Origin of the sequence: Campylobacter sp. 2014D-0258, assembly GCF_008000495.1 — a bacterium.
GTDB lineage: Bacteria > Campylobacterota > Campylobacteria > Campylobacterales > Campylobacteraceae > Campylobacter_D > Campylobacter_D jejuni.
Genome location: NZ_VOAR01000025.1, coordinates 397,482 through 448,919, shown reverse-complemented (window position 1 = coordinate 448,919; position 51,438 = coordinate 397,482). Strand labels below are relative to the sequence as shown.

Sequence of the window (51,438 nt, the reverse complement as noted above, 5' to 3'; positions counted from 1 at the left end):
ATTCTACTGCTCCTTGTGGAGTGAAATTTGTATGATTAAAGCTAGAAATATTTTGAGTGATATTTTTAAATAATATTTCTTCATAAAATGGTGTTTGTCTAGCATAGTGCCACCAAAGGTGAGCGTTATAACTTTTGGGATTTTGCCAAGGTTTAATACAACCAGAAAAATGTAAAAATTTAGCTTCCTTTAAAGATTTCAAATATTTTTCTAAAATATCCTTTGGAAAATTGTCTAAATTTGCTCTATTAAATACCATAATATGATTTTCTACATTCCAAGACAAATCTAAAAATTTAACATTTCCTTCGGCAACTTTGTTTAAAATATCTTGATCTTGATATATTGGTGTTTTTATTTCTTTTAAAGCAGTTAAGCATTTTTCCATTAAGTTAAATTCTAAACATTTTTGAATATTAAAAATAATAAAACCAGCTTGAAAATAATTTTCCGATTTTTTAAGAGCTAAATCATTCTTTAAGTAATTAATAAAATTTTCAGACCAATTATCGTTTTTTAAAAAATGTGTTCTTTGAATTTCTACATCTAAAGCAACACCAAGTAGATTCTCTTTTAAATCAATAGTATAAAGCAAAGATATATCATCTAATAATATAGCATCACAATCTAAAAAAATAACTTTATTATAATTTTTCATTATATTACATATAAACAGTCTGTAATATACAGCAATTGTAAAATGACCACCAGAAATATAAAATAAGTGATTGTCAAAATAATTCATAATGTAATTAATATTAATAAATCTAATTTGAAAATTTTTTTTAGAATAATTTTGAACTATTACATTTTGTATAAAATCATTATTATATGAAGATAAAACCACAATATCATAATTATTCCCTACTGAGCAATTTTGTTGCAACGATTCAATTGTAACACATAAATAGCTTATATAATTTTCATCGACTGTTAAAACAATACCTATTTTATTATCGAATAATGGTACTATAGAATGAAAATTGATATTATTTATTTTATCTTGAAAATTCTCATTTTCAATCATATTGTTATTGCTATTTAATTTTTTCATTAAATTATTGCCTTCTTTAATAACTACTTTTAACTCAATTATACAGTAATAATATAAATTATTGTTAAAAATAATATTATTTTTTAAAAAAATAAACCCAACAAAGCATTGTTGTATGAATATTTGCAAATTATTATAAAAATTTAATACTGAAAATGAGAATTTTCAAGATAAAACCCCAAAAGTAAAAATTTTAGTAGGCTATCATAAACCAGCAGTTTTACTAAAAGATGATATTTTAACCCCAATTCATTTAGGAAGAGCTTTAGCTACACAAGCTTCAAAAGATGGAGAAATGTCTAAAGAGGATTTTGAATGGATGTGTGAAAATATGATAGGAGATGATACAGGAGATAATATTTCTCATCTTAATAGATATTTTTGCGAACTTACGGGAATTTATTGGGCTTGGAAGAATTATGATAAATTAGGCAATCCTGATTATATAGGGTTTATGCATTATAGGAGGCATTTTATATTTGATGAGAATATAGAATTGCCAACAATTCAAGGACTGGAAAATTATTTTTATTATTTTGATAATATTAATCAAGCATATTTAAATATTATTAATATTCTAAATATCGAAAATATTAAAGCGTTTGATATGTTTATTCCAGAACCTTACCATTTAACAAAAAATAAATTAAAAACCATAACGATAGAAAATGATTTTTCTTGTTATTGTGAAAATGTAGATATTTTATACTATTTAGAAAATTTATTACAGTGTAATCTTGACTTTAAAGAGTATAAAGGAATTTCTGAGCTTTTTTACACTAATACATTTTATTATTTTTGCAATATGTTTGTGATGAAAAAAGAAATATTTTTTGAATATTGCGAATTTTTATTTAAGTTAATATTTTTGCTTTTTAAAACCTTTAAAGATCGATTTACTGAATCCAAAGATCCAACTCAAGTTAGAACATTATCTTTCATAGCAGAACATATTACTACATTTTTTATATTAAAACAATACAAAGATATGAAAAATATAAAACAATTAAAAATAGGTTTTATTGAAAACACAATAAATCAAAAATTAAAACTAGATATAGTAAGCATTAGCTTAAAGCAAGAAATATTAAAACATTCCATAATTTCTTTTGATTTGTTTGACACTTTGTTAATTAGAACATTTGCCAAACCTGAAGATGTATTTGAATACTTAGAGCAGTATCATCATGCGCCAAATTTTAAAAAAGAACGAATAGGTGCTGAAGAAAAATTAAGAAATAATCTGGGATATCACCCTAGTTATGATGATATATATAATTGTATTGATAAGAAATTTTATTTTTTAAAAGAATTAGAAAGAAAGCTCGAACAAAAAAATATCTATATAAATCCATTAATAAAAGAAATTTTAAATTATGCTAAATTTTTAAATAAAAAAATAATATTTGTGACAGATATGTATTTTGATGATGAATTTTTTATTGAAATTTTACAAAAAAATGATATAAATCATTATGATAAAATATATATTTCAGGACAACTTAAGAAGTCTAAAGAAGTCGGCGATTTGTTTGATTTTATAAATAAAGAATTACAGGCAAATCAAGGAGATATTTTACATATAGGCGATAATTATGTTGTTGATTTTGAAAACTCTAAAAAGTATGGTTGGAGCGCTTTTTATCTTGATAAGCCACTAAATCACTTTTTTGCAGATAATTTAATAGCACAAAATTTTCTTCATCGAAATCCAAATTTAACATCAAGTATTATTGTGGGAGTATTGCTTAAACACTGGCTGAATAATACAGCAAGAAATGAAGATTACTGGAGTACAATAGGATACAATTATGGAGGGCCTATAAATTATGCTTTATCAAAATTTGTATACGATGAGGCAATACAAGAAAAATTAGAAGAATTTATCTTTATTGCTAGGGATGGATATGTGATTAATCAAATTTTTAATTTATTACAAACACATAACAGCACCAATATAAAAACACATTATATTAGAGCTCCTAGAGTCATTAGATTATTGACAAAATTAGATACAGATCCTAGTTTTTCTTGGGATAAAGCAGGAAGCATTATTAGACTATTTCAAAAAGATATTGAAAATTTTCAAAATATAAATCTTTCCAAGTTGTCATATTTGCAGAAAGTAAATTTGATAAAAAGTAATTACAATAAGTTAAGTACATTAAGCGAATTAAAACTATCATATTATTTACATTATTTCAAGAATTTTAATATTAAAAGAAATAAAATAGGCTTTTTCGATATTAGTGCTAATTCTTTTACGTCTATGAAAATACTTAAAGATTGTCTGCCAAATTCAACACAACTTATAGGATACTATTGGAATGTTTTGACTGATGCATATAAAAATATTTATTCTTATAAAGCTTTTAACTCTTTAAATCATTTTTTAGATCACTATATGATTTCAGAACTACTGGTAACATCTAGTGAGCTTCCAGTCAAAAATATATCAAGTTTAGGGTTTGAATTTATTGATAATAAACTTGAAAAACAAAGAAGTAATGTTTCTACAAAAATCATACCTTCAGAAATTCAATTTTCAAAAGATTTGTTAAATATTTTTGGCGAGTTTAATGTAGTATTGGACAATTCAACATTGATAGATTATATTAACATGTTTACCAATAATTTAACTTATAATGATAGATATTTTTTAGAGAATCTTTACCAAGCCTGCAATGAAGATCATACTCAATATATCAAATTTAATTTTACAAAAAACAATGTAACAAATGATCATTTGGCAAATCCTATCAATATAGGTGCTGTATTTAAAATTAAATCACATCTTTCATACAAAGTAGGAAGTGTATTAGTAAAATCTAAACGCTTTACAGATTTTATTAAACTCCCTATAATTCTAATTTCTATTATCATTGCACATAAAAGTCAAAAAAATAACCATAATTTTTTGCCAATTGAAGAATATGCAGATTATGAAGAAGCACTTAAAGTCAAGCAACATCTATCCTATTTGCTAGGCAATGCGTTAATTAAAAATCCATTTAGATTTATTTTTATATTTCCCAAAATAATACAAGATTTTAAATCAAAGAATAAAGAATGAAAAAAATAAAAAAACTTATATTAGCTGCAAGAGACGATGGATTTGGCGAAAGAATGTGCTGTTTGCTTAATGCTATGTATATTAGTAAAAAAACATCTCTTAAATTTGGTTTTACTTGGAAAAATAAAACTGATAGTCTAGTAAAATCTTATACCAATCAAAACAATTATTTAGTATGTAATGATCAAATAGATGTGCAAGAAATTTTTTCATGTAACTTTATCAAAAAATACCATTATGATAATTTTAATGTTTCTCCTTTAGATAAATTTTTCTTATTTTTTAATAAAAATATCAAAGAATTAGAAAATAAACCTTATGAATATTTTTGGGGCTGGAGATCATGTCAGGCTAATTTAACTACTATTTTTAGTGATATTGAATGGGTTGAGTATCAAAAAACCCTTAATCAATGCTGGAACGAAATAGAATTTTCATATACAACACAACAAACTATCAATAAAGCATATTCAAAAGCCGATCTTTTAAATAGTTATACAGCGGTTCATATTAGAAGCGGTGATTTAATTTTTGAATTTATAGGACAAGCTAGATGGATTTGGTTTACGGCAAATAAAGCTTTTAGCTTTCATTTAGCCTTGGAGCTAATACTACAAGAAATCCAAAAAAATCATATTATTATATTTACAGATGATATCAGTAGTGCCAAAAAAATAATCAATTACATTGATACAATCAATACATCAAAATATGAATGTTTATTGGCCTATGAACTTTTTAAAGATAATGAAAATAATTCAAATCAGAGAGTTATATTTGAAATAGTGCTTATGTCTAGAGCAAAAAAAATATACTTATCTGGAGACTCTGGATTTTCTAGAATGGCTAGCTTCATAGGGCAATCAAAGATTATTAATGTATATAAATTATTTGATCAAACACAGCAAATTTACTATATATCGAAAAATTTACTTAAATTAAAATTAAATAGATATCAAATGTCATATTCTTATTTTATGCTCTATCTTAGATCAAAAGAAAAATCACTTCCCAAATATAAACAATTATTTTACCTAAAAAAAGGCTATGAACAAAATCCGGAAAATTACATTTTTAAACTATGCGAACTTGACATATACTTAAATAATGGAGAATTTAAAAAAGCGGACAACTATTTAAAAATGATTTTTAATCTTAGTTTTGATATCTATTTTGATTTTTTATTAAAAAAATCTTACGATTTAAAACATTATGACAATGTTGATTTATTTCCAGGATATCTAAAGTATACTGGAAATAAATATAAAAATATTAATTTAACAAAATATATATTAGCTAGCGATTTATTGAAAAATATTTATATTTTTGGTAACTCTTACAATCAAAGCCAAATTTTATTAATTAAGGTACTCGAAGATCAAAAATTTATAACAAATACAAATGATTATCTAAAATTTTTGAACAAAAATTATATTTGTGTTAAAACAAATAGATACGATTTATTGTCTCTTATAAACTATAGCATTGCAATAAGATTTTTTAATAGATTAGATTATATTTTGGGAAATCGTATTGTCCAGACAAAAAATTTGAAAAACTTGCTAACACTTAGATATGATTTACATAATTTAATGCAAAATTATCGATATTTGATAGAAGAATATAAACTTAGAAGAAAAACAGATAAGACTTTTAAGTTAAATCCTTTATCTACATATTATAATTATGAGCTTATAAACATATATAAAAAACATCTTTCTTATCAAATAGGAAGATCATTGATAATAAGCCTTAAAAATAATCCTAAGTTATATCCTTTATTATTGCCACTTAACATTTTAAAAATATATATTAAATTTAAATTAAAGGTCAAAAAATGATAAGTTTTGATATTCAAGAATCAAAAATTTTAAAAGGAGTGTATATTATAACTCCTAATAAATTTAGAGATTTAAGAGGTGAAATTTGGACAGCATTTACGAGTGAAGCCATAGATAAACTTTTACCAAATGGATTAAAATTTATACATGATAAATTCATACATTCAAAGCATAATGTTATTCGTGGAATTCATGGTGATGCAAAAACTTACAAGCTTGCTACTTGTGTTTATGGGGAAATTCATCAAGTTGTGGTAGATTGTAGAAAAGATTCTCCAACTTATTTAAAGTATGAAAAATTCATCATAAATCAAGATAATCAACAAATCATCTTAGTTCCAGCAGGTTTTGGAAATGCGCATTATGTTGGTAGCAAAAGTGCAGTTTATTATTATAAATGCGCATATAAAGGAGATTATGCGGATGCGCCTGATCAATTTACTTATGCATGGAATGATGAAAGAATTGGCATAGATTGGCCAACAAATTCTCCTATCCTTTCAGAGCGTGATATTTTAGCAATGAGTAAGGATAAATGATGCAAAAAGATTCTAAAATTTATATAGCTGGTCATAGTGGTCTTGTTGGTAGTGCTATACTTAATGAACTTAAGCAACAAGGTTATAAAAATCTTGTTTTTAAAACTCACTTTGAGCTCGATTTAACAAATCAAAAAGCTGTGGCTGATTTTTTTGAGAGAGAAAAGCCAGAATATGTTATTTTAGCAGCAGCTAAAGCGGGTGGAATTCTAGCTAATAATACTTATCGTGCTGATTTTATTTATCAAAATTTAATGATAGAGTGCAATGTTATTCATAATGCTTATTTACATAAAGTAAAAAAACTACTTTTCATAGCTTCAACTACGGTTTATCCTAAAAATGCAACATTGCCAACTAATGAAGAGCAAATGTTAAGTGGAGATCTTGAGTATACTAACAAACCTTATGCAATCGCTAAAATTTCAGGCTTGATGCTTTGTGAAAGTTATAATTTGCAATACAATACAAATTTTATAGCAATCACTCCTACAAACTTATATGGAAACAATGATAAATTTGATCTTGAAAAAGCCCATGTAATGCCCGCTATGCTTCGTAAATTTCATTTAGCGAAATTGCTTAGTGAAAATAAGGAAAAAGAGTTGTTGAAAGATTTAAAACTGAATTTTTTAGATGAGGCAAAAGAGTATTTAAAAACTTTTGGTGTTAATGAAAATAGTGTTGAAATTTGGGGAACAGGGGAGCCTACAAGGGAGTTTTTGCACAGTCAAGATTTAGCAGAAGCTGTAATTTTTATAATGGAAAATATTGATTTTAAGGATTTGAGAAACGAAAATAAAGAAATTATTAATACTCACATAAATATAGGACCTAATGAAAATATTAGCATTAAAGAATTGGCAAATTTGATTAAAAAAACCGTAGGTTTTAATGGTGATATCATATTTAATGCAAATCGTCCAAATGGAAGCTTGCAAAAGCTTACAGATTGTTCTAAAATCCACTCTCTAGGCTGGAAGGCAAAAATCAAGCTTGAAGATGGCATTAAGATGATGTATGAATGGTATTTAAAAGAGCAAAATATAAGACAATAGGAAAAATTATGAAAAAAACAGCGTTAATTACAGGATTTACAGGGCAAGTTGGCTCGCAAATGGCAGATTTTTTGCTAGAAAACACAGATTATGAAGTTATAGGAATGATGCGTTGGCAAGAGCCTATGGACAATATCTATCATTTAAGCGACAGGATAAATAAAAAAGATAGAATCAGTATTTTTTATGCAGATTTAAATGATTACTCTAGTATTCAAAAACTTTTTGAAAGCAAAAGACCTGATGTAATCTTTCATCTAGCAGCTCAGTCTTATCCAAAAACTTCTTTTGAAATTCCTATTGAAACCTTGCAAACTAACATAATAGGCACGGCAAATATCCTAGAAAATATTAGAATTTTAAAGGCAAAGGATGGCTATGAGCCTGTAGTGCATATTTGCTCTTCAAGTGAAGTTTATGGCAAGGCAAAAGTAGGCACTAAACTTAATGAAGAAACAGCCTTTCACGGTGCAAGTCCTTATAGCATAAGCAAAATCGGCACTGATTATTTAGGAAGATTTTATGGCGAAGCTTATAATATTCGCACCTTTGTTACAAGAATGGGAACGCATAGTGGTCCAAGAAGAAGTGATGTGTTTTTTGAAAGCACGGTGGCAAAACAAATTGCACTCATTGAAGCGGGTTATCAAGAGCCTATTATTAAGGTTGGAAATCTCTCAAGCATAAGAACTTTTCAAGATTGTCGTGATGCCATAAGGGCTTATTATCTACTTTCTCTTGAAAGTCAAAAAGGTAATATTCCTTGCGGGGAAGCTTTTAATATAGCAGGAGAAGAGGCTTTTAAGCTTCCTGAAGTTATAGAAATTCTTTTATCATTTTCTACAAGAAAAGATATAAAAATAGAGCAAGATGAGCAAAGACTGCGCCCAATTGATGCGGATTATCAAATGTTTGACAACACAAAAATCAAAAGTTTTATTGACTGGAAACCCCAAATTCCAGCTAGAAAAATGTTTGAGGATCTATTAAATCATTGGAGGGATGAGATAAAAAAAGGAAGGATACCATTAAATAGATGAAAACCATACGCACACAAACTCCTCTGCGTCTTGGTTTAGCAGGTGGTGGAACTGATATTAATTTGTATTGTGATAAATATACAGGTTATATTTTAAATGCGACTATATCTTTATATATACATTGCACTTTGATCGAAAGAGAAGATAGAAGAATTATTTTTGATTCACCTGATACAAATTCTCATTGTGAGTACGAAAGCAAAGAATTCTTAGAAAATGATGGAAAATTAGATATTTTTAAAAGTATTTATAATCGTATTGTAAAAGATTTTACAAAAAAACCTTTAAGTTTTTCTTTGCACACTTATTCAGATGTACCAAGTGGTAGTGGGCTAGGTGGAAGCTCGACCTTAGTTGTAGGGGTTATAAAGGCTTTTGCAGAATGGCTTAATCTTCCTTTAGGGGAATATGAAATCGCTAAACTTGCTTATGAGATAGAAAGAGAAGATTTAGGTATAGTAGGTGGAGCGCAAGACCAATACGCCGCAACTTTTGGTGGTTTTAATTTTATGGAATTTTATGATAATAAAAGAGTCATTGTTAATCCTTTGCGTATTAAAAACTGGATTGCAAGTGAGCTTGAAGCTAGAATTGTGCTTTATTTTACAAATATTACAAGAGAAGCAAAAGACATAGAAGAACATAAAAAAGGAAAGCTTGGAGATGAAAAATCTCTCGAAGCTATGCATGCCATAAAACAAGATGCTATAAAGATGAAAGAAGCTTTATTTAAGGCGGACTTTGATACTTTGGCACAAATTTTAGGCAAGTCTTGGCAGTCAAAAAAAATTATTTCAGAAATAGTTAGTAATGACGAACTTGAAAGAATTTATCATTTAGCTATGCAAAATGGAGCTTACAGTGGCAAAACTAGTGGAGCAGGAGCAGGTGGATTTATGTTTTTCTTCGTAGATCCTACTAAAAAATACAACTTAATCAAAGCTTTAAGTAAAGAGCAAGGTTATGTGCAAGATTTTTCATTTACAAAAGAGGGGGTTAAATCATGGAAATTATAAATAATTATATAAAAGAACATTTTCAAGAATCAATTTTAGTAAAAGAGCAAATTTTAAAAGATGAGAATTTAATAACTCTTATTAAAAATGCTTCATTGGAAATCATAAAAGCTTATAAAAATAATAACAAAACTTTACTAGCAGGAAACGGCGGTAGTGCAGCTGATGCACAGCACATCGCAGGAGAATTTGTAAGTAGGTTTTATTTTGATAGACCAGGTATTGCAAGCATTGCGCTTACTACAGATACAAGTATTTTAACTGCTATTGGCAATGATTATGGTTATGAAAATTTATTTGCTAGACAAGTGCAAGCTCAAGGTATTAAAGGAGATGTTTTTATAGGAATTTCTACAAGCGGAAATAGTAAAAATATCCTAAAAGCACTAGAACTTTGCAAACAAAAAGAAATCATAAGCATAGGCTTAAGCGGAGCTAGTGGCGGGGCTATGAATGAACTTTGTGATTATTGTATAAAAGTGCCTTCAACTTGCACGCCAAGAATTCAAGAAGCACATATTTTAATAGGGCATATTATTTGTGCTATCGTTGAAGAAGAGCTTTTTGGTAAAGGTTTTTCTTGCAAGCAATAATACTTTGCGGTGGCTTAGGAACAAGGCTTAAAAGTGTTATAAAAGATATCCCTAAGCCTATGGCACCGATAAATAATAAGCCTTTTTTAGAATTTATTTTTGAGTATCTTAAAAAACAAGGTATCAAAGAGATTATCCTAGCGGTTTCATATAAATATGAAGTGATAAAAGAGTATTTTAAAGATGAGTTTTTAGGTATAAAAATAAAATACAGCATAGAAAAAGAGCCACTTGGTACAGGTGGAGCTATAAAAAAGGCTTTAAAATTTATAAAAAATGAAGTTTATGTTTTAAACGGTGATACTTTTTTTGATATAGATTTAAGTAAATTAAAGCTAAATGAAAGTAAAATTTGCCTCGCTTTAAAACAAATGAATGATTTTGATAGATATGGCACAGTAAATGTTAATGAGCAAGGTTTTGTGATTTCTTTTGAGGAAAAAATATTCAAAAATCAGGGTTTAATCAATGGTGGAATTTATCTTTTAACTAAAGATATTTTTAATGAATTTGATTTAGAGAAAAAATTTTCTTTTGAAGAGTTTTTACAAGAAAATTGTGAAAAATTAAAGGCTAGAGCTGAAATTTTTGATGATTATTTTATAGATATCGGCGTGCCTGGGGATTATTATAATTTTATGTATAAAGGTAATATAGATGGTTTTTTTACATCGTCAAAATAATATTTCTAAGAAAGTTAGAAATTTTGGTGTAGAGATTGATTTAAGGCGTAATAAACAAGGTTTGGTTTTAAATCATGATTTACTCGAATCTAATATAAAATATCCGTTATTTACTGAAAAATTAGAATTCTTTAAAAATATACCCATAATTTGCAATATTAAAGAATCAAATTTAGAAGAGCTTGTTATTGAGATTTTTGACAATCATGGTAAAATGATGGCAGGGGGGGGGTATGAGTATTATTTTTTAGATTCTCAGATTCCTGATATTTTAAGAATTTCAAAAAAATAAAGGGAAAATTTATTATTCGTGTTTCCGATGTAGAAACATTAAATTATAGGCTTATTGAATTAACTGAGCCAAAGTATTTATGGGTTGATTATTCTCAATTTGCTAATTTCGATATAAAAGAATATGCTAAGTTTATTAACAATTTATATAAAAGTATCGATAAAAAATTAGAGCCCATTATAGTATCACCAGAGCTTTATAATTTATCTTATACAGTCTTAATACAACAAATTTTTCAAGTTTTACCAAATGGTTTTTCAGTATGTACAAAAAATCCGGAGCTTTGGAGTTCTTATGTTCAATTTTAAGTATTTGGCTGATAAATATCAACTTATTATGGTAGATATTGATAATACTTTATTTAATTATACTTATGCGCATAACAAAGCTTTACAAAATATTTTAAAAAAATATAATTTTTTGATGGAAGATTATGAATATGCAAAAATGCAAATTAAAGCTCGAGATTTATCTGTAAATCATCATAAAAAAGAATTATACTTTAAATTAATGTGCGAAGAGAAAAATATACATTTTATTCAGGCTAAAAATATGTTTGAGCTATACACACAAGAATTTCTCTATAACATTAAAGTTGATAAGACAATGTTTGATTTTTTAGTTTATGCTAAAAGTATTGATAGAAAGATTTTAGCTATTACTAATTTTTATTTTATTGAACAAATTAACAAGCTTAATTATGCAAATTTATCTTTAATGCTTGATTTTTTAATTTGCTCAGAAGAATTTGAAGTGGAAAAGCCGCATAAAAAATTAATAGATAGAGCTTTTAAATTAGCTAAAATTGGATCAAAAGATAAGGTTGTAATGATAGGAGATTCTATAGCTGATGATCTAGGTATTTATGATATAAAGTATTATCCTTATAATTGTTCAAAATTATTAATTTCTATATCTGGTAAAAGTGGATCTGGAAAATCTACACTTAGTAATGCTATTAAATCGGTTTGTGATTGTATGGTAATTGGTGCTGATGGTTACCATAAATTTGATAGGTATTCTACTTGTATGGGAGAGAATAACACATTATAATCCAGAGGGGAACAATCTTATTCAATTGGCGTTAGATATTAAATGTATATATCAAGATATTCATGATTTATGTATTCCGTTATATGATCATGTTTCTGGTAATTTTTTGACATCAGATCTGATAAAAACAAAGGATTTGGATATTGTAATTATTGAAGGTTTGCATACTTTATATCAAGAGGTTATTGGTGATTTTGTAAAAATTAAAATTTTTATAGATTCAGATGAATCTGACAATCAAAAAATACAAAGAGATATAAAAGAACGTGGATATAAATTAGATAAAATTATTAATTCTATCCAAAAACGAGAAAAAGACTATCTGTATTATTTATATAAACAAAAAGATAATGCAAATTTTTTAATTACGATAAGAAATAAGAAATTTAAAATAGAACTTTCAGGTATTTTAAAAAGTGTTAACTTGCAAAATATTTATGAAGGTGAATATCATAATTTAATTGATACTATTAAAGATATAATGTCAAAAATTATAAATAATCGTTGGGTAAAGTGAAATGGAAATAAATAAAGAATTGCATTGTTTAATTAAAGAGTATTATAATATATCTAAGGTTTTTGGAAATATTTTAGATACTCCTTCTAAAGGAGGTAATATTTCAATAAAAAATGATAAATATATGATTATAAAAGCCTCTGGTCAAGATTTAAAACAAGAACACAAAATTTGCATATTAGAAAATGAGAATAATATTGGAACTTATTTCAGTAATAAAATAGGCAATATAACAAAGCCTTCAATGGAGATTGGAATGCATAGAATAATTCAAAATAAATATGTAGTTCATTATCATCCAGTGTATATTTTACCATATCTTTGTGATAAAAATTTTAAATTTACTTATAAATGCATAGACTTTATTTTACCTGGAGAACAATTATGTAAAGAATTATCTAAAAAGTATCATTATGAGCAAAAAGGAATAGTAATGTTAAGAGAAATCATGGAGTTATTATATTTTCAGAAATACTAGAAGATTTATTTATGCTTCGTCAAACATTAAAAAATGAATTTTTTGAAAAAAATAATAATATTTTTACACCTGATGATGCTATAGATGTTGAAAGTTTTGAGTTGTGGTTATTTAGAGAAGCAATGGAAAATATTGCTAGAAAAAAACAATTAAATTTATCTGAAATTAGCGCAATGCAAATTAAAAATTTAATTAATATGCCAGAAGAAAAATACCGATATAGGTGTATGCAAGATAAGGAGAAATAATGAACATTATTATACCAGCTACTGGAATAGGTAAGCGTTTTAAGGGAGCTGGTTATGAAGAGTTAAAACCGTTTATAAAAGTAAATGAAAATGATTGTATTTTAGATTTTGTGGTAAATTGCTTTGATAAAATAAAAGATAAATTTTATTTTATTGCTAGAAAAGAAGAGCAGGATAAATTTATTAATTTCATAACAAGCAGAAAGTTAAATGCTAATGTCATAGTCTATGATGGATTAAAGCTTGGTCCAGCTGGAACTTTAATTGGCGTAAGAGATTTTTTAGATGAAATTTTAGATGAGCCTGTAATTGTTAGCTATTGTGATTTTGGTCAAAAATGGAACTATGAACATTTTTTAGATTTTATTAAAAAGAATAATGAAGCACAAGGTATTATTCCTTGTTATACGGGTTATCATCCACATCTAGAACCAGTTGAGAATGTTTATGCGGTATGTAAAGTATATGATAAAAGCAATACTGTATATAAAGTTATAGAAAAATATTACTCTAAAGATAAATTTAATGAATTTCACTCTAGCGGAATTTATTATTTTAAATCTTTAAAAATAGTTTTTGAAGCTATAGAAAAACAGATTGCCGCTGTTGACATGCTAAATGGTGATAATTATTTATTATCAATAACAAATAATTATCTTCAAAAGGTACTTTGCTATCCTTTTGTAGAGAAGTTTTATCAATTTGGCACTTCAAAAGATTTTGAATATGTTAAAGAAAAATTGAGAATAAGCACAAACTTAATAAACGAACAAACTGATATAAACAATACTGTAATTTTATCAGCTGGTCGTGGTGAAAGATTTTTAAATTTAAATTTTTCTCAACCTAAACCATTTTTACCACTTGGCCAATCAACTATTATAAATAATATTATTGAAAAATTGGAGAATGTTCATACAAATATTATTTGCGTTGGAGCACAAGATCATGAAAAATATTGGCAAAATATAAAAACTGAAGTTAGATATGTTAAGCCGAATAAAATAGGTGCAGCGTATTCTTATAAAAAATCTTGCGTAGATTTAAAAGATGAAGTTTTAATATTGCCTTGTGATTTGCTTGCTAAGCATATAACATCGGATTTTAAAAAGTTGAAGGATAAATCTGATGCGATTATTTTTGTTGCTAAAGCTTCTAAATTTAATTACGACAATCCAGATTATTTTACTTGGGTAAATGGTGATGAAAAAGGACTTATAAGGGAAATATGTGTGAAGCACAGAGCTAAAAATAGTCATTTAATTATGATAGGAAGCTTTTATTTTAAAAATAATCAAACTTTGATTTCGCATATCAATGAAATGTTTGAAAAAGAAGTAAAAGTTAATGATGAATTTTTTATAGACAATGTTTTTAATCTTATGCTTGGTAAATATAAAATTTGCTACGTTTTACTTGACAATTATTTTTCTTTTGGAACTCCAAGCGAATATTTGGAAAATAGTTATTGGTTATAGAATGAGAAGGAAATTAAAATGTTAGAGTGTAAAATTCGAAATTGTTGTGCTGTTTCTGGGGATGCAAAATTGGAAAAATTATCAGAAATTTCTTATCCTATTTTTTGCAGTTGTACTCTAGATGATATAAGCAATGATTTAATTGCTAAAGAAGAAATCGTTATTTCAAAAGAAGGTATAATTCAACTAAGACAATTGATTCCATTGGAAATTTTATACAAAGAAGAGCATGGCTCTGGTGCTGTTGGGCAAATTTGGCAAAATCATCATAAAGAGTTTGCTAAATTTGTGTTAACTTTTGATCCAGAAAATGTTTTGGAAATAGGAGGTGCACATGGGAAACTTGCTAAACATTGTCTTGATAAAAAACAATTATTTTGGACTATTGTAGAGCCTAATCCAAGTGAAAAAATATCTAATATAAATTATATAAAATCTTTTTTTAAAAAAGAGTATTTGATGAATCATAACTATGATACGGTTATACATTCGCATACTTTAGAGCATATTTATGAGCCAAATGATTTTTTAGAAAGTATTTCTTCTTCTATGCAGGGGGGGGGGAGAATGATATTTTCAATTCCTAATTTAAAAAGATATTTAGAGAATAAGTGGATAAATTATCTCAGTTTTGAACATACTATTTTATTAACGGAAGCTGCTATAGAATTTTTATTATCTAAACATCGATTTAAAATTAAAGTAAAACAGTATTTTTATGATCATAGTATTTTTTATTGCGTTGAAAAGGATGATAATATTTCTTTAAATAAATTTGTTTTAAAAAATGAATATGAAGAGAATAGGAAATTATTTTTTCAAATGCAAGAATATTATAATTCCAAAATTCAAGAATTAAATTTAATTTTAAAAAATGGTAAAACTAAAAATATTTATCTTTTTGGAGCTCATATTTTTAGTCAATATTTAATTTATAGAGGTTTGGCGGTTGATAGAATTAAAATGATATTAGATAATAATCCTAATAAACATAAAAAAAGATTATATGGAACAAATTTATATGTTGATTCTCCTGAAATTTTAAATAATGATCACAATGCTTTAGTGATCTTAAATTGTGGAATTTATAATGATGAGATTGAAAAAAGTTTAGATAAATATAAAATATTTATTATGAAAATATAGGGTGAAACAATGGACATGAATAGTGTTATGTATTTTATAAAATTAATGAAAAAAGGTATAAATTCTTTTCATGAAATTTCTAAAGAAATATTAACATTAGATCTTCTGGAAATTTATAATTTAATGTTACAAAAGAATACTACAGAAATTTGTAATTTTTGGACAAAAAAAGCTATGAAAAATTATTTAAGTTTTTTTCATCCTCTATATCCAGTTTGGACAAAAGCAGTTTATTCTTTTTCGAGTAAAGATGATAAAATAAATTATATTTTTTTTAATGATAAGACAAATAGATTTCTTTGGATTATAATTCAAACGAGAAGTGCTATTGATTTTATATTAGTTGAAGATAAAATAATAAGATTTCCATACTCTGATAACATTTTTGATATTTCCAGTTTGGAATCTTTATCATCAGAGGTTTTTAAATATAGAGAAGTTGATTTTGGATTTATTATAAATCATCCTACTCCATGGCATTTTTTTTATGATAAGTTATGTTATTGTATGAATATACAATGTGATAAGAAAATTTTAGATTACAATTTATTTTATATTCCCAATAAATTAAAAAATAGGTTAAGTTCAGATAAAAATCTGGTTTATATTTATCCACATACAGTTAGTATTCATTCTGTTGAAAATCAATATGTTAGAGAAATTGATATTTCAAGGGAGGAAATTTACAAAGAAATTAAACAATATGATAAATTTTTTGATTTTGATTTAAGAAATAATAATATTATTATTTGGATTGGTATGGTGTGGAGAAATGGTGAAATGAAAACTTGGCTGAATCAGTTTGAGGCTATATATTTAGTACTTAAAGAATTGCAGAAAAGTTATAAAAATATTTGTGTTTATATTGATGGTAATCGAAGTTATGAAAATAATTTTATGTCAAATAATCTAGATCCCTTGATATTGCCATTTATAAATAAATTAAAAAAAGTTGCAACTGAGGTTATTTCATTAAATAATCTTAGTATAAAAAAGCATCAGTTTATTGTTTGAAAGCTGATATATTTATTTCAGAAGCTGGTAGTGGAGCTATTCTTCCAGTTTTATTATGTAAAAAATCAGGTGTTCTTTATGGTATGAGGGATTATATTTTAAAACATAGTAATGTTTGTATGCCAAATCAGTTTGTAAAAAAAAATTGATATTAATTATGTAAAATCATCTCATACTGGAAGATTTGGTTCTAATTATTACATTCCATGGCAACACATCTACAATCTTACAGCTGAAGTACTAGAAGAGCTAAGTGCAGCAGGAAAACTAAAGATCAAAGATCTTAAAATGCATCGTCTTGATGTTCCCCCTGTGGAATTAGTAGCTAGAAAATATGAATTAGAGCAGAAGTTTAAAGTAAAACTTTCTATAGAAAATGTAGTTTTATTTAATGAACTTGAAAAGAAAATTGATGCTTTGGCTTTTAATACTACTACCATTATTAATAATGTTAATAATACAATCTTATCTAGAAAAAAACAGAACATTGAAAATCTAAATTATCAAATCCAATTTAAAACAGCCAAAGCTCGTATTCAAAATCATCTATCTTATAAATTAGGACAAGCTTTTATCAAATCAAGTAAAACTTGGTATAAAAAAAAAAGGGGGGGGGGATATGTTAAATTTATATTTGAGATTAGAAAATTAAAGAAATAATAATTTTATATAATTAGAGTTTTTGAAATATTTTTCTAAATTTAATAATATTTAGGGATTTAATATTTTATTTATATGTTTTTTCGAAGATATATAAATTTGTTTTTTGAATTCTCGGTAAAATATATATCGCTACAACCTAAATTTACAGTGTTTTTTGTATTGCAAATATTTTATTATTTTTTAATATCGTAATATTTAGTTCTCTTATTTAGGTTTGCTTTAAGAATTGTGAAAAACTTTGATTCCAAATAATTTATATCTATGGTTTGTGTAAATTTATGATAATTTCTCGTAAAACTTTCATTAAGAATCAATCAGTACAATAAAATTAGCTTCTTAATAATTTAAAGGTCGTAAAAAATTAAACTATATTTGTCATCTATGTTGACAGATGGGATAAAAAAGATTTACTATTACTATTAAATACCATTTTGATAAAATTAAGATGGAATATAATTTCTTTAAGATGCAATTAATAGATTCTTTATCATTCGAAATATACTTTTTCGAAAGAGTGTTAGTTGCTAGAATAATCATACTTGCCTGAAGATAAAATAACTTTCAAGTAGAAACAATTCAAACAGACTATTAACAATTTGTATTTTTTGTTTTTATTAATCTAAAAAATGAAAGCTTTAGTAGTTATTTTTAAGAAGAAATTTTAGAAGGTATGTGTATGTATAAAATAGAAAATGAACTCTATAATCAACTTTGTAGACTAAGAGATCAATACGATCTTCAAGGAATTAAAGTAGAATTTGAAGCCGAAGAGAGTGCTTTTAGAGATCTCATAAGGCTTAGAAGACAAATGTTAAATTATTTTTAAAGATAGGTGGAGTTGAGGCAAATAGGGATATTAAAGATGCTCTTGAGATAGGTGTTGTTGGTATTATAGCTCCTATGGTTGAAAGCAAATTTGGTGCAACTAAGTTTTTTGAAATCTTGATCGGTTTTATGGAGAATTTAAGCCTCATACTACGCTGAATTTAGAAACTAGAACAGCAATTGAGAATATTGATGATATATTACATTTGGCAAGGGTAGATTTGATAATATTACAGTTGGTAGATCTGATTTAAGTGCTTCGTATTTTGATGATTCAATAACACCTAATAGTGGTTTTATTTTTGATGTTTTAAAACAGATTGCTTTGAAAGTAAATGGGAGTGACTTTTACTGTGGGTGGCAGTGTTTCAAATAAAACGATACAAAATATCAATATACATTATAAAGAACTTAAAAAACAAATTTATAAGCTTGAAACTAGAAAGGTGAGAATTTTTTGGATAGCATAGATGCTATCAGAGAATCTTTAAAATTTGAGAAATTATATATTTTATCAAAAAAAAGAATTTAATGATTTACAAATAGATTCTGAAATTAAAAGATTGCCTGAGTTAAAAAGGAGGATGCAATGAAACAAGATTTGGCTATTATAATACCTGTGCAAGAATATAATCGATATCATAAAAAAGGCGATCTTGCACCATTTGGAGATACTACCCTTTTAGAGTGGAAAATTTCACAGTGTAAAGAATTTGCTAATGAAGATCAGATTTATATTTGTGCAGATGGATTCAATATTCAAAAAATTGCAAAAGATTATAAAGTAAATTTTATAGAGTGAAGCAATGAAAAAATATATTTATTCTGCTATGAAAATTATAGAAAATCTTCAATATGAAAATATTCTTTGGATATATTGCAACTACACCTTTTATCAATGTAAATATTTATCAGAAGATGTACAACCGGTTTTTAAGTGATAATTTAGAATCCATGATTAGTGTTAGTAAAATACAAGAATATGTATTATATAAAAATAAAAAATTAAATTTTGATAATGATTTTTTACCTAGAGTAAATATAGAACCCATTTATATTATTATAAATGGTTGTTTTATTTTTTAAAGGGAGCAAAGCCCTTGAAGCATATAGCTTGGTTTTGGAAAATTTTAAAATATTTGAGCTTGATAATCTTTCATCTTTAGAGATTAAAAGTATAAATGATTATGCCATATCTAAAGAATTAATTACTATGTATTTTAGAAAAGACATAATATCAGATTGATAAATATTTAAAAGGAATATATAATGTTTGATTATTTAGCTGTTGTAATACCTATAAGAATGGGAAGTTCAAGAATTAAAAATAAAGCTTTACTTAAATTTGACAATACTAATCTATTAGAATGGAAGATTAAACAGTTACTTGAAGTTATGCCATCTGAAAATATTTTTGTTAGTACAGAAAATGACATTCTTAAAGAAATAGCACAAAAAAATAAAGTTCAAATTCATCATCGAGATTTCTATTTGGCCGATGCTCATAAAGCAAGTTTTAGCGAAGTGATAGTGAGAATTATAAAAGATATCTAATTTTCACATATTGCTTGGACTACAGCTGTTGTTCCATTAATGACTCCTTTTGAATATAAAAATGCTTTTGAGAGCTATTATGGTGAATGCATAAAAACAAGAAAAAATGATTTCTTATTTTCAGCAAATTTACTTAAAGAATATTTTTAGAATGATATTCAAGCTTTAAATTATAAAGTTGATAAAATCATACTATAAGTCAAGAATTGCCAAATGTCTTTCGAGTTACAAATGGCTTGTATATAAGAGATAGAGAAAGTATATTACAAGAAGGTTATTTTTTAGGTCGTTGTCTCTATAAATTTTTGTGTTTCTAAAATAGCAGGTATTGATATTGATGAATATGAAGATTATGAAATTGCGAAGGCTTTGATTCCTTTTTATTATAAAAAAATTGATAGTAATGTAAACAAAAATGATTAAAAATATTTTATGGGATTTTGATGGTGTTATTGTTGATAGCTTAACAATTCGTGATTATGGCTTTAGGGAAATTTTAAAAAAATTGATAAAGATTTAGTAGAAAAACTTATTATTTATCATCAAATCAATGGCAGCTTATCTAGATTCCATAATATAAAGTATTTTTTTAATGAAATTTTAAAAAGATATTGATGACAAAGAAATTTAAAATTATGCTGACAAATTTAGTTTAATCATGAAAGAAGAGCTTATAAAAAGTAAATATCTTATTTTAGATAGTGTAAATTTTATTCAGAAAAATTATAAAAGATACAATTTTTATATTGTATCAGGCAGTGAACATAATGAATTAAATTTTTTATGTCAAAAACTTCAAATTAATTAATATTTTCATTCGATTCACGGCTCTCCAACACCAAAGATTAAACTCGTAAAAAATTTTTTATTTCAAGAAAATTATAAAAAACACGAAACCATTTTAATTGGTGATAGTATAAATGATTTTGAAGCAGCAAAATTAAATCAAATTGATTTTTATGGATATAAAAATCCTAGATTAAAAGATATGTCAAAAGTTTACGTAGAAAAATTTGATTATTTGCTATAATTTTATCTTATTTTATCACAACAAGGATTTTTTTGCAAAAAGAACGATTTTTTATGCTAGGTTTTACTTTATGGAAAAGGCATTTTATCAAGCCTTTTTTTAAGGCTAAAGATAATGAAATTATTTTTTTAAATTCTCTAAAATCTTTAGCTAGATATAAACTTAAAGAAAATGATAAATTCTTTATTTGGGGTAAAAAATATGATGAAAATACTCTTAAAAATTTGCTTTTAACAAAGACAAAAGAGCAAAATTTAACTAATTTTACTCCTAAAATTTCTTTAGTTGAAGATGGTTTTATCCGCTCAATTTCTTTAGGTTCTGATCTTACGCGCCCTTTTTCTTTAATCGTTGACGATAAAGGACTTTACATAGATCCAAATAAAGCAAGCAAATTAGAAGAGCTTTTGCAAAATGAAATTTTTGATGAAAATATACTAAATAGGGCAAAAAATATTATAAAAATCTTACTTGAGAACCGCTTTTCAAAATATAATGGCTTAAAGCATGAAAATTTAAAGATCAATACCAAAATAGGACAAAAAATTATTTTAATCCCCGCCCAAGTTGAAGATGATGCTTCGATGATTTTAGGAGGTTTTGGCTTATCTACTCTTGATTTGCTTAAGGAGGTACGTTCTAAAAATCAAGATGCTTATATCATCTTTAAACCCCATCCTGATGTGTTAAGTGGCAACCGTGTGGGTTTAAAAGATGAAACACTCATCTTGGAATTTTGTGATGAGATTGTAAAAGATTGCAGTATTGATAGTGCTATAAAAATTGCTGATGAAATTCACACTATTACTTCTACAAGTGGTTTTGATGCTCTTTTAAGAGCTAAAAAAGTTTTTACTTATGGTATGCCTTTTTATGCGGGCTGGGGTTTAACAAAAGATAAACATAAATGCGAAAGAAGAACAAGAAAACTAAGCCTAGAGGAGCTTGTAGCAGGTGCTTTGATCACATATCCAAGATATATAAATCCTAAAACAAAAACTTTATGTGAAATTGAAGTTTGTTTAGATATAATGCTAAATTTACAAAAAGCTTATTTTTCAAAAAAATATATAAAATTGGCAATAGATTTTAAAACTTTTATGCTTAGAAAAATAAGAAGATTTTATGAATTTTTAGCAAAGAAATGAGATTTAGCACTAAAATTAAAAAAGAATTTAGCGGTAAAAATGTTTTACTCTTGCAAGGGCCTGTGGGAAATTTTTTTTATCATCTTGCAATAAAAATGGAAAAAAAACAAACCAAAGTTTTTAAACTCAATTTTAACGGTGGAGATTTTTTTTTCTATCCTAGTGGAACGAGGTGTAAGTGCGATGAAAAAGATCTTGAAAATTTCTATAGAGATTTTTTTCAAAGCAAAAAAATCGATGCTATTTTAATGTATAATGATTGTCGTATTATCCATGCTAAGGCTATTAAAGTGGCTAAAGAATTAGGAATTGAAATATGGATTTTTGAAGAAGGATATTTAAGGCCTTATTGTATTACTTTGGAAAAAGATGGGGTGAATGCAAATTCTTCTTTACCGCGTGATAAAAATTTTTATCTTTCTCAAAATATTTTTACCAAAGAAAGCATAAAAGAAATTCCAGGTGGATTTAAATTTATGGCTTTTGATGCTTTTTTGTATTGGTTGTTTGCTTTTATTTTGGCTCCATTTTTTAACAACAAACTTCATCATCGTACTTTATATCCTTTTGAGTTTTTATTTTGGTTTAGATCATTATATAGAAAGTATCTTTATAAGATTACAGAAAAAAAACTAAATGAAAAGATTTATAATTTAGAAAAAAAGTACTTTTTGGCGATTTTACAAGTTTATAGCGATACGCAAATTAAATATCATTACAAAAAAAGCATAGAGCACTTTATAGAGGAAACCATACTTTCTTTTGCAAATCATGCAAGAGCTAAATCTTATCTAGTTTTTAAACACCATCCTATGGATAGGGGTTATAAGAATTATTCTAAACTCATAAATGATTTAAGTCAAAAATATCATGTAGAGGGAAGGGTTTTATATGTTCATGATACCTACCTACCAGTTCTTTTAAGAAAGGCTTTAGGTTGTATTACTATAAATTCAACAGTAGGCCTTAGTGCTATTTTAGAAGGCTGTCCGACTAAGGTTTGTGGCAATGCTTTTTATGATTTTGAAGGTTTATCTTATCCAAAAAAACTTCAATTTTTTTGGCGTGAAGCTCATGCTTATAAACCCAATCCTGTTTTGGTATGTAATTTTAAGAAATATCTTTTACAAACTAATCAATTCAACGGTAATTTTTATAAAAATTTCTTTTTAGACAAATAAGACTAAATTAAATAGTATTATGCAAAATGCAAATTACTATATTGGGAAAAAATGTTTAAAGTAATTTATTTTTTTACTTAAATTAATATTATATGGTTAAACAGTTTGCAGTTTAATAATAATAAAAATATAGTAGAGAATATTTTCTTTAATATAATTTATCTTTTATTGATAATGTTAATGTAGAGAAGGGTATATTAAAATTATTTTTAAAGATGCATTTAGGTTGAAAAAGGAGTTTGAGAAGAAATAAAGAATTAAAAAGATTCTTTACTTCTTAAAAATTTTAGTTTTTAACAATCATTACGCTAAAAGCATCGCCTATTGGAAGTGCTTGTAGTTTCATTTCTTTACAAAATTCATCTACGGCTTGTTTGGTTCCTGTATAGTAAGGGTGAAAATAATCATGCACTAAAATAACACCATTTTTTACAAGTTTTGGGTAAAAATATTTCAAACCTTCTAAAATAGGTTGATATAAATCCACATCAATATTTACAAATTTAAATTTTTCATCTTTAGAAATTTGAATAGCACTTTCTGGAAAATATCCTTTTATAAAGCGACATTGTGTCAAATACGGCATTAAATTTTTTACAAATTCTAGCGAAGTATCACTAAAATCATTTGTATTTGCTTGTTTTGCTAAACCTGTTTCTTTTTTTATATCTTTTTCATTAAATCCTTCAAAAGTATCAAGCAGATAAAATATATCATCTTTAAAATACTCATTAATATATCTTGCAGTTTCTCCTCTCCATACACCAAATTCCGCCACAGCACCTTTGATATCTTTTTCTTGAAATTGCATAGAAAGAGTTTTTATAAAATTTAATCTTGAATTAAATGGTACAAAGGTATAAGTATAATCGAATATTTCTTGAGAAATACCCAATTGTTTGAGCTTTTCAATTCTTTCTTCTATATATTTATCAAACATTGTAGCAATAAATATTTTTTCTATTTGAGAAATTGGCAATTCATCTACCGGATAAATTTTATAAGTTCTTATATCCTCCCCCCCCCCGTTATTTATATTGATATATTTATTTTTTAATCTTCTTGGATCTGATTCTGCAAAACCTATAATCTCATAATCTGATTCAATATGCCAAAGAGTTTGCACAGCAACTTGTCCTGTTCCCCAAATTAAAGCTTTTTTCATTTTACAATCCTTTCTCTAATTTCTTTAACTTTCTCTAAAATTTCCAAAACATGATTCACATCTGCTTCACCTTTTTTAAAACCATATCCCCAAGACACACTTATAAAATCTATATTTAATTCTTTTGCACCTTTTTCATCATGAGTGGTATCACCTATCATAACTGCTTCATTTGTATTAAATTTCTCTAAGCATAATCTTATGATATCTTTTTTATTTAACTTACCTTTAAAATCAGCTCCTTTAATAAAATCAAAATATGCATCAAGATGAAAATACTTTAAAATCAATTCTGCATAATCTTGTCTTTTATAAGTTGCTATAGCTAATTGATGATTATATGCTTTAAGTGTTTGTAATAGTCTTGGAATATCATCATAAACTTGTGCTTCATAAAGAAATTTTTCTTTATATATATTTCTAAAAATTTCTGTAGCTTTTTTAGCTTCTTCATCGCTTAAATTAAAAGTATTTTTTAAAGAATTATAAATAGGAGGTCCGATAAATGATTTTTTAGTTTTTTCATCTAAAAAACCTAAATTTAAAGTATCAAGAGTATAATCGATGCTTTTAATCACACCTTGAGCAGGGTCGATTAATGTTCCATCAAAATCAAAGATGATTAGCATGGATTATCTTTAATAATTTCATCTGCTTTTTCTTGAACAAATTTATAACCATAACCCAATCTTTTAATTTCATTTTGCAAAATAATATTTTCTAAAGTAGAAAATCCTTGAGTATTAAAGTATTCAGGATAAGTCCTATCGATATTAAGAATAGCAGAATGAACATATATAGGATTATATCCCCATTCATTGATTTTTTTATATTCTTTGATAATATCATTTAAATCATACAAAGGATTTACATTGTATTTGTTATCAGTATTAATATGATTTACAATAAGTTCTGTTGGCAAATTTCCTGGAATTCTTCCCATTTCATCTACAGAAGAGTCGATGATAATATTTCTATGCGAAAGTAAAGATACTCCTTGTAATGCAAGAGACAATGAAGAAGATAAATTCTCATGCAAATGAATACCTATTGCAATATCATCTGGTATTATCTCATTGAAAAATTTAATAAGTTTTATAAAACTATCAGTCTGTAAAGCTCCAAAAGTATCCACAAGAGAAATGCCCTTTGGTTTTAAAGGTAAAATAGCTTCTAAAATCGTCTTAATTTCATCAAAAGAATATTTAGTAATCGCTATAGGATTTAAATAAACACTATAATTTAAATCTTGCAAAATTTACAAGATCTTTTAAATGCTCTTTATAAAAGGCTATTCTTGCAAAATCTACAAAATCAGATCCTTTTAGTTTATCAAAATCACACCTATCTGTTCGAAGCATCATTCCGAATTTGCTTTGTGATTTTTCTACTTGACTTAATATTTCATCGATATATTTAATTTCACTGAATATACTTGAATTTTCATCGTACAAGGTATTTTGTAAAAATCCTACTTCAATTAAGTCTATTTTGGCCTTAACTAAATTTTTGATAATGCTTAAAATATTTTCTTTGCCAAATTTTCCTTTATTGATATGCGTGCCATCTCTTAAGGTACAATCAAGTATTTTGATGTTATTCATTTTTATTTCCCTTTTCTATCTAAAACTTGCTTAAAAAATAAAAAATCTTCCTCATTCTTAATTTCAAAAACTGAATCACGATTTAAAATTTTTTTATATGGAACTTTACCCCAATGATATTTATATTTTTGCATTAAAGTTTTACTGATAATAAAACACCCATTAACAAGATAATAAAGCTTTGGTAAATTACTAGAATGGATGTGATAATGCCCTGTTTTAAAATTTAATGGACCATTTTCATCTAGAATAAATTTATCGAGTCTTGCACAAGTAATTAAAGAATCATAGATATTAAAATCTAAATTTAAAAATTCATCTATGGCTTCAGAAAAAATTTTTTCGTTTATAAAAGGATTAAAGCAAGATGTCCATATCACATATTGATTTTTAATATTTAAAACAAGGTTTTTAATAAAAAATTCCAAGTTATCCTGCACTTCCTCTTCTTTTCTTAAATAAAATTTTACATCAAAATTCTCAACTTGTTTTTTTATTTCTAAAGAATTACTAGCAACGATAATTTCATCAATAAGATCAATTTTTTTAAAATCTCTAATCTTTCGCTCTAATAGACTAAAATCATTGCACTCAAAAATTTCTAATTGCTTATCTTTTTTTCTAATTGGGATTATTGCACTAAACATTTTTCTCCTTTAAAAAACATTCATAACATATATTACCATTGATCATTTTTAAAATTTTAACATATTGCTCCAAGGGTGAAAAATCAACAGAATTTACATTAAAATAATTTGATAAATACGACTCATCAATCCTTGTTAAAAGCAATGTTCTTTTGGGTTGAACTAAATAGTCACATTGGGTAAAACATTTTGGAGATGGGATGGCAAGATATATTTTAGAAACATTATGATCTTTTAATATATCACAAACTACTTTCAAAGTAGATCCTGTGAAAATAGCCTCATCGACTAAAATAATATTTTTGTTTTTTATCAACTCGAAATTTACTTCCATATTATCATATAAATATCTTTTTCGAGTATCTACATCTTGAATTTCAAAAGCTCTCTCGCTAACTTGAATTTTTTTAAGCGCAGGTAACATTGGAATTTTTAAAGCTTTTGATAATCCTACGGCATAAAATATTCCACTAGAAGGGACTGGAACTATATAATCGACCTCACTGAGGCAATTTTTGTCAATATAATTAGCTAATATTTCTCCTAATTTTATACGAAAATTTCCAACATTATTTGAAAAAACATTTTCATTGGGATCTCCTTGATATAAAAGCCTTAAAGAACAAAATTGCTGTTTGTGGGATATAATTTGAGAATTAAAATCATCATAACTAATCAAAATATGATCATTTTTAATGCTAGTAACAATACTTTCTACAAAATAATCAACTAAAATTTCCGCATTTCCTAAACTCTGAATTTCATCAATCTTATCATTAAAACCAATAAAATTAGAAATTTTAACAAGGATAATGTTTTTAAATGTTCTATAAGTATTTCTTGATGATTTTTGAATGATAATAATTTTAGCAAATCTAGAAAAATAATTTACTATTCTTTTTGTAAATTCTTTTTTTGATTCAAGGGAATTGATAATAACATATTCTATTTTTGAAGAATCAATGCTTTGAAAATTCGACTAAACAATTGTTCATTATAATTATAAGCTTGCAGTTGATTTGGAAAATACCTTTTGAAATATTTTTGAAATTTTATCCCTATTAAATCATCATTGCTAAATAATAAAAATTTGCGATTGTTAAACATTGATATTCCTAAAAATTATACACATTCTCTTTAAGCTTTCTGTTTTACTTGCAAAATACTTCTGATTTTCTCTAAATCTTTTGGTGTATCCACTGATAAAGATTTGATATTTTCCACTTCAATACAATAAAAATTTTTACCATATTCAATAAATCTTAAAGTCTCTAAACCTTCTATTTTTTCATACTTTGATGGTTTTGATAGAACAAAAAAGTCAAGCATGGATTTTGCATACGCTAAGACTCCAATATGCTTATAATAATCAAAATTCAAACTCTTATAAGGAGTAGGTATAGGAGTTCTTGACATATAGATAGCTTTTTTATTTGAATCAAAAATAATTTTTATATTGCTTGGATCTAAAAGCTCATTTGGGGATTTAATCTTGCAAATTAAATTTGCAACAAAACCTTTATGAATAGTCTTTGGGACAATACGATCAATTATCTTTGGCTCAATTAAAGGCTCATCACCATTGATTTGCACATACAAATCAGCTGCAATTTTTTGCGAAACTTCATGTATCCTTGAAATACCACTTTCGTGAATTTTGGTAGTTATATTTGGTATATCAAATTTATCACAAGCCTTAGATATTCTCTCATCATCTGTAGCAACTACTAAATCTGTTAATTTTTCAGATTTTTTAGCTTGTTGATATACCCACCATATCATAGGCTTTCCTAAAATATCAGCCAAAGGTTTTCCAGGAAATCTTGTAGATGCGTATCTTGCTGGAATTACACCTAAAATTTTCATTATTTCCCCTTTTTTAATTGAAAATAAGTATTTTCAAACTTTTTATTTCTTTAAAAATATAAAGAGCTATTGTATGATTTTTAGGCTAATAAAAATATAAAAAAATACAAATAATATTGAATAATATCGAACTTGGGTTATATGTTATATTTTGTTGAAAATATTTTATTTTTAATAAAATATGAGAAATTATCTATTTTATAAGGAAACGTATTGTTAAAAAATAGAATTAAATAAAGTATGCTGTCAAGACAACTCGAATATTTTAACTGTTTTAAAATGCATAGAACAAAGTAAAGAAAGATTTGTATTTACTGTAGATCAAAATTCATTTGTATAGTCACAGATTAGGAATATAAGAAGATTTTTTATTAGACAAAATTAGCAAACAAACAATCTCTTGCAATTTATCAAAATGATTTTAGTCTTATCAATTAGACAAATAAGACTAAAAAGCTTTGATTAAGAGAGCTTTTAAAGCAAAGTTGTTATAATTAAAAGCAAAAAGAAATATTGTATGGATAGGGAAGTATTTTATATAGCAGGATATGATCCTAAAAGTTATAGATTTTATTATGATTTATTTAAAAAAAACCTAAAAGATTATTCTCATACTTTTAACATTAAAGCTGATTTAAGTAAAATTGAAAAAAATGAGCAATTTCCTTTTTTTAAAATTTCTTGCGAGGGAGTGCAAACTAAATATCATTTTTTAACATGGAATGATATTGTTAAGAAAAATTGGTCGGAAAATTACAAAGATGCTTTGGCAGATTGTTATAGTTTTTTTAGAATTTATACTATCACAGGACTTTTTATCAAATTTGGCAAAGAGTCGATTTATCAACTTATCACAGGTTATTATCCTTTTTTTTATGTGTTATTTTCTTTACTATTTTCTTTGGTTTTAGCTTTTGGAAGTTTTGCTTTTTTGCAAAATTATACGCATTTTTCTTTAGCTATCATCATAGGATGTTTTTTAGGATTTTTATTAAATCATTTTTTATTTAAATTAGGTAAGAAATTAGCTGTATTTTGGATAGCAAGAATTTGTGCTTTTTGTGCTACTTGGCAAGATAAAAAAATAGGCGCTATGCAAGAAAGAATCATGCTTTTTGCAAATGTTATAGTGGAGAAGCTAAAACAAAACGAAAGCAAACAAGATTATGAGCTTATTTTAGTAGCGCATAGTGTTGGAACTATAGTTTGTATAGAAGTTTTGGAGTGTATTTTAAGACAAAATTTAGATTTATCTTTACTTCGTAAATTAAAAATTCTTACTTTAGGAGAATGCATACCTTTAGTGAGTTATCAAAAAAAAGCAGATGAATTTAGAAAGAAGCTTGAATTTGTTTCAAGGTTTGATTTAAAATGGTATGATTACACATCGATTATTGATGGAGCATGTTTTCCTCAAGTGGATTTTTTCCGCACGAGTGGTGTAAATGCTAAATTTACACCCCCATTTTTAAGTGCTAAATTTCACACTTTATATGAAAAACATGAGTATAAAAAAATAAAAAGAGATAAAAACAAAGCGCACTTTTTATATCTTTATAGTATTAGTGTTAAAGGTGATTATGATTTTTTTTCTTTCATCATAATGTCTAAATTTTTAGAAGAAAAGGTAAAAATATGAGTGAATGTCCCTTTTTTCCAAAACCTTATAAAAATAAGGCTTCTACACTTTTAACTTTTTTGTTAAAGCGTAGATCTTGGCTTGATGGACTTTATGAGCGTAGTTATAAAATGCAAACAGGCTATGTGAAGATGCCAAATTTTGATCTTTATGTTATAAATGACACTAAAGAAGTTAAAAGAATGATGGTTGATGAGGTTAGAGAATTTCCTAAAAGTGCATTTTTGCATGAGCTTTTAAGTCCGCTTTTAGGAGAGAGCATTTTTACTACAAATGGTGAAGTTTGGAAAAAGCAAAGAGAGCTTTTGCGTCCAAGTTTTGAAATGACTCGTATCAATAAAGTGTTTAATCTTATGAGTGAAGCCGTAGCTGATATGATGGATCGTTTTAGCAAGTATCCAAATCATGCTGTTATTGAAGTAGATGAAGCTATGACTTTTATTACCGCTGATGTGATTTTTCGCACCATTATGTCTTCAAAACTCGATGAGGAAAAAGGTAAAAAAATCTTAAATGCCTTTGTGACTTTTCAAGAGCAAAGCGTTCATACAGCTATGCATCGTATGTTTCGTTTTCCAAAATGGCTTTCTTATGTATTAGGAGATCGTAAGCGTGCTAAGGCTGGAGATGTGATCAGGCAGGTTTTAAGTGATATCATAAAACCAAGATATGATATGACAGATAATGCGGAATTTGAAGATATTTTAGGATCTTTGCTTTTAGTAGTGGATGCGGATACAAATAAGCGTTTTTCTTTTGAGGAAATTTTAGATCAAGTAGCTATGCTTTTTTTAGCAGGACATGAAACCACAGCAAGTTCTTTGACATGGACGCTTTATTTGCTTAGTCTTTATCCTAAGGAGCAAGAAAAAGCTTATGAGGAGATTACTCAGGTTTTACAGGGTAGAGCTATTGAAATTTCTAATCTAAGACAGTTTAAATACTTAACAAATATTTTTAAAGAATCTTTAAGGCTTTATCCTCCTGTTGGGTTTTTTGCAAGAGAGGCAAAAAAAGATACCCAAGTTAGAGATAAGCTTATTAAAAAAGGTTCTGGGGTGGTGATTGCTCCTTGGCTGATACACAGACATGAAGAATTTTGGACAAATCCGCATGGGTTTAATCCCTCTCGTTTTGAAGGAGAATACAAAAAAGATGCTTATTTGCCTTTTGGGGTAGGGGAGAGAATTTGTATAGGACAAGGTTTTGCTATGCAAGAAGCGATTTTGATTTTGGCTAATATTTTAAAAACTTACAAACTAGAACTTGAAGAAGGTTTTGTACCTGATGTAGTAGGGCGTTTAACAGTGCGTTCGGCTAATGGTATGAGGATAAAATTTAGCAAAAGAGAGTTATGAAAAGAGTTAGAGTTAAAATTCGCGCCAATTTTCGTCGTCGTGTAAAACGCACCTTAAAAGGAAGCTTAAAAGAAAAATTAGCAGGGACTATTTTGCTTTGTGCGATAGTACCTTTAGCAGTTTTAGGATATCTTTTTATCGTGATTATAGGAACTTTTTTTAATACCGCACGAGCAAGACAGGGTGTTAGAGCCTTAGATCATTTTGTAAATGCAAGCTTGTTTAATGGCTATGCTTGGGAGAGCGTTTCTTCTCATGCGTGGCGTGAAAGAAATCGCAAAAAATGGGCAAGGATTGTTATAAAAATCACAGATTTTTTTCAAAAAGACCATTGTAAAAGAGCAAATAAAAGAGAACAACCTGTGGTAGATTTCATACTTTCAAGAAATTTAGACAAGCAAACTATAGGAAAATAATCAAACTATAGCCACTATGGCTATAGCAAAACCATTATCATGAGAAATGCTTAGAGAAGTTTGAGTGATATTAAAATCTTTTGTAATTTTTTGAGAATATTTTAATTTAGGGGCATTTCTTTCATCTTTTGATATTTCAATATCAAAAAAACTGCATAATTCACAAATTCCAACACCCAAAGCCTTGCTAGCAGCTTCTTTAGCAGCCCAAAGACCTGCTAGAGTTGCTGGATTTTTAATGAGTATTTGTTCTTTTGGGCTTAGAAATTTATCCAAAAAATTTTTGCCATGTCTAGAATGAATTTTTTCTATCCTAGAAATGGCGATGATATCACAGCCTACACGCATTAAGAAACTACAAAATCCGTAAAATAAACATTTTTAATAAAGCCATCGGTTAAAATTTCATTGATTTTTCCAACTAGCTCATCTTTTAAACGTTCTTTGCCTTTTTGTGTACTTACTTCTTCAAAAGTTTTAGCTGTTAATGTACGAATAATAATATCACGAATCACTGGAACTTTTTTGTCAAGTTCAGGTTTTAAAAGTTCGCTATTTTGTTCTAATTCTATAGTGCATTTTACATATCTTGAGCCACTATCGCTAAGTAAATTTAGGGTAAAAGGATCAAGTGGATACATAGGACCTATATTAGCAAAATCACTACCTCGTTGAGTAGGGGCTGAAACCTTAGGTTTATCGGCTTTTGCCTCTTCTTTTGGAGCTTCTTTGACTTCACTTTCATCACTTGAACTGCTTGAAATAAGCCAAGCAATTACTCCCATAATACTAAGAAGTAAAACAAAAAGTAAAATAACAATAATAATTACAAGTGAACCGCCTTTTTTCTTTTTCGTTTCTTCGTTTTCTAATTCTTCATCCATAAATTTTCCTTTATTTAGTGAAATTAATGTAAAATTGTAGCAAAAATTTCTTTTCTATCCAAATTTGCTTTAGAAAAACGATAAATTTAGGTTAAAGAAGAGATGAATTTGAAGGAAAAAAATGTTAGATGTGATTTTTAGAGAATATGATATAAGAGGACTTTATGGCAAAGAACTAAATGAAAAAAGTGTTAAGGCTATAGGTTTTTGCTTAGGACAAACCATGCTAAATAAAGGCTGTAAAAATGTAAGTGTGGGTTATGATGCAAGATATAGTGCAAATGAGCTTTTTAATTATCTGGTGAGTGGACTTAACAAAGCGGGAATAAAAATCTATGATATAGGGCTTGTGCCAACTCCATTGGGGTATTTTAGTCTTTATGAGGGCTTGAAATTTGATGCAAATGTTATGATAACAGGCTCTCATAACCCAAAAGATTATAATGGTTTTAAAATCACTATCAATAAAGAAAGTTTTTTTGGTGTGGAATTAAAAGAGTTTTCAAAAGAAGTTTATAAGCATTTAGATGATGAGATTGAAGAAAATTTAGAAGTAGAAAAATACGATATTTTAAGCCTTTATGTGAAATTTATGTGCGAGCAATTTAGCTTTTTAAAGGATTTTAATTATAAATTTGGTGTTGATTGTTCAAATGGTGCGGCTGGAGTAGTGATAAAGCCTTTAATCAAGGCTTTAAATTTAAAAGCTCATGTAATGTTTGCAGAGCCTGATGGACAGTTTCCAAACCACGCTCCAGATCCTACAGAAGAAGAAAACTTAAGTGCGATTAGAGAGTTTTTAAATCAAAATCAAGATTATTCTTTATCTTTTGCTTTTGATGGGGATGCTGATAGAATGGTTGCTTTGAGTAAAACTCATGTATTTTGTGGAGATGAGCTTTGTTATTTGTTTGCTAAAAATATTCCTAATCCACGCATTTTAGGTGAGGTAAAATGTTCTAAAAATCTTTTTGATGAAGTGGCTAAATTTGGAACTATTTTTATGGGAAAAACAGGACATTCTAACATCAAAAAAATGATGAAAGAAAAAGATATTGATTTAGCAGCTGAAGTGAGTGGGCATATTTTCTTTAAACATAGATATTTTGGTTATGATGATGGAATTTATGCATTTTTAAGAGCCTTAGAGCTTGTTTATAAAGGCTTTGATTTAGAAAGCATGATTAAGGCTTTGCCAAAACTTTATACTACACCTGAAATTAAAATTCCTGTAAATGAAGAAGAAAAATTCAAACTTGTGGAAGAATTTCAAAAAGAGATTGAAAAAGGAGCTTTAAAAGGTGTTAAAAGTCTTTGTGAAATTGATGGAGCTAGGATAGATTTTGGCGATGGATGGGCTTTGCTTCGTGCATCTAACACTAGCCCTTATCTTATCACACGCTTTGAGGCAACTTCTTTAGAAAGAGCAAAAGAGCTTGAAAGTATGGTATTTACTTTATTTGATGATATAAAAGCTAGATTTAAGAATTGATGAGATAATATTTCGCGATTTAAATTTATCTTAAAAGGAATCAAAAATGAAAAAAATACTTGTTCTACTTACACTATGTGCTTTTGCTTTTGGTGCAAGTGAATGCGATAAAAAAATTGATCGTATTAATAAAGAAATCAGTTTTTCTAAAGCACATAATGACACAGCTAGAACTTTAAGCTTGGAGCTTGCTTTAAAACAAGTGCAAAATGATTGTACTAAAGATCCTATGTTTTATGATAAAAAGTTAGAAGCTAAAAAACTTAAAGAACAAGAAGTGGAAAAAATCGAAAAAGAACTCGATGCTTTACATGATCAAAAAGACTATATGAGTAAGGTTGAGTATAAAGCTAAGAAAAAAGCTTTAAAAGAGCAAAAAGAGAAAATTAAAAAAGAGATTGAAGAATATATTGATAATCTCTAAAAATTAAAAGGCTAATTAAATTTAGCCTTTTTAAACCCTACCTTTTTTAAGATTTTCTAATAATTCTTCTATATTATAAATTTCTCTGTGTTCTGGTGTTAAAAGATGGATTAAAATATCACCAAGATCAATCACACTCCATTCTTCGCTACTATCTATGTTTAAAAATTCCTCACCTTTGGCTTTAAGTTGTGTTTTAAGCTCATCGATCAAGGATAGAGCGTGTCTTTCTCCTAAAGTAGCTGCGATAATGACATATTTTACAAAGTATTCTTGCTCGCTCATGTCAATGGTTTTGATATCTTCAGCTTTTTTTTCATCTAAAATTTTAACGATTAAATCTATTCTTTCTTGCATTATTGTCCTTTAATTTTTGAAATTGTATCAATTTTTTTGTAATTTTTCATAATATTTTTTTACTTCATCTTTAATTTCTTCGCAAACTTCATTTGTATTTAAAGTGTTGCGTATGAAAGAAGAAGCGATTTTTTTATCGGTTTTTAAATCTTTAAAATTCTTAGGAATTTCTATATCATTGCGATTAGCAATAACAAATTCTACTAAAGAATTAAGTTTTTCAAAATCATGCCAAAGATGAAGTTTTTCTAAATGATCTGCGCCGATTAAAAGATAAAATTTACTAGGATTATAAAGCTTATAAAGATACTTAACACTTTCTATGCTAGGAACAGGGCGTTTTTGCTTGGTTTCAAAATCACAAATTTCAACTTTTGGAAAATGTCCCCAAAGTTTTTTAACCCATAAGAATCTTTGCTTTTCATCAGCACTAAAGTTTTGTTTAAAAGGGTTGATATAAGTAGGCATAATAATAAGCTTATCAATATCTAATTTTTCCAAAGCCTCTAAAATAACGCTATTGTGTCCATTATGTGGTGGATCAAAACTGCCACCAAAAAGTGCTATCTTCATTAAAATTTTAACCTTTTTTTTGTAGAATATTAGCATTATATTTTGCAAAAGGAAATTAAATGGCTGTAAAAGTTGCTATAAATGGTTTTGGACGTATAGGCAGATGTGTTGCAAGAATCATCTTAGAAAGAAATGATATTGAGCTTGTGGCGATAAATGATACTACGGATATTGAACTTACAAAATACCTTTTTAAATACGATACAGTACATGGTGAATTTAAAGGCAGTGTTGATAGTGAAGGCGATGATTTAGTGGTAAATGGTAAAAAAATCAAAGTATTTAAAAGTCGCAATGTAAAAGATCTTGACTTTGCAAAACACGGCGCACAAATTGTTTTAGAGTGCACAGGAGCGCATTTAACTATGGCAAAATGTCAAGAATTTATAGATATGGGAGTACAAAAAGTGATCATGAGTGCTCCTGCAAAAGATGATACTCCTACTTATGTTTTAGGAGTAAATTCAGAACTTTACAAGGGTGAAAGCATTATTTCTAATGCAAGTTGTACAACAAATTGTTTAGGTCCTGTTTGTCGTGTTTTACAAGATAATTTTGGCATAGAAAAAGGACTTATGACAACAATACATGCTTATACAAATGGACAAAGTATTATTGATGCTAAAGCTAAAGATAAACGCCGTTCTCGTGCTGCAGCGCAAAATATCATTCCAACTTCTACAGGCGCAGCAAAAGCTATGAAACTTGTTATGCCTGAACTTAATGGCAAGCTTCATGGACAAAGTATGCGTGTGCCAGTGATTGATGTATCAAGCGTGGATTTAACTGCACAACTAAGCCGTAAAGTTAGCAAAGATGAAATCAATGAAGCTTTCAGAAAAGCTGCAGCTACAAATTTAAAAGGCATTTTAATGGTAGATGATGATGAAAGAGTTTCAAGCGATTTTATCACTTGTTCTTATGGAGCTATTGTAGCAAGTGATTTAACTCAAGTGATTGCGGATGATTTTATCAAGGTAATTGCTTGGTATGATAATGAATGGGGCTATTCAAGTCGTCTAGTAGATATGGCAGTATATATTGCAAATAAGGCTTAATCATGAGTGATATTATTTCTATAAAAGACATTGATTTAGCTAAGAAAAAAGTTTTTATAAGATGTGATTTTAATGTTCCTCAAGATGATTTTTTAAATATCACTGATGATAGACGCATAAGATCAGCTATTCCTACGATAAGATATTGTTTGGATAATGGTTGTAGTGTGATTTTAGCCTCTCACTTAGGACGCCCAAAAGAAATTAGTTCCAAGTATTCTTTAGAACCCGTAGCTAAGCGTCTTGCTAGACTTTTAGATAAAGAAATTATCATGGCAAAAGATGTTATCGGTGAAGATGCAAAAACTAAAGCTATGAATTTAAAAGCAGGTGAAATTTTACTTCTTGAAAATTTGCGTTTTGAAAAAGGTGAAACTAAAAATGATGAAAATTTAGCCAAAGAACTTGCTTCTATGGTTCAAGTTTATATCAATGATGCTTTTGGAGTATGCCATAGAGCACATTCTAGCGTGGAGGCTATTACTAAATTCTTTGATGAAAAACACAAAGGTGCAGGATTTTTACTCCAAAAAGAAATTGATTTTGCAAGCAATCTTATCAAACATCCAGCACGTCCTTTTGTCGCTGTTGTTGGAGGTTCAAAGGTAAGTGGAAAACTTCAAGCATTGACAAATTTATTACCAAAGGTAGATAAATTAATCATAGGCGGAGGTATGGCATTTACTTTTTTAAAAGCTTTAGGTTATGATATAGGAAATTCACTTTTAGAAGAAGAACTTTTAGAAGAAGCTAATAAAATTCTTACCAAGGGTAAAAATTTAGGAGTGAAAATTTATCTTCCAGTAGACGTTGTAGCCGCTCCTGCGTGCTCACAAGATGCGCCGATGAAATTTGTTCCAGCGCAAGAAATTCCAAATGGTTGGATGGGTTTAGATATAGGACCTGCGAGTGTGAGACTTTTTAAGGAGGTGATTTCTGATGCGCAAACGATTTGGTGGAATGGACCTATGGGTGTTTTTGAAATTGATAAATTTTCAAAAGGTAGCATTAAAATGAGTCATTATATCAGCGAAGGACATGCAACTTCTGTTGTTGGAGGCGGTGATACGGCTGATGTGGTTGCGCGCGCAGGTGATGCAGATGAAATGACTTTTATTTCCACTGGAGGTGGTGCTTCTCTTGAACTTATAGAAGGTAAAGAACTTCCAGGCGTAAAAGCTTTAAGATCTAAGGAAAATGAATGATCTTTGCTGCAAATTTAAAATGCAATCACACAAGAGCAAGTTTTAAAATTTATGCTGAAATTTTAAATAAAACTATGGGAGCAAAATGTGATGATATTATCGTTTTCCCACCTAGTGTAGCATTTTTAGAAAATGAAAATAACTTCATACAAGGAGCCCAAAATTTTTATCCTTGTGTTAATGGCGCTTTTACAGGCGAGCTTGGAAAAGAACATTTGGACGAATTTGGGATCAAATGTGTTTTAATCGGGCATTCTGAAAGAAGAGCTTTAGGAGATGAAGCACTTATTAAGGCTAAATTTGATTTCGCTAAAGAGCATGGTTATAAAATTGTTTTTTGTATAGGTGAGAATTTAGATACAAAAAATTCAGGCAAGACTTTAGAGTTTTTAAAAAAACAACTTGAAATTATTGATTTAAATTATGAAAGACTCATTATCGCTTATGAGCCTATTTATTCTATAGGAACGGGAGTGAGTGCACAAACTACAGATATCGCTAAAGTGCTTGAATTTTTAGCGAGTTTAACCAAGGTACCTTTGCTTTATGGTGGAAGTGTGAATGAAAATAATATCAAAGAAATTTTAAGTGTAAAATATTGTGGCGGAGTTTTGATAGGCTCTGCAGCTTTAAAAGTAGAAAATTTTATAAAATTAATCAAAAGGATAAAAGATGATTATGAAGGGTAAAAAAGGCCTTATTGTAGGGGTTGCAAATAATAAATCTATTGCTTATGGCATAGCAAAAGCATGTTTTGATCAAGGAGCCCAGCTTGCTTTTACTTTTTTAAATGATGCTTTAAAAAAACGCGTAGAACCTATAGCACAAGAGTTTAATTCTAATTTTGTTTATGAGCTTGATGTAAACAATAATGAGCATTTAGATTCTATCGCTGAAAAAATCAAAAAAGATTTAGGCGAGATTGATTTTGTAGTGCATGCGGTTGCTTTTGCTCCAAAAGAAGCTTTAGAAAATTCTTTTTTAGAAACTTCAAAAGAAGCTTTTGATATAGCTATGCAAACTTCTGTGTATTCTTTACTTTCTTTAACGCGTGCGGTTTTGCCTATTTTAAAAGATAAGGGTTCGATTTTGACTTTAAGTTATCTTGGTGGGGTTAAATATGTACCTCATTATAATGTTATGGGTGTAGCAAAAGCTGCACTTGAAAGTTCTGTGCGTTATTTAGCAAGAGATCTAGGAGTAAAAGGAATTCGTGTTAATGCTATTTCAGCAGGTCCTATTAAAACTTTGGCAGCAAGTGGAATAGGGGATTTTAGAATGATTTTAAAATACAATGAAATCAATTCTCCTTTAAAACGCAATGTGAGTATAGAAGATGTAGGAAATTCGGCTATGTATTTACTTAGTGATTTGGCAAATGGTGTTACAGGTGAAATACATTATGTCGATGCAGGATATAACATCATGGGTATGGGCGATGTTGAAAAAAATGAAGAAGGACAAACTGTTCTTTGTTGGGATAATCAAAAAGGATAAAAAATGACAAAGCTTAGCAATGAAGAATTAAAAAATATACTTGAAGATCGCATTAAAAAACTTGAAAATTCTACTTTAAAAGAGGACAAGGTTATCAATGAAGAAAGTGTAAAAATTCTTGCTAGGCATTTATCTTTAGGCAATGAAATTCCAGCTCTTGCTCAAAGATTTTTTCAAATCGCACCTAAAACAAAGTTAGTATGGCTTCATCTTTGTGAATGTACAGGGTGTAGCGAGAGTTTGTTGCGTTCTGAGTTGCCAAGTTTTGATGAGCTTATTTTTGATTTTTTTTCTTTAGAATATCATGAAACTTTAATGGCGGCAAATGGCACTAAGGCTGAAGAACTTTTAGAGCATGTTTTAGAAGAAGATTTTATTTTAGCGGTTGAAGGTGGTGTTGCAGCCATTGATACCTTTTTTCTTACTATAGGAGCACAAGGAGAGAGTGGCTATGAAATTTTAGAAAAACTAGCCGCTAAAGCCAAGGCTATCTTTGCAGTGGGTACTTGTTCAAGTTATGGTGGTATTCAAGCTGCTTATCCAAATCCTAGTAAAACTTGTGGTATTAGCGAAGTCTTAAGTCAAAAAGTAGTAAATATCCCAGGTTGTCCTCCAAGTGATGTAAATATCATTGCGACTTTAAGTTTTTTTGCTTTATTTGGAGTTTTGCCTGAACTTGATGAGCAAAATCGTCCTGTGTGGGCTTATGGTAAATGTTTGCATGATATGTGTGAAAGAAAGGCGAAATTTGAAAGTGGGATTTTTGCTGAACATTTTGATGATGAAGCTGCAAAGAATGGAGCTTGTTTATTTAAGATAGGTTGTAAAGGACCTTATACTTACAATAACTGCCCTAAAGTGAAATTCAATGCTAAAACTTCTTGGCCAGTGGCTGCAGGACATGGTTGTATAGCCTGTAGTGAGAAAAATTTTTGGGATGAGTTTGGGAATTATGAAAAGCCTATGGCAAATATTTTTTCTTACGCTAAACTTTGCAATGAAGAGTTAAAACAAGAATTTTTTCTAGAAGAGCAAATTAAAATTTTAGAACAAATAGATTTTGAATTTGAAAGCAATATAAAACTTATTTTACAAAATATAGCTAAAAATAAATTAGGCGCTTTGCTTGTAGAAAATTATAAAAAATCCTTTGAAAAAAACTATGCTTTTATAGAACAAAATTTTGATGAAAATCCTATGCCTTCAAAAGATTTTTGGAAATATCTTGAAATAAGCTTTATTTTAGTTAAAGGTGAGTTTTTAAAAGATAAGAATGATTTTTTAATTGCGGCAAAAAATTACGCTTTTAAACATGCAAGTCCTTATGATTTTAAGTTAAATATAAACGCTGAAAAACCAAAGCTTGATGTGAGTAAATCTTTTCGTATGACTTTAATTTATCTTTGCGGCGGACTTGATTTTGAAGGTGTTGCTTATAGCATTTTAAAAGCTTTTGAAGATAATATCGCTAAAATTTCATCATTAAAAGCAAGTTAGTTTAATAAAATTTTAGCAATATGAAGCCCTATAAAAGCTACTATATAAGCACTTGTGCAGGTAAAAAGAAAGAGAAAGAGAGTGTATTTTAGCTTTCCGCTTTCTTTTGAAAAAACTATAGTTGCTGCAAAGCAAGGATTATAAATCATTACAAATAAAATAAAAGCCACTGCACTTGGTATAGGTATATTTTTAGTGATAATTCCTTTTAAATCATTATTTGTTTCATCTACATCTTTTCCTAGTGAATAAAGCATTCCCATAGTTGAAATCATCACTTCTTTAGCAGCCAAACCACTGATTAAAGATACGCTTAATTTCCAATCTAACTCAAGGGGTTTAAAAATAGGTTCTATGCTTTTGCCAAATTGTCCTAAATAACTTTGTTCTATAGCTCTTCTTTCTTGAGCATTAAAATCATTTAAATTTTCTTCACTTTTTGGAAAATTACTAGCAAACCATATGAGCAAAGAGGCCAAAAGTATGAAAGTTCCTGCTTTTTTAAGATACATTTTGGCTTTATTATAAACCATAAACCAAACTAAATGCCAATTTGGCATACGATATTTTGGCATTTCCATAACAAAAGGTTCATCAAGTCCACGAAATGCTGTCATTCTTAAAAATTTTGCAGCACAAAGTCCTAAAATCGCACCTAAAATATAAATTCCAAAAAGATAATTTCCTGCTTTTTCACTTGGAAAAAAAGCGCCGATAAAAAGCACATATACAGGAAGTCTTGCCCCGCAACTCATAAAATTGATCACAAAAAGAGTTAAAAGTCTATCTCTTTTGTTCTTAAGAGTGCGTGTAGCCATAAAAGCAGGTACTGAACAACCAAAACCAGTGATTAGTGGAATAAAACTTTTACCATGCAAACCAAATTTATGTAAAATCCCATCAAGTAAAAAAGCTACTCTTGACATATAGCCTGTGGTTTCTAAAAGAGCTATGCCTAAAAATAAAATCATTATATTAGGCAAAAAAAGTATCACAGCACCAACACCTGCATAATCCCATCAGCCAAAGCTGAAGCGATGAAGGTATTAGAAATATTGTTTTTAACAAATTCACCTAAGGCATTAAAGCCTGATTCTATATAATCCATAGGAATTTGTCCTAAGCTAAAGGTGAGTTGAAATAAAAGCCACATTAAAAATAAAAATATAGGTAAGCCAAAGAATTTATGGATAAGTAAGGCATCGATTTTTTTGGTTAAATTTCTCTCTTCTTTTTTATGTGTGATAATTTTTTTTGAAAGTTCATTAATAAAATATAATAAATCTTCTTTTTCTGGAGTTTTTTCGCAAAGCGGAGTGTAAAATTGAGATCTTGGAATAAATTTACTTTCAAATAAAATAATAATTTTTTGCAGCAAAAGTTCTAAATTTTCTTTTGTTTTTGCTGAAATTTCAACAACTTGACTTTGAAATTCTTGGCTTAAAATAGAAGTGTCAAGCTCTATACCTTCTTTTTTGGCTTCATCGCACATATTTAAAGCTAAAAGCATTTTTTTATTAAGGCTTAAAAGTTCTGCACTAAGGATAAGATTGCGTTCTAAATTGGTAGCATCTAAAACATTAACAATAACATCATAGTCATTTTGATTTAAAAAATGACGTGTGATTTTTTCTTCTTCGCTATATCCATCTAAAGAATAAGTTCCTGGCAAATCAATGACTTCAAATTCATAGTTTTTATAAAAAGTTTTTGCGCTTGCTTTTTCTATAGTAACTCCGCTAAAATTTCCTACTTTCATATTGGCTTTGCAAAGCGCATTAATAAGAAGACTTTTGCCTACATTAGGCTGACCTACAAGGGCTATTTTGATTTTTTTCATATAAGATTCACTTCTATGGTTTTAGCTTCATCAGATCTTAGGATAACACAACTTGTATCAAGTTCTACCATTATGGTGGCATTTTTTAAAGAGGAGTGAATTTTTTTCAAGTTTTTATTTTTGATAAATCCAAAGCTTAAAAGTCTATTTTTGAGTTCTTTTTGAGCGCTTAAATTGACAATAATAGCCTTTTGTCCATCTTTTAAATTATCTAAAGTCATTGTAATTCCTAAATTAATAATAAATATTATAATAAAAAAGTGTAATGAAATTATCCTTCTTGTAAAAAGAAGGATAAATATTTAAAAAGAAAAGTGGTTTAAATTTTCTAGATTGATGATTTGATCTAGAATTTTGTTAGCTTTAGCATTATCAAGGTAAATTTGTGCATTGGCTAAAAATTTAGCTTTTAATTCTTCAAAACTTAATGGATTATCAAAATTACCTTTATTTATAAAAACATCTTTTTGGATTGTGCGTCCATCTTGCAAACTGGCTTCTAAATGCCCTGGAAAATATTTTGGAAAGCCTTGAGATTTCCTTTTTTCGTAACTGATTTTTTTAGCAAATTCTAGTACTTCTTCACGCTTTAAATTTTCATAAGATTCAAGAGTGATTTTACCATCAAAGAATCCAAGAGCCATTAAAAAAGGCATGGAAAATTTAGCTTCATAAGCACTATTTGGAGTGTATTTTGCTTCCAAAGGATCGCAGATAAAAGAAATAGGAACTTCATCTACAAAGCAATGAATACTTTGAATTTCATTAGCTTTTAAACCATCATTTTTTAAAGCAATGGCACAATCAATAAGCCCATGAGCAAAATGACAGCTTGGATAAGGTTTGATTGAAACTTGCATGGTTTGCCAAATTTCACCTAAGGCTTTGTTAAGTTCTGTTTTATCGCATTCTTCTTCTATGCCAAAACATTTAAAGATATTATCCCTACCTTCAAAAATACTCAAAGGTCCACTCATATGGTTTTTAGCAAAATGAGCTACTATAATACCGTTTTTAATAGCATTGGCAATATGTAAAACTTTTGAATTAGATCCATTGGATAAAAACTCATTAATCCCACTTGCAAAACTTCCTGCAAGTCCTAAAGCATTGATGATTTGTTCTTTGTTAAGATCTAGTAAGATTGCACTTGCACTCACGCTTCCAAAAATTCCTGCAATAGCAGTAGTATGAAAACCACGCTTATGAAAAGTGCCTTTACTTGCAATGCCTACCCTAGCTGCAATTTCCCAGCCTATTATAAAAGCTTTGATGATTTTTTTCGCATCTTTGCTAACATGAAAACCATAACTTAAACAAAGTGGAGTTAAAATCGCACTTGCATGCAAAATCGCTTCTGTATGCGTATCGTCAAAATCTAACGCATGAGAAGCAATGCCATCTAGCATGGCTGCGTATATAGGATCTAATTTTTGATCATTTACCCAAATAGGAGTATTTTTTTCTGTGCTTAAATTTTCAAAAGCTTTAAAAGCATTTAAAACACATTCTTCTTTGCTTGCTGCTATAGCTGTTCCAAGGCTATCAAGCATAAGCTCTTTAGCTCTTTGAACAACTGTATTAGGGATATTTTCATATTTAAGATTGAAAATAAAATCCGCTAAAATTTCACTATAGAACATGATTTTTCCTATTTTAAGATAGCACTATTTTTGATTTTTGCCAAAAATTCATCTACAAGTTTTGGCGCATATCCTACATAGGTTGTTGCATCAAGCAAAGCATCGATTTCTTTTTCTTTCAATACCTTAGATACTCTTTTATCTGCAAGTAAAACTTCTTTAAAAGTTTTTTGTTTTTCGATACCTAGCATAGCATTTTCATAAACAATTTCATGGGCGTGTTGTTTTCCATAATGATCGCTTAATGCAAACATAACACGCTCTGCTAAAACAAAACCATTAAGAGTATTTAAATTTTTAAGCATTTTGTCTTTTTTTACTTCTAAATCGCTAAGAGCGAATTTCATATTTGCTAAAACCACAGAAAGCATTAAAAACATTTCAGGTAAAAGCTTCCATTCCATTTTCCAAACTTGACCATCTCTTTCATGTTCATGTCTTTCAATATCACTTAAAATGGCTAAATTTGCTTTAAAAGCATTGCTTACTGTAACTGCATTTTCGCTTACTGCAGGATTTCTTTTGTGTGGCATAGTGCTTGATCCTACTTGTCCTTTGCCAAAAGGTTCAGCAACTTCATCAATTTCATTATGCGAAAGGATTAAAATTTCATGAGCGATTTTGTTAAAGGTTGCGTTGATATTACCTAGCACAAAACCAAGCTCTATAAAGCGATCACGTGCAGGTTGCCAAGAAATATTAGGCACATCAAGTCCTAAATTTTCTAAAGTGAGTTTTTCTACCTCATTGCACTCATCACTTAAACTTGCTTTAGTTCCTACAGCGCCTACTATACTGCCTACATAAAGTCTTTTTTCAAGCTCAAGTATTCTTTCAAAATGACGCTCAAGTTCGCTTAACCAAATAGCCACTTTATGTCCAAAAGTAATAGGCAAAGCCTGAAGTGCTAAAGTTCTTCCCATCATAGCAGTGTTTTTATGGGTTTTAGCTAGTTTCGCTAAGGCTTTTGCGATAGCTTTTAATTCACTTTTTACAAGAGTCATTGCTTCTTTAAATTGTAAAACCAGTCCTGTATCGATGATATCTTGAGTGGTTACTCCAAAATGTACATATTCGCCTAAATTATTATCGCAAGCTTTTTCTAATCCTCTTACAGTAGGAACTAAAGGGTGTTTGGTCTTTTTAAATTCAGCAAAGATAAAGTCCATATCCATAAATTTATAATGAGCTTTTTTTGCGATCTCATCAGCTGCTTTTTTAGGGATAATTTTAAGTTTTGCTTGTGCTTTTGCTAAAGCTGCTTCAACATCGAGCCATTTTTGTATGCGGTTTTGTTCGCAAAAAATAGCACGCATCTCCTGCGTGCTCCATGAGTCTGCTAGTAATCTATGATCAAATACGCTAATTCCTGTCATCTTATCTCCTTATTTTTTAATACTATCAAAAGCTTGTGTTAAATCAGCAATTAAATCTTTAGTATCTTCAAGACCTATATGAAATCTTACAAATGGTCCTCTTGCGCTCCAATCTGTTGCAGTTCTAGGCGGAGTAGTTACGGTGGCTAAGCTTTCATATCCACCCCAGCTAGCACCAATTGAAAAGTATTCTAGTTTATCTACAAATTTAATAGCATCATCTTTGCTATAACCTTCTGCAAATTCTATGGTAATCATACCATTTGCACCTTTATGATCACGCATGAAAATTTCATGATTTGGGTGGGATTTGAGTTTTGGATAGAAAATTGTTTTAATTTCTTTTCTGCTTTGTAAAAACTCTACAATTTCATCAGCACTTTTTTCATGAGCTTTCATTCTCACATCTAGTGTTCTCATACCACGAAGTACTAAGTAAGCATCATCAGGACTTGTTGTAAAGCCTAAAGCTTCTGGAAGTTTGTCAAAATTTTTCCATTCTTTTTCGTTGATTACTACTATACCCATGGTTACATCAGAGTGTCCACTAAGATATTTTGTAGCGGCGATAACTGAAATATCCACTCCAAGTTCTAAAGGATTTAGAAAATATCCACTAGAATAAGTATTGTCAATAGCTACAGGGATATTATGCGCATGGGCAATTTTGCAAAGTTTTGGTAAATCTATGATTTCATAAAGTATAGAACCTGGACTTTCACATAGGATAAGCTTGGTATTAGGTTTGATTTTTTTCTTCTACATCACTTGCATCAGCTTTTAAAAAATCAATTTCAATGCCCATTTTTTCTAAAAATAATTCGCAAATCGTTCTTACAGGCCCATAAATTGCATCAGTGATTAAAAAATGTGTATCTTTGCTTGCATAGTTTAAAAGCACCATAGCTAATGCTGCAAGTCCTGTTGGGAAAAGTTGTGCTCTATAACCACCCTCTAGAGTGCAAATAAGTTTTTCAAGTTCAAAATTGGTTGTTGTTCCTCTAGATCCATAACTTAAAACACGATCTGTTTTTCTTAATTCTCTGTATTTTTGCCAAGTTGCGTGATCTTTAAAAAGTATGGTTGATGCACGCATAAGTGTAGGATTGACTGATCTTACTTCAGCGCCTTGATCGCCTCTGCCACAATGAATAAGTTTAGTTTTTGAGTTCATTTTTTCTCCTTTTTAAAGATAGATATAAGTCATAATAACATTTACAATAGCCGCTACAAGCATAGGAATAGCTGTTCTTTTAACCACGGCAAAAGGACTTACTCTTGCAATAGCTGAGATAGCTAAGATCGCTGGTGCAATAGGACTAACACATCTTCCAAAGCCCGTCATGATTTGAATCGGTGCTATCATAGTGATAGTTTCAACTCCAAAGTGTTTTGCTATATTTGGGATAAGTGGAGCAAAGCTAAAAAATGCCGCATTTCCTGAACCCATTAAGAAAGCACAAACTGCAAGTAAGATTGAAACGGCGATAATAATAGCCAAAACTCCAAATCCTGCATTTTTGCAAAATTCTATTAAAGTATCTACAAAACCTACAGATAAAAGACCACTTGCAAATACTTGACCACAAACGATGAGTGAAACTGTGATAACAAATAAATGTCCCATTCCTTTAAAGAAAATCATCATAGAATTAAGAGTTTCTACTATACTTTTATAGCGTATCATTTCAAAAATAATAGCCACAAAAGTTGAAATCACCATTGCTACTGGAACATTCATTTTAATTGCAGTGCTAGCAGCTGCTTTAACTTCTTCAGCGCTACTTATTCCCATTAAAACCAAGATGCTATCAAGCACGGAACTAAATCCTAGGATTAAAACCAAAGGAATTATAGGTAAAATCGCATAAATTCTAGGAGGCTTTTTAAGTTCTTTTTCTTTACCTTCATTTTCATTTAGTTCTTTTTCAATTTCTTGTGCATTGAAGACAAAATTATCTTTTTTGTCAAAAAATTTATTGCAAAGATATATTGCAATACCTACAGCTATAATGATAGGCAAGGTTGTAGGGAGTTGATAATGAACAAAATAAATTGCAGGATCAACTTCAGCTACTTTTGACGCCATGATCACATTTCCACTTCCAGGTCCATGATCGATATATTGACAAATAGCAATCACATTTAAGGCAGAAAGTTTTGAAACACCAGAGCGTACAAGTATAGGATACATAGTAACCATAAGTAAAAGTGCCAAGCCTGCGTGAGAAGGGATGAAAAGAACTAAAAATTGCACGATAAAATAAGCAACTATGAGTAAAACATAAGGAGATTTTACGGCTTTTAAAGGTTTTTCAAAAACTTTAAAAAGTGCATAAGAAGCCCCTACATGATCCATATAAGCAGAAAAACCTGCTATAGTCATAAGTGTAAGTCCAAGCCCTGCTAATGTACTTGACATGGTTTGATTAAAAACTTGAAAAATATCAAAAAAACCTAAATTTAAAGAATCTTTGGTAACAATGTGTGGAGAAAGTCCAAAAATAGCAGCTAAGGAAAGTAAAAGCAAGCCACTTAAAAGCAATGCCATGTGAGCATTGATTTTTTTATAAAGCATAAAAACAAGTAAAAAAACACTAAATAAAGAAAAAACAATACCTAGCATATTTTATCCTTTTTGAGCGATGATCTCTATCTCTACTTTAGCTTTTTTTGGTAGATCTTTTACTGCAAAAGCACTTCTTGCTGGATAAGGAGCTTTAAAAAATTCAGCATAAATTTCATTAAATGCTACAAAATCATTAATATCAGCTAAAAAGCAAGTGGTTTTAACCACTTTATCATAACTAATACCATTTTCTTCTAAGATAGCACCGATATTTTTCAAAGATTGTTTGGTTTGTTCTTTGATATCATAGCTTTCTATTTCGCCTGAATCAGGGTTGATAGGAAGTTGTCCTGATATAAATAAAAGTCCATTTACTTCTCTGTAAGCTGAGTATGGACCAATGGCCTTTGGATAGTTTGACATGAATTCTCCTTTGTTAAATATAGATTAAGCAGAATGCATTTTATCACTACAATAATAATTTGTCAATAGTTTATTATTATAATAATAAAATTTTATTTTTAAGAAATGTTTTAAAGTATAAAGAGTAGAATTTAATATTATATTAATTTTTTATTGAAGGCAGTTTTATGGATGAGGGACAAAAACAACAATTTATAAAGTTGACATATTTTTTAGGAGAAGTTTTAGGTGAGCAATATGAGATAGTTTTTCATGTAATTACTGAAGATGGAGCTTATATTGCGGCAATTGCTAATAATCACATTAGTGGGAGAAGTTTAGATTCTCCCTTGACTGCTTTTGCAAGTGAGCTTATGCAAAATAAAAAATATTTAGAAAAAGATTTTTTATGTGATTATAAGGCTCTTGTTGGAAAATCAAAATTAATTAGAGGATCTACTTTTTTTATTAAAAATCATGACAAATTAGTAGGTATTTTGTGTATCAATCATGATACTAGAATTATGAGAGATTTAATATGCAAGATGATTGATTTAGAAAAAATTGGAGATATGGGTGATATTTTAGGAAATATTAGTTTTTCTCAAAATGATTCAAGTATAGAAACATTAAGTCACTCGATAGAGGATATTTTAGTTCAAAGCGTAGATTCTAGTTATTTAAATTCTGATTATCAATTAAGCATTACTCAAAAAGAAGAAATTGCTGAAAAGCTATATGAAAAAGGTATTTTTAATATAAAAGGGGCGGTTCCTATCGTAGCAAAATTTTTAAAAATTTCAGAACCTAGTGTCTATAGGTATCTGAAGAAATTTAAAAAATAACTAAAATTTTTTGATAAATTTTAGTATTTTTAGGCTTATTTTCTTTAAAAAATTATTTTTAGATTTTTTGAGTAAAAATTCTGCCACATCTTTGCGTCCAAACATAATAGCAAAAGTATAAGGTGTCATTCCTAAACCATTGTTTTCGTCAATATTTGCTCCATATTTAACTAAAAGTTCACACATAGGTAAATATCCTTTAAAACAAACTCCTGCTAATGGGGTTTGTCCACGATCGTTTTTTTCATCTACTTTTGCACCTTTTTCTAAAAGCATTTTAGCACTTTCATAAGAATTATTATAAGCTGCAAGCATAAGCAAGCTATCTCCTTTATGAGTTTTTAAATTTACATTTAAACCTGCTTCTATCATGATTTTAAGATTTTCGCATTCATTATTTCTTGCAAAATTAAAAGCCATTTTGCAAAGCTCTTCAAATCTTTTTTCTTCTTCTAAGCTAAGAGTTGTCATTGTTTTTCCTTAATTATTATAATCTTTAGTTTGCCACCAAAAGTGGCAAGTAAAAATTATTTTTCTAAAGCTTTTTTAATTCCTATTGCATAATCAGGTGAAATTTTTTCAAAATGTTCTAAAGCTCTAGTGATAATTTTTTCATCAACTCCCTCCATAGAAGCGGCGATATTATGAAAAAGTTGAGTTTTTTGATCATCATTCATAAGATTAAATAAAGCTCTTGGTTGAGTATAAAAGTCATTATCTAGTGGAGCATATCTTTGTGCTACGCCTTCTAAGACTAAATCAGGTTCAAGATAACTTTTGTCTTCTTTTGGGCTATTATCATAGCTGTTTGGTTCATAATAAGCTGCATCATTTTTATAACTATCAAAATTCATAGCACCAGCGACATTGTAAGTATTCACTTCGCTTTTTGCACGATTTACGGGCAAAAGATGATAATTAGTTCCTATTCTATATCTTTGTGCATCAGGATATGAAAAAATTCTAGCTTGCAACATTTTATCAGGGCTAAAGCCAATTCCAGGAACGATATTGCTTGGACTAAAGGCAGCTTGTTCAACTTCATTGAAATAATTTTGAGGATTTTTGTTTAGAATCATTTCGCCTATATCCATCAAAGGTACAAGACTATGAGGCCAAATTTTTGTTAAATCAAAAGGATTAAATCCAAGTTTTTCTATATCTTTTTCAGCAAGAATTTGAACTTGAACTTTCCATTTTGGAAAATCTTTATTTTCTATAGCATTATAGAGATCTCTTTGATGGCTTTCTCTGTCTTTTGCTATAAGCTCAGCAGCTTCTTGGTTGGTAAGATTTTTAATCCCTTGTTGGGTTTTAAAATGGAATTTCACCCAAAATCTTTCATTTTTATCATTAATAAAACTATAAGTATGGCTTCCAAATCCATGCATATGACGATAACTTGCAGGAATTCCTCTATCACTCATAAGAATGGTTACTTGATGTAAGCTTTCAGGACATAAACTCCAAAAATCCCAAGTAGCATTATTGCTTCTTAAATGTGTTCTTGGATCTCTTTTTTGAGTATGGATAAAATCAGGGAATTTATAAGCATCA

50 protein-coding genes and 6 pseudogenes (1 of these 56 cut by a window edge) are annotated in these 51,438 nt (G+C 28.4%); 35 read left to right on the top strand and 21 right to left on the bottom strand.

From position 1 onward, the window contains the following. A partial coding sequence (locus tag SR62_RS07020; RefSeq protein WP_147502322.1) for a glycosyltransferase family 8 protein occupies nt 1-1,054 on the bottom strand: 1,054 nt, incomplete at its 3' end. Nucleotides 1,055-1,244: 190 nt separating this feature from the next. Between SR62_RS07020 and SR62_RS07015 the strand changes: the two genes are divergently transcribed. The 24 genes and pseudogenes from SR62_RS07015 (at nt 1,245) to kpsS (ending at nt 23,524) form a co-directional block, all read left to right on the top strand. Beyond that, on the top strand, nt 1,245-4,127 hold the full coding sequence (locus SR62_RS07015; RefSeq protein ID WP_147502321.1) for a DUF4422 domain-containing protein: 2,883 nt from the start codon (nt 1,245-1,247) through the stop codon (nt 4,125-4,127). Further along, entirely contained in the window at nt 4,124-5,968 is a 1,845-nt protein-coding gene (locus SR62_RS07010) for a hypothetical protein (protein ID WP_002893032.1), read from the top strand. The genes SR62_RS07015 and SR62_RS07010 overlap by 4 nt, the downstream gene beginning before the upstream one ends. Then, the gene (locus tag SR62_RS07005; protein WP_002893031.1) at nt 5,965-6,507 is read left to right on the top strand and encodes a dTDP-4-dehydrorhamnose 3,5-epimerase family protein; all 543 of its coding nucleotides are present in this window, start codon (nt 5,965-5,967) and stop codon (nt 6,505-6,507) included. Before SR62_RS07010 ends, SR62_RS07005 begins: the two co-directional genes overlap by 4 nt. Next, a complete protein-coding gene (locus SR62_RS07000) occupies nt 6,507-7,565 on the top strand; it encodes a GDP-L-fucose synthase family protein (protein WP_002893030.1) in 1,059 nt (352 codons plus the stop codon). Before SR62_RS07005 ends, SR62_RS07000 begins: the two co-directional genes overlap by 1 nt. An 8-nt stretch (nt 7,566-7,573) precedes the next feature. Beyond that, nucleotides 7,574-8,605, top strand: a complete 1,032-nt coding sequence (locus tag SR62_RS06995) for a GDP-mannose 4,6-dehydratase (RefSeq protein ID WP_002893028.1) — start codon at nt 7,574-7,576, stop codon at nt 8,603-8,605. Next, on the top strand, nt 8,602-9,621 hold the full coding sequence (gene hddA / locus SR62_RS06990; protein ID WP_002893025.1) for a D-glycero-D-manno-heptose 7-phosphate kinase: 1,020 nt from the start codon (nt 8,602-8,604) through the stop codon (nt 9,619-9,621). The genes SR62_RS06995 and hddA overlap by 4 nt, the downstream gene beginning before the upstream one ends. Continuing rightward, nucleotides 9,609-10,214: a D-sedoheptulose 7-phosphate isomerase gene (gmhA2, locus tag SR62_RS06985; RefSeq protein WP_002893023.1), complete on the top strand. Its 606-nt coding sequence runs from the start codon at nt 9,609-9,611 to the stop codon at nt 10,212-10,214. Before hddA ends, gmhA2 begins: the two co-directional genes overlap by 13 nt. Continuing rightward, nucleotides 10,202-10,897, top strand: a complete 696-nt coding sequence (locus tag SR62_RS06980) for a nucleotidyltransferase family protein (protein WP_002893021.1) — start codon at nt 10,202-10,204, stop codon at nt 10,895-10,897. The genes gmhA2 and SR62_RS06980 overlap by 13 nt, the downstream gene beginning before the upstream one ends. Next, nucleotides 10,872-11,189: a hypothetical protein gene (locus SR62_RS09410; protein ID WP_002893018.1), complete on the top strand. Its 318-nt coding sequence runs from the start codon at nt 10,872-10,874 to the stop codon at nt 11,187-11,189. The genes SR62_RS06980 and SR62_RS09410 overlap by 26 nt, the downstream gene beginning before the upstream one ends. Before the next feature lie 294 nt (nt 11,190-11,483). Further along, nucleotides 11,484-12,759, top strand: a pseudogene (locus tag SR62_RS09455) (HAD hydrolase-like protein). 1 nt (nt 12,760) lies between these two features. After that, nucleotides 12,761-13,485, top strand: a pseudogene (locus SR62_RS06965) (class II aldolase/adducin family protein). After that, nucleotides 13,485-14,963, top strand: coding sequence for a sugar phosphate nucleotidyltransferase (locus SR62_RS06960; RefSeq protein WP_002893006.1), 1,479 nt, complete (start codon nt 13,485-13,487; stop codon nt 14,961-14,963). The pseudogene SR62_RS06965 and the gene SR62_RS06960 overlap by 1 nt, the downstream one beginning before the upstream one ends. Nucleotides 14,964-14,981: 18 nt before the next feature. Beyond that, nucleotides 14,982-16,109: a class I SAM-dependent methyltransferase gene (locus SR62_RS06955; protein ID WP_002893004.1), complete on the top strand. Its 1,128-nt coding sequence runs from the start codon at nt 14,982-14,984 to the stop codon at nt 16,107-16,109. A 9-nt stretch (nt 16,110-16,118) separates the two neighbouring features. Continuing rightward, nucleotides 16,119-17,123 carry a hypothetical protein gene (locus SR62_RS06950; RefSeq protein ID WP_002893001.1) on the top strand — a complete coding sequence of 335 codons (1,005 nt, stop codon included), beginning with the start codon at nt 16,119-16,121 and terminating at the stop codon, nt 17,121-17,123. Continuing rightward, nucleotides 17,120-17,272 (top strand): hypothetical protein, encoded by a 153-nt coding sequence (locus SR62_RS09195; RefSeq protein WP_002892999.1) that lies wholly within the window; start codon nt 17,120-17,122, stop codon nt 17,270-17,272. The genes SR62_RS06950 and SR62_RS09195 overlap by 4 nt, the downstream gene beginning before the upstream one ends. A 139-nt stretch (nt 17,273-17,411) precedes the next feature. Continuing rightward, entirely contained in the window at nt 17,412-17,783 is a 372-nt protein-coding gene (locus SR62_RS06945) for a hypothetical protein (RefSeq protein WP_187106217.1), read from the top strand. 679 nt (nt 17,784-18,462) lie between these two features. After that, nucleotides 18,463-18,612, top strand: coding sequence for a hypothetical protein (locus SR62_RS09190; protein ID WP_002893291.1), 150 nt, complete (start codon nt 18,463-18,465; stop codon nt 18,610-18,612). Between the two features lie 340 nt (nt 18,613-18,952). Further along, nucleotides 18,953-19,081, top strand: coding sequence for a hypothetical protein (locus tag SR62_RS09395; protein ID WP_261791851.1), 129 nt, complete (start codon nt 18,953-18,955; stop codon nt 19,079-19,081). A 119-nt stretch (nt 19,082-19,200) separates the two neighbouring features. Further along, on the top strand, nt 19,201-19,413 hold the full coding sequence (locus tag SR62_RS06940; RefSeq protein WP_002893288.1) for a hypothetical protein: 213 nt from the start codon (nt 19,201-19,203) through the stop codon (nt 19,411-19,413). Nucleotides 19,414-19,725: 312 nt separating this feature from the next. Further along, on the top strand, nt 19,726-19,857 hold the full coding sequence (locus tag SR62_RS09390; RefSeq protein ID WP_261791850.1) for a hypothetical protein: 132 nt from the start codon (nt 19,726-19,728) through the stop codon (nt 19,855-19,857). 23 nt (nt 19,858-19,880) lie between these two features. Next, complete coding sequence (locus tag SR62_RS09240) at nt 19,881-20,165, top strand: cytidylyltransferase domain-containing protein (RefSeq protein ID WP_002893282.1); 285 nt, start codon at nt 19,881-19,883, stop codon at nt 20,163-20,165. 820 nt (nt 20,166-20,985) lie between these two features. Continuing rightward, nucleotides 20,986-21,195, top strand: coding sequence for an HAD family hydrolase (locus tag SR62_RS09385; RefSeq protein ID WP_315968507.1), 210 nt, complete (start codon nt 20,986-20,988; stop codon nt 21,193-21,195). 47 nt (nt 21,196-21,242) lie between these two features. Continuing rightward, nucleotides 21,243-22,343, top strand: a pseudogene (locus SR62_RS06925) (capsular polysaccharide biosynthesis protein); the annotation flags it as partial. Then, a complete protein-coding gene (kpsS, locus tag SR62_RS06920; protein WP_002893276.1) occupies nt 22,340-23,524 on the top strand; it encodes a capsule polysaccharide modification protein KpsS in 1,185 nt (394 codons plus the stop codon). The pseudogene SR62_RS06925 and the gene kpsS, both read left to right, overlap by 4 nt. Before the next feature lie 286 nt (nt 23,525-23,810). On the opposite strand, the gene SR62_RS06915 is transcribed toward kpsS, so the two are convergent. The 7 genes from SR62_RS06915 to kdsB form a co-directional block, all read right to left on the bottom strand. Beyond that, nucleotides 23,811-24,689 carry a TylF/MycF/NovP-related O-methyltransferase gene (locus tag SR62_RS06915; protein WP_147502320.1) on the bottom strand — a complete coding sequence of 293 codons (879 nt, stop codon included), beginning with the start codon at nt 24,687-24,689 and terminating at the stop codon, nt 23,811-23,813. Further along, on the bottom strand, nt 24,686-25,318 hold the full coding sequence (locus SR62_RS06910) for an HAD-IA family hydrolase (protein ID WP_002893273.1): 633 nt from the start codon (nt 25,316-25,318) through the stop codon (nt 24,686-24,688). The genes SR62_RS06915 and SR62_RS06910 overlap by 4 nt, the downstream gene beginning before the upstream one ends. Next, a complete protein-coding gene (locus tag SR62_RS09380; protein ID WP_240380804.1) occupies nt 25,312-25,944 on the bottom strand; it encodes a hypothetical protein in 633 nt (210 codons plus the stop codon). The genes SR62_RS06910 and SR62_RS09380 overlap by 7 nt, the downstream gene beginning before the upstream one ends. Further along, nucleotides 25,925-26,293: a hypothetical protein gene (locus tag SR62_RS09375; protein WP_240380805.1), complete on the bottom strand. Its 369-nt coding sequence runs from the start codon at nt 26,291-26,293 to the stop codon at nt 25,925-25,927. The genes SR62_RS09380 and SR62_RS09375 overlap by 20 nt, the downstream gene beginning before the upstream one ends. 2 nt (nt 26,294-26,295) lie before the next feature. Then, on the bottom strand, nt 26,296-26,940 hold the full coding sequence (locus tag SR62_RS06900; protein ID WP_002893272.1) for a cytidylyltransferase domain-containing protein: 645 nt from the start codon (nt 26,938-26,940) through the stop codon (nt 26,296-26,298). Then, on the bottom strand, nt 26,933-27,619 hold the full coding sequence (locus SR62_RS09185) for a phosphoribosyltransferase family protein (protein ID WP_002893271.1): 687 nt from the start codon (nt 27,617-27,619) through the stop codon (nt 26,933-26,935). Before SR62_RS09185 ends, SR62_RS06900 begins: the two co-directional genes overlap by 8 nt. A gap of 458 nt (nt 27,620-28,077) precedes the next feature. Further along, nucleotides 28,078-28,806, bottom strand: coding sequence for a 3-deoxy-manno-octulosonate cytidylyltransferase (gene kdsB, locus SR62_RS06890; RefSeq protein WP_074484182.1), 729 nt, complete (start codon nt 28,804-28,806; stop codon nt 28,078-28,080). 517 nt (nt 28,807-29,323) lie between these two features. On the opposite strand from kdsB, the gene SR62_RS06885 reads away from it, so the two are divergent. Genes SR62_RS06885 through SR62_RS06875 form a run of 3 tightly spaced genes read left to right on the top strand, consistent with a single transcriptional unit; the run spans nt 29,324 to nt 32,219 of the window. Further along, entirely contained in the window at nt 29,324-30,445 is a 1,122-nt protein-coding gene (locus tag SR62_RS06885) for a hypothetical protein (protein ID WP_002892888.1), read from the top strand. Further along, a complete protein-coding gene (locus tag SR62_RS06880; protein ID WP_002892889.1) occupies nt 30,442-31,803 on the top strand; it encodes a cytochrome P450 in 1,362 nt (453 codons plus the stop codon). Before SR62_RS06885 ends, SR62_RS06880 begins: the two co-directional genes overlap by 4 nt. Beyond that, nucleotides 31,800-32,219: a hypothetical protein gene (locus SR62_RS06875; protein WP_002880391.1), complete on the top strand. Its 420-nt coding sequence runs from the start codon at nt 31,800-31,802 to the stop codon at nt 32,217-32,219. Before SR62_RS06880 ends, SR62_RS06875 begins: the two co-directional genes overlap by 4 nt. Here SR62_RS06875 and acpS read toward each other — a convergent pair whose 3' ends face one another. After that, nucleotides 32,220-32,567 (bottom strand): holo-ACP synthase, encoded by a 348-nt coding sequence (gene acpS, locus SR62_RS06870; protein ID WP_002860384.1) that lies wholly within the window; start codon nt 32,565-32,567, stop codon nt 32,220-32,222. Beyond that, nucleotides 32,567-33,103 (bottom strand): flagellar basal body-associated protein FliL, encoded by a 537-nt coding sequence (gene fliL / locus SR62_RS06865; RefSeq protein ID WP_002855429.1) that lies wholly within the window; start codon nt 33,101-33,103, stop codon nt 32,567-32,569. The genes acpS and fliL overlap by 1 nt, the downstream gene beginning before the upstream one ends. Nucleotides 33,104-33,205: 102 nt before the next feature. Between fliL and pgmL the strand changes: the two are divergent. Both pgmL and SR62_RS06855 read left to right on the top strand, forming a co-directional pair. Further along, a pseudogene (pgmL, locus tag SR62_RS06860) lies at nt 33,206-34,595 on the top strand (phosphoglucosamine mutase PgmL). A gap of 46 nt (nt 34,596-34,641) precedes the next feature. After that, nucleotides 34,642-35,019: a DUF1090 domain-containing protein gene (locus SR62_RS06855; RefSeq protein ID WP_002875241.1), complete on the top strand. Its 378-nt coding sequence runs from the start codon at nt 34,642-34,644 to the stop codon at nt 35,017-35,019. Between the two features lie 30 nt (nt 35,020-35,049). On the opposite strand, the gene rsfS is transcribed toward SR62_RS06855, so the two are convergent. Together rsfS and nadD are read right to left on the bottom strand one after the other, a co-directional pair. Beyond that, nucleotides 35,050-35,376 (bottom strand): ribosome silencing factor, encoded by a 327-nt coding sequence (gene rsfS, locus SR62_RS06850; RefSeq protein WP_074470088.1) that lies wholly within the window; start codon nt 35,374-35,376, stop codon nt 35,050-35,052. A gap of 27 nt (nt 35,377-35,403) precedes the next feature. Further along, nucleotides 35,404-35,949 carry a nicotinate (nicotinamide) nucleotide adenylyltransferase gene (gene nadD / locus SR62_RS06845; RefSeq protein WP_002855470.1) on the bottom strand — a complete coding sequence of 182 codons (546 nt, stop codon included), beginning with the start codon at nt 35,947-35,949 and terminating at the stop codon, nt 35,404-35,406. A 59-nt stretch (nt 35,950-36,008) separates the two neighbouring features. Here nadD and gap point away from each other — a divergent pair, with 59 nt between their 5' ends. From gap to SR62_RS06820, 5 genes are read left to right on the top strand one after another with little or no spacing between them, the layout of a single operon-like run. After that, nucleotides 36,009-37,007, top strand: coding sequence for a type I glyceraldehyde-3-phosphate dehydrogenase (gene gap / locus SR62_RS06840; RefSeq protein WP_002780453.1), 999 nt, complete (start codon nt 36,009-36,011; stop codon nt 37,005-37,007). Nucleotides 37,008-37,009: 2 nt separating this feature from the next. Further along, nucleotides 37,010-38,212: a phosphoglycerate kinase gene (locus tag SR62_RS06835; RefSeq protein ID WP_002783833.1), complete on the top strand. Its 1,203-nt coding sequence runs from the start codon at nt 37,010-37,012 to the stop codon at nt 38,210-38,212. After that, nucleotides 38,209-38,901, top strand: a complete 693-nt coding sequence (locus tag SR62_RS06830; protein ID WP_002892891.1) for a triose-phosphate isomerase — start codon at nt 38,209-38,211, stop codon at nt 38,899-38,901. The genes SR62_RS06835 and SR62_RS06830 overlap by 4 nt, the downstream gene beginning before the upstream one ends. Continuing rightward, nucleotides 38,885-39,709, top strand: a complete 825-nt coding sequence (gene fabI, locus SR62_RS06825; protein WP_002887956.1) for an enoyl-ACP reductase FabI — start codon at nt 38,885-38,887, stop codon at nt 39,707-39,709. The genes SR62_RS06830 and fabI overlap by 17 nt, the downstream gene beginning before the upstream one ends. Before the next feature lie 3 nt (nt 39,710-39,712). Beyond that, the gene (locus SR62_RS06820) at nt 39,713-41,206 is read left to right on the top strand and encodes a hydrogenase small subunit (protein ID WP_002892892.1); all 1,494 of its coding nucleotides are present in this window, start codon (nt 39,713-39,715) and stop codon (nt 41,204-41,206) included. Here the strand turns inward: SR62_RS06820 and feoB are convergent. The 7 genes and pseudogenes from feoB to SR62_RS06785 all read right to left on the bottom strand — a co-directional run bounded on the left by feoB (nt 41,203) and on the right by SR62_RS06785 (nt 49,057). Further along, nucleotides 41,203-43,046 (bottom strand): annotated as a pseudogene (feoB, locus tag SR62_RS06815) (ferrous iron transport protein B). The gene SR62_RS06820 and the pseudogene feoB sit on opposite strands and share 4 nt — an antisense overlap. Then, nucleotides 43,043-43,267 (bottom strand): ferrous iron transport protein A, encoded by a 225-nt coding sequence (locus SR62_RS06810; protein ID WP_060793167.1) that lies wholly within the window; start codon nt 43,265-43,267, stop codon nt 43,043-43,045. The pseudogene feoB and the gene SR62_RS06810 overlap by 4 nt, the downstream one beginning before the upstream one ends. Before the next feature lie 81 nt (nt 43,268-43,348). Next, entirely contained in the window at nt 43,349-44,689 is a 1,341-nt protein-coding gene (locus SR62_RS06805; RefSeq protein ID WP_147502319.1) for an MmgE/PrpD family protein, read from the bottom strand. 8 nt (nt 44,690-44,697) lie between these two features. Beyond that, a complete protein-coding gene (gene purB, locus SR62_RS06800; protein WP_002892895.1) occupies nt 44,698-46,065 on the bottom strand; it encodes an adenylosuccinate lyase in 1,368 nt (455 codons plus the stop codon). Between the two features lie 9 nt (nt 46,066-46,074). Then, nucleotides 46,075-47,239, bottom strand: a pseudogene (locus tag SR62_RS06795) (trans-sulfuration enzyme family protein). Between the two features lie 12 nt (nt 47,240-47,251). Next, nucleotides 47,252-48,691, bottom strand: coding sequence for a C4-dicarboxylate transporter DcuC (gene dcuC / locus SR62_RS06790; RefSeq protein ID WP_002892897.1), 1,440 nt, complete (start codon nt 48,689-48,691; stop codon nt 47,252-47,254). Nucleotides 48,692-48,694: 3 nt separating this feature from the next. Then, nucleotides 48,695-49,057 carry a RidA family protein gene (locus SR62_RS06785; protein WP_002892898.1) on the bottom strand — a complete coding sequence of 121 codons (363 nt, stop codon included), beginning with the start codon at nt 49,055-49,057 and terminating at the stop codon, nt 48,695-48,697. A gap of 167 nt (nt 49,058-49,224) precedes the next feature. On the opposite strand from SR62_RS06785, the gene SR62_RS06780 reads away from it, so the two are divergent. Further along, nucleotides 49,225-49,881 carry a transcriptional regulator gene (locus tag SR62_RS06780; protein ID WP_147502318.1) on the top strand — a complete coding sequence of 219 codons (657 nt, stop codon included), beginning with the start codon at nt 49,225-49,227 and terminating at the stop codon, nt 49,879-49,881. Here SR62_RS06780 and SR62_RS06775 read toward each other — a convergent pair whose 3' ends face one another. Both SR62_RS06775 and SR62_RS06770 read right to left on the bottom strand, forming a co-directional pair. Further along, on the bottom strand, nt 49,882-50,352 hold the full coding sequence (locus SR62_RS06775) for a Cj1386 family hemin-binding protein (RefSeq protein ID WP_002858381.1): 471 nt from the start codon (nt 50,350-50,352) through the stop codon (nt 49,882-49,884). Between the two features lie 56 nt (nt 50,353-50,408). Continuing rightward, on the bottom strand, nt 50,409-51,438 hold the 3' portion of the coding sequence (locus tag SR62_RS06770) for a catalase (protein WP_002892899.1). Its footprint extends 395 nt past the window's final position; only the last 1,030 of its 1,425 coding nucleotides appear in the window; its start codon lies off the right edge, out of view — the gene reads right to left on this strand; the stop codon is at nt 50,409-50,411.

Coding starts and splice junctions, on each gene's coding strand:
- SR62_RS06875 (WP_002880391.1), top strand. CDS start 31,800: ATGAAAAGAGTTAGAGTTAAAATTCGCGCCAATTTTCGTCGTCGTGTA.
- fabI (WP_002887956.1), top strand. CDS start 38,885: ATGATTATGAAGGGTAAAAAAGGCCTTATTGTAGGGGTTGCAAATAAT.
- SR62_RS06780 (WP_147502318.1), top strand. CDS start 49,225: ATGGATGAGGGACAAAAACAACAATTTATAAAGTTGACATATTTTTTA.
- purB (WP_002892895.1), bottom strand. CDS start 46,065: ATGACAGGAATTAGCGTATTTGATCATAGATTACTAGCAGACTCATGG.
- SR62_RS06785 (WP_002892898.1), bottom strand. CDS start 49,057: ATGTCAAACTATCCAAAGGCCATTGGTCCATACTCAGCTTACAGAGAA.
- SR62_RS06945 (WP_187106217.1), top strand. CDS start 17,412: ATGCATCGTCTTGATGTTCCCCCTGTGGAATTAGTAGCTAGAAAATAT.
- SR62_RS06900 (WP_002893272.1), bottom strand. CDS start 26,940: ATGTTTAGTGCAATAATCCCAATTAGAAAAAAAGATAAGCAATTAGAA.
- SR62_RS06880 (WP_002892889.1), top strand. CDS start 30,442: ATGAGTGAATGTCCCTTTTTTCCAAAACCTTATAAAAATAAGGCTTCT.
- fliL (WP_002855429.1), bottom strand. CDS start 33,103: ATGGATGAAGAATTAGAAAACGAAGAAACGAAAAAGAAAAAAGGCGGT.
- SR62_RS09375 (WP_240380805.1), bottom strand. CDS start 26,293: ATGAATAACATCAAAATACTTGATTGTACCTTAAGAGATGGCACGCAT.
- acpS (WP_002860384.1), bottom strand. CDS start 32,567: ATGCGTGTAGGCTGTGATATCATCGCCATTTCTAGGATAGAAAAAATT.
- SR62_RS06855 (WP_002875241.1), top strand. CDS start 34,642: ATGAAAAAAATACTTGTTCTACTTACACTATGTGCTTTTGCTTTTGGT.
- SR62_RS06995 (WP_002893028.1), top strand. CDS start 7,574: ATGAAAAAAACAGCGTTAATTACAGGATTTACAGGGCAAGTTGGCTCG.
- SR62_RS07005 (WP_002893031.1), top strand. CDS start 5,965: ATGATAAGTTTTGATATTCAAGAATCAAAAATTTTAAAAGGAGTGTAT.
- SR62_RS06830 (WP_002892891.1), top strand. CDS start 38,209: ATGATCTTTGCTGCAAATTTAAAATGCAATCACACAAGAGCAAGTTTT.
- SR62_RS07000 (WP_002893030.1), top strand. CDS start 6,507: ATGCAAAAAGATTCTAAAATTTATATAGCTGGTCATAGTGGTCTTGTT.
- SR62_RS06910 (WP_002893273.1), bottom strand. CDS start 25,318: ATGCTAATCATCTTTGATTTTGATGGAACATTAATCGACCCTGCTCAA.
- SR62_RS06885 (WP_002892888.1), top strand. CDS start 29,324: ATGGATAGGGAAGTATTTTATATAGCAGGATATGATCCTAAAAGTTAT.
- SR62_RS06810 (WP_060793167.1), bottom strand. CDS start 43,267: ATGACTTTAGATAATTTAAAAGATGGACAAAAGGCTATTATTGTCAAT.
- dcuC (WP_002892897.1), bottom strand. CDS start 48,691: ATGCTAGGTATTGTTTTTTCTTTATTTAGTGTTTTTTTACTTGTTTTT.
- SR62_RS09410 (WP_002893018.1), top strand. CDS start 10,872: ATGGTTTTTTTACATCGTCAAAATAATATTTCTAAGAAAGTTAGAAAT.
- nadD (WP_002855470.1), bottom strand. CDS start 35,949: ATGAAGATAGCACTTTTTGGTGGCAGTTTTGATCCACCACATAATGGA.
- SR62_RS06805 (WP_147502319.1), bottom strand. CDS start 44,689: ATGTTCTATAGTGAAATTTTAGCGGATTTTATTTTCAATCTTAAATAT.
- kpsS (WP_002893276.1), top strand. CDS start 22,340: ATGAGATTTAGCACTAAAATTAAAAAAGAATTTAGCGGTAAAAATGTT.
- gap (WP_002780453.1), top strand. CDS start 36,009: ATGGCTGTAAAAGTTGCTATAAATGGTTTTGGACGTATAGGCAGATGT.
- SR62_RS07010 (WP_002893032.1), top strand. CDS start 4,124: ATGAAAAAAATAAAAAAACTTATATTAGCTGCAAGAGACGATGGATTT.
- SR62_RS06940 (WP_002893288.1), top strand. CDS start 19,201: ATGAAACAAGATTTGGCTATTATAATACCTGTGCAAGAATATAATCGA.
- SR62_RS09240 (WP_002893282.1), top strand. CDS start 19,881: ATGTTTGATTATTTAGCTGTTGTAATACCTATAAGAATGGGAAGTTCA.
- SR62_RS06915 (WP_147502320.1), bottom strand. CDS start 24,689: ATGAAAAAAGCTTTAATTTGGGGAACAGGACAAGTTGCTGTGCAAACT.
- SR62_RS06775 (WP_002858381.1), bottom strand. CDS start 50,352: ATGACAACTCTTAGCTTAGAAGAAGAAAAAAGATTTGAAGAGCTTTGC.
- SR62_RS06820 (WP_002892892.1), top strand. CDS start 39,713: ATGACAAAGCTTAGCAATGAAGAATTAAAAAATATACTTGAAGATCGC.
- SR62_RS06835 (WP_002783833.1), top strand. CDS start 37,010: ATGAGTGATATTATTTCTATAAAAGACATTGATTTAGCTAAGAAAAAA.
- rsfS (WP_074470088.1), bottom strand. CDS start 35,376: ATGCAAGAAAGAATAGATTTAATCGTTAAAATTTTAGATGAAAAAAAA.
- SR62_RS06950 (WP_002893001.1), top strand. CDS start 16,119: ATGGACATGAATAGTGTTATGTATTTTATAAAATTAATGAAAAAAGGT.
- SR62_RS06960 (WP_002893006.1), top strand. CDS start 13,485: ATGAACATTATTATACCAGCTACTGGAATAGGTAAGCGTTTTAAGGGA.
- SR62_RS06955 (WP_002893004.1), top strand. CDS start 14,982: ATGTTAGAGTGTAAAATTCGAAATTGTTGTGCTGTTTCTGGGGATGCA.
- SR62_RS09190 (WP_002893291.1), top strand. CDS start 18,463: ATGTATAAAATAGAAAATGAACTCTATAATCAACTTTGTAGACTAAGA.
- gmhA2 (WP_002893023.1), top strand. CDS start 9,609: ATGGAAATTATAAATAATTATATAAAAGAACATTTTCAAGAATCAATT.
- hddA (WP_002893025.1), top strand. CDS start 8,602: ATGAAAACCATACGCACACAAACTCCTCTGCGTCTTGGTTTAGCAGGT.
- kdsB (WP_074484182.1), bottom strand. CDS start 28,806: ATGAAAATTTTAGGTGTAATTCCAGCAAGATACGCATCTACAAGATTT.